The sequence below is a fragment of the Amycolatopsis sp. NPDC004079 genome (assembly GCF_040610415.1).
Lineage (GTDB): Bacteria > Actinomycetota > Actinomycetes > Mycobacteriales > Pseudonocardiaceae > Amycolatopsis > Amycolatopsis halotolerans.
Window position 1 is genome coordinate 1 of sequence record NZ_JBEXMH010000065.1, and the last position, 48,044, is coordinate 48,044.

44 protein-coding genes are annotated in these 48,044 nt (G+C 70.1%); 22 read left to right on the forward strand and 22 right to left on the reverse strand.

What is annotated here, in order from left to right; translation table 11 throughout:
• Positions 1-135: 135 nt before the first annotated feature.
• On the reverse strand, positions 136-627 hold the full coding sequence (locus ABZX37_RS40410) for a hypothetical protein (protein ID WP_354748841.1): 492 nt from the start codon (positions 625-627) through the stop codon (positions 136-138).
• Positions 628-724: 97 nt separating this feature from the next.
• Here ABZX37_RS40410 and lspA point away from each other — a divergent pair, with 97 nt between their 5' ends.
• Both lspA and ABZX37_RS40420 read left to right on the forward strand, forming a co-directional pair.
• Entirely contained in the window at positions 725-1,333 is a 609-nt protein-coding gene (gene lspA, locus ABZX37_RS40415) for a signal peptidase II (protein WP_354748843.1), read from the forward strand.
• A complete protein-coding gene (locus ABZX37_RS40420) occupies positions 1,330-2,256 on the forward strand; it encodes an RluA family pseudouridine synthase (protein ID WP_344284934.1) in 927 nt (308 codons plus the stop codon). Before lspA ends, ABZX37_RS40420 begins: the two co-directional genes overlap by 4 nt.
• A 6-nt stretch (positions 2,257-2,262) precedes the next feature.
• On the opposite strand, the gene ABZX37_RS40425 is transcribed toward ABZX37_RS40420, so the two are convergent.
• The gene (locus tag ABZX37_RS40425; protein WP_354748913.1) at positions 2,263-3,339 is read right to left on the reverse strand and encodes an AsnC family protein; all 1,077 of its coding nucleotides are present in this window, start codon (positions 3,337-3,339) and stop codon (positions 2,263-2,265) included.
• A 900-nt stretch (positions 3,340-4,239) separates the two neighbouring features.
• On the opposite strand from ABZX37_RS40425, the gene ABZX37_RS40430 reads away from it, so the two are divergent.
• From ABZX37_RS40430 to ABZX37_RS40450, 5 genes are all read left to right on the forward strand, one after another.
• The gene (locus ABZX37_RS40430; protein ID WP_354748845.1) at positions 4,240-7,554 is read left to right on the forward strand and encodes a DUF885 domain-containing protein; all 3,315 of its coding nucleotides are present in this window, start codon (positions 4,240-4,242) and stop codon (positions 7,552-7,554) included.
• A complete protein-coding gene (gene fahA / locus ABZX37_RS40435; RefSeq protein ID WP_354748847.1) occupies positions 7,551-8,756 on the forward strand; it encodes a fumarylacetoacetase in 1,206 nt (401 codons plus the stop codon). The genes ABZX37_RS40430 and fahA overlap by 4 nt, the downstream gene beginning before the upstream one ends.
• Before the next feature lie 84 nt (positions 8,757-8,840).
• Positions 8,841-9,881: an LLM class F420-dependent oxidoreductase gene (locus ABZX37_RS40440; protein ID WP_344284942.1), complete on the forward strand. Its 1,041-nt coding sequence runs from the start codon at positions 8,841-8,843 to the stop codon at positions 9,879-9,881.
• A gap of 159 nt (positions 9,882-10,040) precedes the next feature.
• Positions 10,041-11,003: an exopolyphosphatase gene (locus ABZX37_RS40445; RefSeq protein WP_354748849.1), complete on the forward strand. Its 963-nt coding sequence runs from the start codon at positions 10,041-10,043 to the stop codon at positions 11,001-11,003.
• Between the two features lie 41 nt (positions 11,004-11,044).
• Complete coding sequence (locus tag ABZX37_RS40450; protein WP_354748851.1) at positions 11,045-11,248, forward strand: hypothetical protein; 204 nt, start codon at positions 11,045-11,047, stop codon at positions 11,246-11,248.
• Positions 11,249-11,520: 272 nt separating this feature from the next.
• Here the strand turns inward: ABZX37_RS40450 and ABZX37_RS40455 are convergent, their stop codons facing one another.
• From ABZX37_RS40455 to ABZX37_RS40475, 5 genes are all read right to left on the reverse strand, one after another.
• Positions 11,521-13,890 carry a glycosyl hydrolase family 65 protein gene (locus ABZX37_RS40455; RefSeq protein ID WP_354748853.1) on the reverse strand — a complete coding sequence of 790 codons (2,370 nt, stop codon included), beginning with the start codon at positions 13,888-13,890 and terminating at the stop codon, positions 11,521-11,523.
• Positions 13,887-14,618: a beta-phosphoglucomutase family hydrolase gene (locus ABZX37_RS40460; protein WP_354748854.1), complete on the reverse strand. Its 732-nt coding sequence runs from the start codon at positions 14,616-14,618 to the stop codon at positions 13,887-13,889. The genes ABZX37_RS40455 and ABZX37_RS40460 overlap by 4 nt, the downstream gene beginning before the upstream one ends.
• A 60-nt stretch (positions 14,619-14,678) precedes the next feature.
• A complete protein-coding gene (locus ABZX37_RS40465; protein ID WP_354748856.1) occupies positions 14,679-15,878 on the reverse strand; it encodes an ROK family protein in 1,200 nt (399 codons plus the stop codon).
• Between the two features lie 188 nt (positions 15,879-16,066).
• Complete coding sequence (locus ABZX37_RS40470; protein ID WP_354748858.1) at positions 16,067-17,371, reverse strand: carotenoid oxygenase family protein; 1,305 nt, start codon at positions 17,369-17,371, stop codon at positions 16,067-16,069.
• 4 nt (positions 17,372-17,375) lie between these two features.
• Positions 17,376-17,933 carry a hypothetical protein gene (locus ABZX37_RS40475; RefSeq protein ID WP_354748860.1) on the reverse strand — a complete coding sequence of 186 codons (558 nt, stop codon included), beginning with the start codon at positions 17,931-17,933 and terminating at the stop codon, positions 17,376-17,378.
• Between the two features lie 89 nt (positions 17,934-18,022).
• Between ABZX37_RS40475 and ABZX37_RS40480 the strand changes: the two genes are divergently transcribed.
• Both ABZX37_RS40480 and ABZX37_RS40485 read left to right on the forward strand, forming a co-directional pair.
• On the forward strand, positions 18,023-18,547 hold the full coding sequence (locus ABZX37_RS40480; RefSeq protein WP_354748861.1) for a PadR family transcriptional regulator: 525 nt from the start codon (positions 18,023-18,025) through the stop codon (positions 18,545-18,547).
• 2 nt (positions 18,548-18,549) lie between these two features.
• Positions 18,550-19,107 (forward strand): NUDIX hydrolase, encoded by a 558-nt coding sequence (locus ABZX37_RS40485; RefSeq protein WP_354748862.1) that lies wholly within the window; start codon positions 18,550-18,552, stop codon positions 19,105-19,107.
• Positions 19,108-19,130: 23 nt separating this feature from the next.
• Here ABZX37_RS40485 and mgrA read toward each other — a convergent pair whose 3' ends face one another.
• Positions 19,131-20,159: an L-glyceraldehyde 3-phosphate reductase gene (mgrA, locus tag ABZX37_RS40490; RefSeq protein ID WP_354748864.1), complete on the reverse strand. Its 1,029-nt coding sequence runs from the start codon at positions 20,157-20,159 to the stop codon at positions 19,131-19,133.
• A 111-nt stretch (positions 20,160-20,270) separates the two neighbouring features.
• Here mgrA and ABZX37_RS40495 point away from each other — a divergent pair, with 111 nt between their 5' ends.
• From ABZX37_RS40495 to ABZX37_RS40505, 3 genes are all read left to right on the forward strand, one after another.
• Positions 20,271-20,768 carry a hypothetical protein gene (locus ABZX37_RS40495; RefSeq protein WP_354748866.1) on the forward strand — a complete coding sequence of 166 codons (498 nt, stop codon included), beginning with the start codon at positions 20,271-20,273 and terminating at the stop codon, positions 20,766-20,768.
• Between the two features lie 156 nt (positions 20,769-20,924).
• Entirely contained in the window at positions 20,925-21,806 is an 882-nt protein-coding gene (locus ABZX37_RS40500) for a MoxR family ATPase (RefSeq protein ID WP_354748868.1), read from the forward strand.
• On the forward strand, positions 21,803-23,176 hold the full coding sequence (locus ABZX37_RS40505; protein ID WP_354748870.1) for a VWA domain-containing protein: 1,374 nt from the start codon (positions 21,803-21,805) through the stop codon (positions 23,174-23,176). Before ABZX37_RS40500 ends, ABZX37_RS40505 begins: the two co-directional genes overlap by 4 nt.
• On the opposite strand, the gene add is transcribed toward ABZX37_RS40505, so the two are convergent.
• On the reverse strand, positions 23,154-24,137 hold the full coding sequence (gene add, locus ABZX37_RS40510; RefSeq protein WP_354748872.1) for an adenosine deaminase: 984 nt from the start codon (positions 24,135-24,137) through the stop codon (positions 23,154-23,156). The genes ABZX37_RS40505 and add overlap by 23 nt on opposite strands.
• 119 nt (positions 24,138-24,256) lie before the next feature.
• Between add and ABZX37_RS40515 the strand changes: the two genes are divergently transcribed.
• Positions 24,257-24,460 carry an antitoxin gene (locus ABZX37_RS40515; RefSeq protein ID WP_354748874.1) on the forward strand — a complete coding sequence of 68 codons (204 nt, stop codon included), beginning with the start codon at positions 24,257-24,259 and terminating at the stop codon, positions 24,458-24,460.
• 50 nt (positions 24,461-24,510) lie between these two features.
• On the opposite strand, the gene ABZX37_RS40520 is transcribed toward ABZX37_RS40515, so the two are convergent.
• Together ABZX37_RS40520 and recQ are read right to left on the reverse strand one after the other, a co-directional pair.
• On the reverse strand, positions 24,511-25,821 hold the full coding sequence (locus ABZX37_RS40520; protein ID WP_354748876.1) for a serine hydrolase domain-containing protein: 1,311 nt from the start codon (positions 25,819-25,821) through the stop codon (positions 24,511-24,513).
• Between the two features lie 720 nt (positions 25,822-26,541).
• Positions 26,542-28,389, reverse strand: a complete 1,848-nt coding sequence (gene recQ / locus ABZX37_RS40525) for a DNA helicase RecQ (protein ID WP_354748877.1) — start codon at positions 28,387-28,389, stop codon at positions 26,542-26,544.
• A gap of 242 nt (positions 28,390-28,631) precedes the next feature.
• Between recQ and ABZX37_RS40530 the strand changes: the two genes are divergently transcribed.
• Positions 28,632-29,066 carry a DUF6314 family protein gene (locus ABZX37_RS40530; RefSeq protein ID WP_354748878.1) on the forward strand — a complete coding sequence of 145 codons (435 nt, stop codon included), beginning with the start codon at positions 28,632-28,634 and terminating at the stop codon, positions 29,064-29,066.
• Positions 29,067-29,133: 67 nt separating this feature from the next.
• On the opposite strand, the gene ABZX37_RS40535 is transcribed toward ABZX37_RS40530, so the two are convergent.
• Positions 29,134-29,283: a hypothetical protein gene (locus ABZX37_RS40535; RefSeq protein ID WP_344284989.1), complete on the reverse strand. Its 150-nt coding sequence runs from the start codon at positions 29,281-29,283 to the stop codon at positions 29,134-29,136.
• Between the two features lie 252 nt (positions 29,284-29,535).
• Between ABZX37_RS40535 and ABZX37_RS40540 the strand changes: the two genes are divergently transcribed.
• Positions 29,536-30,042: a DUF664 domain-containing protein gene (locus ABZX37_RS40540; RefSeq protein ID WP_354748880.1), complete on the forward strand. Its 507-nt coding sequence runs from the start codon at positions 29,536-29,538 to the stop codon at positions 30,040-30,042.
• Between the two features lie 125 nt (positions 30,043-30,167).
• Here the strand turns inward: ABZX37_RS40540 and soxR are convergent, their stop codons facing one another.
• Positions 30,168-30,635: a redox-sensitive transcriptional activator SoxR gene (gene soxR / locus ABZX37_RS40545; RefSeq protein ID WP_354748882.1), complete on the reverse strand. Its 468-nt coding sequence runs from the start codon at positions 30,633-30,635 to the stop codon at positions 30,168-30,170.
• Between the two features lie 95 nt (positions 30,636-30,730).
• On the opposite strand from soxR, the gene ABZX37_RS40550 reads away from it, so the two are divergent.
• The gene (locus ABZX37_RS40550; RefSeq protein WP_354748884.1) at positions 30,731-31,291 is read left to right on the forward strand and encodes an NAD(P)H-dependent oxidoreductase; all 561 of its coding nucleotides are present in this window, start codon (positions 30,731-30,733) and stop codon (positions 31,289-31,291) included.
• 558 nt (positions 31,292-31,849) lie between these two features.
• Here the strand turns inward: ABZX37_RS40550 and ABZX37_RS40555 are convergent.
• Together ABZX37_RS40555 and ABZX37_RS40560 are read right to left on the reverse strand one after the other, a co-directional pair.
• The gene (locus ABZX37_RS40555; protein ID WP_354748886.1) at positions 31,850-33,220 is read right to left on the reverse strand and encodes an MFS transporter; all 1,371 of its coding nucleotides are present in this window, start codon (positions 33,218-33,220) and stop codon (positions 31,850-31,852) included.
• A 312-nt stretch (positions 33,221-33,532) separates the two neighbouring features.
• Positions 33,533-34,768, reverse strand: coding sequence for an FAD-dependent oxidoreductase (locus tag ABZX37_RS40560; RefSeq protein WP_354748888.1), 1,236 nt, complete (start codon positions 34,766-34,768; stop codon positions 33,533-33,535).
• 55 nt (positions 34,769-34,823) lie between these two features.
• Here ABZX37_RS40560 and ABZX37_RS40565 point away from each other — a divergent pair, with 55 nt between their 5' ends.
• On the forward strand, positions 34,824-35,423 hold the full coding sequence (locus ABZX37_RS40565; protein ID WP_354748890.1) for a TetR/AcrR family transcriptional regulator: 600 nt from the start codon (positions 34,824-34,826) through the stop codon (positions 35,421-35,423).
• Here the strand turns inward: ABZX37_RS40565 and ABZX37_RS40570 are convergent.
• From ABZX37_RS40570 to ABZX37_RS40580, 3 genes are all read right to left on the reverse strand, one after another.
• Positions 35,420-35,902, reverse strand: coding sequence for a hypothetical protein (locus ABZX37_RS40570; protein WP_354748892.1), 483 nt, complete (start codon positions 35,900-35,902; stop codon positions 35,420-35,422). The two genes, ABZX37_RS40565 and ABZX37_RS40570, sit on opposite strands and share 4 nt — an antisense overlap.
• Positions 35,899-37,245, reverse strand: coding sequence for a HAMP domain-containing sensor histidine kinase (locus ABZX37_RS40575; protein WP_354748915.1), 1,347 nt, complete (start codon positions 37,243-37,245; stop codon positions 35,899-35,901). The genes ABZX37_RS40570 and ABZX37_RS40575 overlap by 4 nt, the downstream gene beginning before the upstream one ends.
• Positions 37,246-37,321: 76 nt before the next feature.
• The gene (locus ABZX37_RS40580) at positions 37,322-38,002 is read right to left on the reverse strand and encodes a response regulator transcription factor (RefSeq protein WP_354748894.1); all 681 of its coding nucleotides are present in this window, start codon (positions 38,000-38,002) and stop codon (positions 37,322-37,324) included.
• Positions 38,003-38,114: 112 nt separating this feature from the next.
• On the opposite strand from ABZX37_RS40580, the gene ABZX37_RS40585 reads away from it, so the two are divergent.
• On the forward strand, positions 38,115-39,026 hold the full coding sequence (locus ABZX37_RS40585) for a phosphatase PAP2 family protein (protein WP_354748896.1): 912 nt from the start codon (positions 38,115-38,117) through the stop codon (positions 39,024-39,026).
• Positions 39,027-39,058: 32 nt separating this feature from the next.
• Here the strand turns inward: ABZX37_RS40585 and ABZX37_RS40590 are convergent, their stop codons facing one another.
• From ABZX37_RS40590 to ABZX37_RS40600, 3 genes are all read right to left on the reverse strand, one after another.
• Complete coding sequence (locus tag ABZX37_RS40590; RefSeq protein ID WP_354748898.1) at positions 39,059-40,033, reverse strand: pirin family protein; 975 nt, start codon at positions 40,031-40,033, stop codon at positions 39,059-39,061.
• Between the two features lie 109 nt (positions 40,034-40,142).
• Positions 40,143-40,961, reverse strand: coding sequence for an alpha/beta hydrolase (locus ABZX37_RS40595; protein WP_354748900.1), 819 nt, complete (start codon positions 40,959-40,961; stop codon positions 40,143-40,145).
• Between the two features lie 10 nt (positions 40,962-40,971).
• Positions 40,972-42,054, reverse strand: a complete 1,083-nt coding sequence (locus ABZX37_RS40600; RefSeq protein ID WP_354748902.1) for a peptidase dimerization domain-containing protein — start codon at positions 42,052-42,054, stop codon at positions 40,972-40,974.
• Positions 42,055-42,126: 72 nt separating this feature from the next.
• Between ABZX37_RS40600 and ABZX37_RS40605 the strand changes: the two genes are divergently transcribed.
• Positions 42,127-43,047, forward strand: coding sequence for a hypothetical protein (locus ABZX37_RS40605; RefSeq protein WP_354748903.1), 921 nt, complete (start codon positions 42,127-42,129; stop codon positions 43,045-43,047).
• A 7-nt stretch (positions 43,048-43,054) separates the two neighbouring features.
• On the opposite strand, the gene ABZX37_RS40610 is transcribed toward ABZX37_RS40605, so the two are convergent.
• Positions 43,055-43,522: a MarR family transcriptional regulator gene (locus ABZX37_RS40610; protein ID WP_354748905.1), complete on the reverse strand. Its 468-nt coding sequence runs from the start codon at positions 43,520-43,522 to the stop codon at positions 43,055-43,057.
• 134 nt (positions 43,523-43,656) lie between these two features.
• On the opposite strand from ABZX37_RS40610, the gene ABZX37_RS40615 reads away from it, so the two are divergent.
• The 3 genes from ABZX37_RS40615 to ABZX37_RS40625 all read left to right on the forward strand — a co-directional run bounded on the left by ABZX37_RS40615 (position 43,657) and on the right by ABZX37_RS40625 (position 47,625).
• Positions 43,657-44,844, forward strand: coding sequence for an FAD-dependent monooxygenase (locus tag ABZX37_RS40615; protein ID WP_354748907.1), 1,188 nt, complete (start codon positions 43,657-43,659; stop codon positions 44,842-44,844).
• Between the two features lie 124 nt (positions 44,845-44,968).
• Positions 44,969-46,801 (forward strand): FUSC family protein, encoded by a 1,833-nt coding sequence (locus tag ABZX37_RS40620; RefSeq protein WP_354748909.1) that lies wholly within the window; start codon positions 44,969-44,971, stop codon positions 46,799-46,801.
• 71 nt (positions 46,802-46,872) lie between these two features.
• Entirely contained in the window at positions 46,873-47,625 is a 753-nt protein-coding gene (locus ABZX37_RS40625; protein ID WP_354748911.1) for an NPP1 family protein, read from the forward strand.
• Positions 47,626-48,044 lie beyond the last annotated feature (419 nt).

The following is a 48,044-nucleotide window of genomic DNA, read 5'->3' on the forward strand; positions in this document are numbered from 1 at the left end:
GGCTGACCGGCGTGAGGGGCCTTCGGCCTGTCACGCCGCTCAGCCCCCAAACGCCGGCGCGATCCCGCGTGGTGGTCAGGTTGGGCTTTGCGGGGCTGGGGTGTGGTCAGGTTGGGTTTGTCTGGCTGGGTGTGGTCAGGTTGGGTTTGCCCGGCTGGTGTGGTCTAGCTGGGCTTGGCAGGCTGCGTGGACCGCCTCTTTGATTTGCTCTTCCGGGCGTCCCCAGCCTTGGTCCCACTCTTCGTCCAGCATCCAGGCTTGCGCCAGTGGCAGCTTGACGACGCTGTCGGAGTAGTTGGTGCGGACGATGATGGTGTGCAGGTCGTTCAGCAGGGCGCGTTCGCTGAGGTGTCCGTTGAGGAGCAGTCGGGCCAGGTGGGTGAAGGCGACTTTTGCTGCGTCGGCTGCGGTGGGGATGGGGGTGTGGCAGTCGGCTAGGGCGGACTGCTGCACGTCGTGGATTTCTCGTGGTTCGGTGCGGGAGAGGCCTGCCAGGTGGCGTAGGTGTTCGCCGTCCTCGCCCTCGGCTAGCCAGTGGGCTGCCCACAGGGGGAGGTCGTTCGTGGGGGAGAGGTTCAGGGCGATCCAGGCGGCGGCCACGGCGGGGGCGGGGATCTCGGCGGGCATGTAGTGAGGATGGCGGGGAGGGGCGTGGCGGGCGAGTGAATTTGGGTCGGGGACTGCCGCTGTGACCTGGTTGGGCGCGGTTGTGGACAATGGGGGTGTGAGCACCGATCCTTCGCCGTCCGAATCCGAGGTCGAGCCGTCTGCGGAACCGCCTGAGCAGGGGGCTGCCGAGGAAGGCACGCCGCTGCCCAAGCGGCGGGTCTGGGTGGTGTTCGCGGTCGCGGCGCTGCTGTGGGCGATCGACCTGATCACGAAGAACCTCGTGGTCGCCAATCTCGAGGGCAAGGAGCCCAAGCCGATCCTCGGCGGGCTCATCTACCTGCAGGTCATCCGCAATCCGGGCGCCGCGTTCTCGATGGCGACCGGCATGACCTGGGTGCTCGCGCTGGTGGCGACCGGCGTCGTGATCGCCATCGTGTGGATCTCGCGCCGGCTGCGTTCGGTCGGCTGGGCGATCGGCCTCGGGCTCGTGCTCGCCGGCGCGCTCGGCAACCTCACCGACCGGTTCTTCCGCGAGCCCGGACCGCTGCGCGGGCACGTCGTGGACTTCATCTCCGCGTTCGCGCCCAACGGGCAGGGCTTCGCGATCTTCAACATCGCCGACTCCGCGATCTGCGTCGGCGGCGCGCTGATCGTGCTGCTGTCCCTGCTCGGCAAGGACTACGACGGCACCACCACCCGCGGCAAGAAGAAGGAATCCGAGTGAGCGCGCGCATGCTGCCCGTCCCCGACGGGCTCGACGGGATGCGCGTCGACGCCGGGCTGGCCAAACTGCTCGGGCTCTCCCGCACCGTCGTCGCGGACCTCGCGGCGGCGGGCGATGTGCTGCTCGACGGCCATCCGGCGGGCAAATCGGACCGGCTGTCCGCGGGCGGGCTGCTCGAGGTGACGCTGCCGGAACCGGAACGTCCGGCGGAAATCGTCGCGGAGCCGGTCGACGGCATGAAGATCCTGCACGATGACGACGACATCGTGGTGATTTCGAAACCGGTCGGCGTCGCCGTGCACCCCAGCCCCGGCTGGACCGGCCCGACGGTCGTCGGCGGACTCGCCGCGGCCGGGCTGCGCATCTCGACGTCCGGCGCGGCGGAGCGACAGGGCGTCGTGCACCGGCTCGACGCGGGCACCACCGGGGTGATGGTGGTGGCCAAGAGCGAGCACGCGTACACCGTGCTGAAGCGGGCGTTCAAGGAACGGACCGTCGACAAGGGCTACCACGCCGTCGTGCAGGGCCACCCCGACCCGACCCGCGGCACCATCGACGCCCCGATCGACCGCCACCCGCGGCACGACTACAAGTTCGCGGTCGTCGCGGGCGGACGGCCGAGCGTCACGCACTACGAGGTGGTCGAGGCGTTCCGGGCGGCTTCGCTCGCGCACGTGAAGCTGGAAACCGGGCGTACTCACCAGATCCGCGTGCATTTCTCCGCGCTGCGCCACCCGTGCGCCGGGGATCTGACCTACGGGGCGGACCCGGTGCTGGCCCGGAAACTCGGCTTGACGCGGCAGTGGCTGCACGCGCGGACGCTGGGTTTCGCGCATCCGGCGGACGGCCGGTGGGTGGAGTTCGAGGCGGAGTATCCGGACGATCTGGCCAGTGCGCTGGAGATCCTGCGCGACGGGAACTAGAGCCAGCTAGTTGACGGCCCAGGTCAGGGTGCGCTCGTCCGGCTCGGGCCGCGGGCTCCAGCGCACCGAGACCACCCGCGTCGCGGTCGGAAGAACGTACACGGTGTGCCCGCCGAGCGTCTCGCCCGGCTGCACGCCGATCTTGTGCGGCGGCCGGGACGTCAGCGAAACCGGGGCTTTCGCGACGGTCTCGCCGCTGTCGGTGACGAGTTCGAGATAATTGTCCGGCAGTGAGGCGAACGGAATCGGCCCGCGGTTGGTGATTTCGGTGTGCACGACGACCGCGCGCTCGCCGTCCTCGAGCCGGTAACCGGCCGCGCCGAAGAGGAAGTCGGCGGGGTCCTGGACTTCCAGCAGCTGCACGGAAAGCTGTTCCCCTTCGAGCCCCTGCGACTGCATCGTCTCGCCGATCCGCCCCTGTTTCGCCGGTGCGGCGGCGGGCTTCGGGTCGTCGCCGCGGGCCCAGGAAGCGGTCTGCGGGACGCCCCACGTGCTGACGGCCGGGTCCGGAGCCGGGTACGGCCCGGACTGTCCATTGTAGACGTTCGCGGGGGCGGGCATTCCGGTCTGCGCGGGGGAGTACGCGCCGGACATCCCCGGGATCCCGTTGGGCCCAGGGGGATACGCGCCCGAAATCCCGGCCGGTCCGGGGGCGTACGCGCCGGAGGTTCCCGGTGCCGCGGCGGGAAACCCGGGCGGGTAGGCGCCGGTCGTCCCGGGGCCGGGCATGCCGTGCTGGCCCGGCGAACCTGGTCCGGTCGCGGGAATCCCGGTCTGCCCGGGCGGGTACGCGCCGGAGGTTCCCGGTCCGGGCATGCCGTGCTGGCCCGGCGGATGCGGGCCGGAATGTCCCGGCATCCCGGCCGATTCGGGGATCCCGGACTGCCCGGGCGGGTGCGGACCGGACGCGCCGGGAGCGCCGCCCGGCATCCCCGGAGGCGGTGCCATCCCGCCCGAAGCCGGAATCCCGGACGACGCCGGGCCATTCGGCATCGGCGCCGCGGGAGGGCCGGAGGGCATGGGGCCTGGTGCCGGAGCGGGGCCTGGTGCCGGAGGGAGGCCGGGCGGCATCGAGCCGGGCATCCGGGAAGCCCCCGGCATCGGCGCGGCGGGGAACGGCGCCGACCCGGGCCCGCCGCCCGGATATCCCGGAGCCTGCGGACGCTGCCACGAAGCCTGAGCCCCCGAAATCGCCGCACGCAGACCTTGCGGGTCGCTCTCGACCCCGACCAGCAGCGGCAATCCGCTGCCGGACAGCGCGACCAGCCGGTACGCGACCTCCCGCGGATCCATCCCGACCTTCGCCGCCAGCTCGTGCACAGCACCCTTGCCCAGCTCGGCGAGCGCGGCGAGCAGGCGGATGTCGGCGGGATCGGTCACGGCCACTCCGGCAACGCTACCGCCTCGCCCGCCGGACCCGGCCGCACCACCGCGCCCGGCGTGCCCCGCGCCACCACGCCGGACAACCGAACACCGCTGGCCAGCCGCTGGCCGGGCAGCGTGGTGGGTCGTGCCGTCGGGGGCGGCCGACGCGGAACCGGCGTCCGGCGTGCCTCGCACCGGATAGCCGAATACCGCTGGCCGGGGAGCCTGGCGGGTCGTGCCGTCGTAAGCAGCCGACGCGGAACCAGCATCCTGCGCGACCGCGACGGACGGCGAAACACCGGCGGTCCGGAGAGCCTGGCGGGTCGTGCCGTCGGGAGCAGCCAATGCGGAACCGGAGCCCTCCCCGCGTCCCGGCCAGGGCGGCGCCAACCAGCCGAGGCCCGGGACGCGCAACCGACGCCCGCGACGGACCGCGCTCCGGCGTCGCCCGCTGCCCCTCCGCCCTGACCAGCTCCTCCCGCGACGCCCCAGGTTCCACGGCCCGGAACGTTCCTGCGCCCGGAAGAAGGCCGTCGACCCCGGACACGGGCGTCGCCGCCCTCGTCTCGATTAGGGTCGGAATCGCACCTTCTCCGCCTACCCTGGGGGTCACCGCCGATGTCCGTCGTTTCCGATCTCGCCGACGAGCTCGTCGAGGCGTCGTTCGACCATGAACCGCTCGACGCCGCCATTCTCGGCATCCGGCCGGACGCGCCGGGCCTCGGCGATCCGTCGGCCGCGGCGGAGGCGGCGTTCCGCGAGAAGATCGTCGCGATTCGGGAGCGCGCCGAGGCCGTCGATCCGGCCGGGCTCGAAGAAGCCGATCGCGTCACCCGCGACGTCCTGCTCAGTTCCGTCGACGGAACCCTCGACCGGATGGACAGCCGGGTCGTCGACTTCACCGTCACCGACCTGTTCGTCGGCCCCGCCTCCGGGCTCCTGTCCGCGCTGCCGATGATCACGGTCACCGCCGAAACCGCGGAGGCGCATCTCGGGCGGCTCAGCGAGATCCCCGAGTACCTCCGCGCCGTCGCACAACGCCACCGCGACGGGATCGCCGCCGGTCTCCTGCCGATCGAACGCCTGGTCAAGGCCGCGATCGCGCACCTCGACCGCTACCTGGCCGAGCCCGAGAACGACCCGCTGCTGCGCCAGCCCGCCCCGGACGAGGAGTTCGCCGCCCGTCGCGAGCAGATCCTCCGCGACGTCGCCCGCCCCGGTTTCCGCGAGTACCGCGACTTCCTCGAGGCCGAAGTCCTCCCGCACGGCCGCCCGGACGACAAGGGCGGCGTCTCCTGGCTGCCCGGCGGCGACGAGATCTACGCCCGCCTCGCCCGCACCCACACCACCAGCAACCGCACCCCGCAGGAGCTGCACGACACGGGTCTCGCGGTGATCGCCGGCCAGGTCGAGCAGTACCAGGCCCTCGGCGAGCGCGTGTTCGGCACCCGCGAGCTGCCGGAGATCTTCGAGCGGCTGCGCACCGACCCGAAGCTGCGCTGGACGAGCGCCGAAGACCTCCTCGAAACCGCCCGCACGGCGATTTCCCGCGCCGAGGCCGAGGCGCCGAACTGGTTCGGCCACATCCCGCAGCACCCGTGGACGGTCGAGGCGGTGCCGGAGGATTCCGCGCCCGGCGCGCCCCCGGCGTACTACATGCCGCCCGCCGCCGACGGGTCCCGGCCCGGCGTCTACTTCGCCAACACCTACCAGGCCACTGAGCGGTTCCGGCACACCGCCGAGGTCATCGCGTTCCACGAGGCGATCCCGGGCCACCACTTCCAGCTCAGCACCGCGCTCGACCTGACTGACCTGCCGCTGCTGCGCCGCGTCGGCAACTTCACCGCGTACGCCGAGGGCTGGGGCCTCTACACCGAGCGCCTCGCCGACGAGATGGGCCTGTACTCCGAGGACGTGTCGCTGCTCGGCATGCTGACGATGGAGTCGATGCGGGCCGGGCGGCTGGTCGTCGACACCGGCCTGCACGCGCTGGGCTGGAGCCGCCAGCAGGCGGTCGACTACCTGCTGGAGCACACGCCGATGGCGCAGGTCGAGATCGAGGCCGAGGTCGACCGGTACCTCGGCTTCCCGGGCCAGGCGCTCGCCTACATGGTGGGGCGGCTGGAAATCGAGCGGCTGCGCGAGCAGGCCGAACAGCGGCTCGGCAGCCGGTTCGACGTCAAGGCGTTCCACGACACGATCCTCTCCGGCGGCTCCCTGCCGCTGTCGGTGTTGGACGCCGTGGTCACCGAGTGGGTGGCTGGCCACGGCGACACCGTCCTCGGCTTGGCCGACGAACTGGTCGAGCTGAGCTTCGAGGCGGAACCGCTGGAGCGGACCGTCCTCGGACTTCCCGGCGACCACACCAAACTCGCCGACCCGAGTCTCGCCGCGGCCGAGCGCCACCGGGCGGGGTACGCCGCGATCGCCGAGCGTGCCGACGCGATCGACCCGGCCGGGCTGACCGCGTCCGAGGTCATCACCCGCGAGGTGGTGCGCACGCACGCCCGCGGCGCGATCGACACGATCGACTCGCGGCTGTCCGGGTTCGCGGTGAGCGACGGGTTCAGCTCGCCCGCGCTGAACCTGATCACCATCCTCTCCGCGCTGACCGCGGACGACGCGGACAAGGCCCGCGACTACCTCGCCCGGCTGGCGGCAGTCGGCGGCTACCTCGATGGCGTGATCGAGGCCCAGCGGGCAACCGTCGCGGACGGGTTCGCGCCGCCGGACTTCCTGGTGCGCATCGGGATCGAGTACGTCGAGCGATACCTCGCGAACGAGGAGGGCGACCCGTTCCGCGTCACGCCGGCGGTCGAGGTCGAGGGCTTCGCCGCGGAGCGCGACCGGCTGCTCGCCGAGGTCGTGCGGCCCGCGTACCGGCGCTACCGCGACTTCCTCGCCGAGGAGGTCCTGCCGGTGTCGAAGACGGACAGCCAGCCGGGCATCAGCCATCTGCCGGGCGGGCTGGAGAAGTACCAGGGCCTGATCCGCGTGCACACCACCACCGACCGCACCGCGCAGGAGTTGCACGACACCGGTCTGCGGATGGGCGAAAAACTGGCCGAGGAGTACCGCGAACTGGGTGCCCGCGTGTTCGGCACCGCGGAGCTGGCGGAGATCTTCGACCGCCTCCGCACCGACCCGGAGCTGCGCTGGCGCGACGGCGAGGAGCTGCTGGAAGGCGCGCGGGCGGCCATCGTCCGGGCGGAAGCCGTCGCCCCGCAATGGTTCTCCCGGGTTCCGGACGCGAAGTGCGAGGTCGAGCCGGTCCCGGAGGCGGACGCGGCGAGCGGCACCATCGCCTACTACCTGCAGGCCGCGTTCGACGGTTCCCGCCCCGGCACGTACTACGCCAACACCTACGAGGCGAATTCGCGGCCGCGCTTCACCAGCGAGGGCATCGCGTTCCACGAAGCCGTTCCGGGGCACCACTTCCAGCTCACGTTCGCGCAGGAACTCACCGATCTGCCGCTGCTGCGCCGGATCGCCCCGTTCAACGCCTACATCGAGGGCTGGGGCCTGTACGCGGAGCGTCTCGCCGACGAGATGGGCCTGTACTCCGACGATGTCGCCCGCTTCGGCATGCTCGCCCAGGACTCGATGCGGGCCGGACGGCTCGTGGTCGACACCGGGCTGCACGCGCTGGGCTGGAGCCGCCAGCAGGCGGTCGACTACCTCGTCGAGAACACGCCGATGGCGAAGATGGAGATCGAGGCCGAGATCGACCGGTACGTCGCGAATCCGGGCCAGGCGCTGAGCTACATGGTGGGACGGCTGGAAATCCAGCGCGTCCGCGCCGAGGCCGAAAAGGCGCTCGGCGACCGGTTCGACATCCGCGCGTTCCACGACGTCATCCTGGGCAACGGAATCCTCCCGCTGTCCGCTTTGGACACCGTGGTCGGCGCGTGGATCGCGGAGGCGTCCGCGTGACCTGGCTCGACCTTCCGGCCGGCACCCTCTTCGGCCTCGACAACCTGCCGTACGGCGTCTTCTCGCACGGCGAGCGGACCCGCCGGGCCGGTGTCGCTGTCGGAGACCAGGTGCTCGACCTGAGCGCGGCGGCCGAGGGGGAGTCCTTCGGCCGCCTGCTCGGCGCGGGCGTGCTGAACCCGTTGCTCGCCGCCGGCCCGGACGTCTGGGCCGACGTGCGGGCGCGGGTCCGCGAATGGCTCAGCGAACTGCGCCACGCCGACCGGATCCGGCCGCATCTGGTGCCCCGCAACGAGATCACGAGCCACCTGCCGGTGGAGGTCGCGGACTACGTCGACTTCTACTCCAGCGAGCAGCACGCGCTCAACGCCAGCCGGGTCTTCAGCGGCGGGGACGATCTGGTGCCGCCCAACTGGAAACACCTGCCGATCGGCTACCACGGGCGGGCGGGCACAGTCGTCGCGTCCGGCACGCCGGTGATTCGCCCGGCGGGACAGCGGAAACCGCGCAAGGCGACCGAACCGTCGTTCGGAAGGTCCAGCCTGCTCGACTTCGAGGCCGAGGTCGGTTTCGTCGTCGGCGTGGCATCCGAACTGGGCGCTCCGGTGCCGATCGACGAGTTCCCGCGCCACGTCTTCGGCGTCTGCCTGGTCAACGACTGGTCGGCGCGCGACCTGCAGGGCTGGGAAATGCAGCCGCTCGGCCCGTTCCTCGGCAAATCGTTCGCCACGTCGATGTCGCCGTGGCTGGTCCCGCTCGCCGCGCTGGAGCACGCCCGGGTGCCGCAGCCCGCGCAGGATCCGGAGCCGTTCGAGTACCTGCGCGGCGCCGAGTCGTGGAGTCTCGACCTCGCGCTGGAAATCCGGATCAACGGCCACCTCGTGTCCAGCCCGCCGTTCGCCACGCAGTACTGGACGGCCGCGCAACAGCTCGCGCACCTCACGGTGAACGGCGCGAGCCTGCGCACCGGCGACCTGTACGCGTCCGGCACGGTCACCGGCCCGGCGAAGGACCAGCGCGGCTCGCTGCTGGAGCTGAGCTGGGGCGGTCGCGAACCGCTCGCGCTCGGCGACAGCGGCGAGACGCGCGCGTTCCTGGAGGACGGCGACGAGGTCGTCATCACCGCCTCCGCCCCTGGTCCAGACGGGGCCCGGATCGGGTTCGGCGAGGTGCGCGGGACGGTGGCGGCCGCTGTGGTGTGACCCACGCCGTAGCGTCGTCACCCGAGCGGCCGCATAATGAGCAAACGCTTAGTCACAGTCGACCGGCACGGGAATGAGGGATCGATGAGGATCGGCACCGGCGTCAGCTACTCGGGCGGGTTCGCCGAAAGCGTCGCGGACATCGTGGAGCTGGAGCGGGTCGGGCTCGACATCGTGTTCGTCCCCGAGGCCTACAGCTTCGACGCGGTGAGCCAGCTCGGCTACCTCGCCGCGAAGACCGAGCGCGTCGGCCTGATGTCGGGCATCTTCCAGATCTACACCCGCACGCCGAGCCTCACCGCGATGACCGCGGCCGGGCTGGACTTCGTGTCCGACGGCCGCTTCACGCTCGGCCTCGGCGCGTCCGGGCCGCAGGTCATCGAGGGTTTCCACGGCGTGAAGTACGACGCGCCGATCGGCCGCACCCGCGAGATCATCGAGATCTGCCGCCAGGTGTGGAAGCGCGAGCGCGTCGTGCACGACGGCAAGCACTACACGATCCCGCTGCCCGCCGACCAGGGCACCGGTCTCGGCAAGCCGCTGAAGCTGATCAACCACCCGGTGCGCGAGCGGATCCCGGTCGTGCTCGCCGCGCTCGGGCCGAAGAACGTCGCGCTCGCCGCCGAGGTCGCCGAGGGTTGGCAGCCGATCTTCTTCCACCCGGAGAAGGCGGCCGACGTCTGGGGCGCCTCGCTGGCCGAGGGCAAGGCCAAGCGCGACCCGGAGCTGGGCGAGCTGGACGTGTTCGCCGCGCCGCCGCTGGCCATCGGCGACGACGTCGAGGGCCTGCTCGACTGGGTGCGTCCGGTGTTCGCGCTGTACATCGGCGGGATGGGCGCGCGCGGCAAGAACTTCTACAACACGCTGGCCTGCAACTACGGCTACGAGGCCGAGGCCAAGAAGATCCAGGACCTGTACCTCGACGGCAAGAAGGAAGAAGCCGCCGCGGCGGTCCCGACGGAGCTGCTGCGCGCCACCTCGCTGGTCGGTCCGGCGGGGTACGTGAAGGAGCGGCTGGCGGCGTTCAAGGAGGCCGGGGCGACGACCCTGGCGGTCAACCCGCTGCAGCCCGGACGCGAGGCGCGAGTGGCCGCCGTCGCCAAGCTGAAGGAGCTGCTCGGATAGGTCCGGTATGATGCGGGCCACTGGGGTGTGAAAAAACCGCACTCCGGGTCGATGCCGCCGTCGAAATGCCGTCAACTCCGCCGCGCGGGGCGCGAATTCGGGAGTAAGAACGGGTTCAACGGGGAATCCGGGCGGGGCGAAAGCGAGGTAGGCCGGGCTGTGCGCAAAATCGAAGGATCCGCCGCCGCGGTGCTGGACGTGGGTTCGTTCAGCGCCCGGCTTGTCGTGCTCGAACCCGGCGGATCCCCGCTCGACCCGGCTCTCACGCACCAGACCCGGCTGCGGCTCGACCGTGAACTCGACGACGACGGACGGCTGAGCAAGTGCGGCATCGCGGCCATTTCCCAGGCTGTTTCCAGCGGTATGGAATTCGCCCGCGAGCACGGCGTCAAGGACGTGTTTCCGCTGGCCACGTCGTCAATCCGGGATGCGGTCAACTCCCGGGACGCGGTCCGGGAAATCGCCCGCGAAACCGGTGTCGAACTGCGGTTCCTCTCCGGCCGCCGGGAGGCTGAGCTGACGTACGTCGGCGCGCGCCGCTGGTACGGCGCGTCCGGCGGCCCGCTGCTGGCGCTCGACATCGGCGGCGGCACGGTCGAGCTGTCCGCCGGAGCCGGGGAGCAGGCCACTTTCGCGCGGTCGCTGCCGCTGGGCGCCCGGTCGGTCACTCGCGACTGGCTGCCCGCCGAACCGCCGGTGCGCAGCAAGCAAGTGCGGGCACTGCGTGACCACGTGCTGGAGGAAGTCGCCGCCGCTTTGGGCGACGTACAGGCCGAACTGGCCGATCATCAGGTCGTCGGCTGCTCGAAGGTGCTGCGGCAACTGGCGCGGCTGGCAGGCGACCGGCCAGGCAAGACCCGCGAACTGCACCTGGACGACGTGCGCGCGTGGATCCCTCGGCTGTCGGCGATGCCGTTCGCGCGGCGGGCGCAGCTGCCGGGGATTTCGCGGCAGCGGGCCCAGCAAGCGCTCGGCGGCGCGGTGGTCGCGGAGGCACTGCTGACGGTCACGGGCGGGAAGCTGACGATCTGCCCGTGGTCGACGCGAGACGGGCTCCTGCTGACGTTGCTGGACCAGCTCACGGACGCGACCGGTAAGCAACGATCGCGTCCGGCCGCGTGAACTCCCTGGTGCGAGGGCAATAAACCGGGTATCCCGGAACCATGACCCCGCGCAGCGAATTCCACCCCCGCGACCGGCCCGAGGACGACGACGAGGACTCGCCGTTCCCCGCGCGCCGCAAACGCGAGCTGCCGGACTCGGACGAGCTGCCCGGCGAGGTGGCCACCGCGCCGGGACCGGACCTGAGCCCCTCCCGGACGGACGAGGTGCCGCGGGTGCCGGGCACGGACGACGCGCCGTCGTGAGTGGCGATGCCGGTTAGCGCGGACACCGTGCTGGCTGCCTGCGGTGGCGAGCGCCCCAATGTGGCATTGGGTGCGTCGGATGCACCCAATGTGGCGTTCGGTGCGTTGAGCGCACCCAATGCCACATTGGGGCGCAAGACCGCACACAACCCGAACCCGCAGAGCGCCTCGGCCCCCGAACGCTGAGCCTGCGCCCTCGCTTGGCGAAGCTTCCGCGCGGCCTGGGTCTGGTGAGGGCGATCCCGGTGAGAACCGGGATCGCCGCCCACGAGTCAGCTGTGGTCGAACTGCCGCACCTTCGACGCGTCCCGTCGCGCCGGGGCCCGCCCGATCGGCTGGACCGGTGCGGGGCCCGGGTCCAGCTTCGGGATCGGCAGCTCCGCCGGCTCCTCGGTCACGGTGAACCGCTCGCCGTGGTGGATCAGGTCCAGCGGCGGCCCGTTGAGCACCTGATACGTTGCCGCGCCGTGCCGGATCGAGACCTGGAACCGGGTTTCGCGGAAGGCCAGGCGGAAGGTGAGGCCGCCGAGTTCGTCCGGCAGTCGCGGCGCGAACGACAGCTGGCCGCCGTAATCGCGCAGGCCGCCGAATCCGGCCACCGCGGCCTGCCAGGCACCGGCCAGCGACGCCATATGCAGGCCGTTGCGGACGTTGTTGTGCACGTCGTGCAGGTCGGTCAGCGCGGCTTCGGCGAGATAGTCGTACGCCAACTGAAGGTGTCCGACCTCTGCCGCGATCACCGCCTGCGTGCCCGCGGACAGTGAAGAGTCGCGGACGGTCCGTGCTTCGTAGTAGGCGAAGTCGCGGGCTTTTTCCTCCGGGCTGAACGAATCGCCGCACAGGTGCAGGGCCAGCACGAGGTCGGCCTGCTTCACGACCTGCTTGCGGTACAGGTCGAAGTACGGGTAGTTCAGCAGCAGCGGGTAGAAATCCTCGTCGGTGGCGGCGAAATCCCACTCGTCGTGCTGCAGGAAGCCTTCCGACTGCGGGTGCACGCCGAGTTCCTGGTCGTACGGCAGCGCCATCGCCTCCGCCGCGGCGCGCCAGGAATCGATCTCGGGGGTGTCCACTTCGAACTCTTCGGCGATGTCCGGATGGCGACGGCACACGTCGGCCGCGGCGAGCAAGTTCTTGCGCGCCATCAGGTTCGTGTAGACGTTGTTGTCCGCCACCGCGGAGTACTCGTCGGGCCCGGTGACGCCGTCGATGCGGAAGTGCCCGTGGTGGTCGAAATGCCCGAGAGACGCCCACAGCCGCGCGGTTTCCAGCAGCAGTTCCGCGCCGCAGGTGCGCTCGAAATGCTCGTCCTGGGTGGCGTTCACGTACCGCACGACGGCGTCGGCGATGTCCGCGCTGACGTGGAACGCCGCGGTGCCGGCCGGCCAGTACGCGGAACATTCGGCGCCGTTGATGGACCGCCACGGGAAAGCCGCGCCGCGCAAGCCGAGTTGGGTCGCGCGTTCCTTCGCTTTGTCTATTGTGGAGTGTCGCCAGCCGAGGGCGTCGCGGGCGGCGTCCGGCATCGTGTACGTCAGCACCGGCAGCACGAACGTCTCGCTGTCCCAGAACGCGTGCCCGTCATACCCCGGGCCGGTGAGGCCTTTTCCGGCGATGGCACGGGTTTCGCCGCGGGCTCCGGCCTGCAGCAGGTGGAAGAGCGCGAACCGGACGGCCTGCTGGAGTTCCGGGTCGCCGTCGATCTCGATGTCCGAAGTGGCCCAGAAGTCGTCGAGGAACTGGCGTTGCTCGGCGGCCAGGCCCTTCCAGCCGGTCTGGCGGGCGCCCGCGAGCGCGGCTTCGACCTGCGCGCGCAGTGCGGGCGCGGACCGTTGCGCGGACCAGCCGTAGGCGAGGAATTTGGTGACCCGCAGCCGTCCGCCCTTGGGCACGTCGACCGCGGCGGTGAGCCGGGCGAGGTCCTCCTCGGCGTGGATGCGGGTGCGCAGGCCGTCGTCGACCTCGATTTTGTGGTCCATCGCGGCGGCGACCCGCAGCCCGGACATCCGGGTCTGGTGCACGAGCACGGCCTGGTAGCCCGCGGCGTGGCTGAACTCGCCGACCAGCGGCGCGTCGAGCGCGGCGGCGACGCGCGGGTCGTGCGTGTCGGACTCGACCGGCTCGTTGGCCAGCAGGTCGGACTGCACGACGAGCTGCAGGTCCTCGTCGAGCGGTTCGACCTCGTAGCGGATCGCGGCGACCGCGCGCTGGGTGAAGGAAACCAGCCGTTCGGTGGTCACCCGCACGCGTCGGCCGGTGGGGGAGGACCATTCGGTGACGCGGCGCAGCGTGCCCCGGCGGAAGTCGAGCACGCGGTCGTGCGCGGTCGCGATGCCGTAGCGCATGTCCAGCGGCTCGTCCTCGACCAGCAGCCGGATGATCTTGCCGTCAGTCACGTTGACGACGGTCTGGCCCTCCTCCGGGTAGCCGTACCCGCCCTCGGCGTAGGGGAGTTCGTGCTGCTCGTAGAACCCGTTGAGGTAGGTGCCGGGCAGCCCGCGCGGTTCGCCTTCCTCGAGCGTGCCGCGCAGTCCGATGTGTCCGTTCGACACCGCGAAGGCGGATTCGGTGCGCTGCAACGCATCCACGTCGAGGCCGCGCCAGCGCAGCTCCCACGGGGAGCATTCGTAACCGAGTTCCGTCACTTGTCCTCCAGCAGGTCGGCGAGGTCGTCCACGACGACGTCGGCGCCGTGCGCGCGCAGTGCGTCCGCCTGGTTCTCCCGGTTCACGCCCACGACGTAACCGAAACCGCCGGCTTTGCCCGCTTGGACGCCGGATTGTGCGTCCTCGAACACCGCTGCCTGCTTCGGGTCCACGCCGAGTTCTTTGGCTCCGGCGAGGAACGAATCGGGCGCTGGCTTGCCTTTCAGGTGGTCGCGGCGGATGACCAGGCCGTCGACGCGGGCTTCCACGAAGCGGGACAGGTCTGCCGCGTCGAGGACCTTGGCTCCGTTCGCCGACGAGGTCACCACGGCGATTCGCAGCCCGGCCCGCTTCGCTTCTTCCAGGTAGCGCACGGAACCCGGGTACGGGTTGACGCCCCGCTCGTCGATGATCTTCAGGACGAGTTCGTTCTTGCGGTTGCCGATGCCGTTCACGGTCGGCGCGTCGACGGCGTCGTCCGGGGTGCCCTCGGGGAGGTCGATTCCGCGTGAGCGAAGGAATTCCCGTACGCCGTCGGCCCTCGGGCGGCCGTCTACGTAGGTCGCGTAGTCGGCGTCGGTGAACTCCTGGAAGCCGGCGCCGTCGCGGGAGCGCAGGTATTCGTCGAACGTCCGTTTCCACGCCTCGCGGTGGAGCACGGCCGTCCCGGTCAGTACGCCGTCCAGGTCGAAGAGGCAGGCGGTGATGGTGTCGGGCAGTCCGATCATGCCTGCAACGTACCGGTCCCGGGTGACATTCGCGGGTCGCGGCGCGACGTTTACCGAGCGTCAGGCGGCGCCTACGCGCCGGTCGAACACCAGTCGTTCCGCGGCGCGCAGGCCGACGCTGATCGCGCCGGTGAGGACGCCGTCGTCGCCGAGTTCGCCTTGCACCACAGTCGTTGTGAGCGGGGTGAACGCGCGAAGGGCCCGATCGATCGGTTCCAACAGCAGATCAGCCGCCGTCCCGACCCCGCCGCCCAGGACGATCAGTTCCGGGTCGATCACCGCGGCCACCGAAGCGACGGTGTACGCGAGCCGGTCGGCTTCCTCGGACACCGCGCGTTGCGCCAATTCGTCACCCTCGCGGGCGAGGCGGAAGACTTCGCGCGCCGATCGCGCTGTGCCCAGGCCAAGTTCGCGTGCGCCGCGGACCACCGACTGGGCGGCGGTGGCTTCCTCAAGGTGTCCGCGCGCGGGTGGTTCGCTGGGTTCGTCGGCGACGTGTGTGCGGCCGTACGGCAGGTAGCCGATCTCGCCCGCCGCGCCGGTGGCACCGCGGAAAACCCGGCCGTCGATCATCAATCCCATGCCGACACCGGTGCCGATGGTGATGCAGCCGACCACCGAGGCTCCGCGCGCGGCACCGCTTTCCCATTCGCCGACCGCGGTGAGGTTCGCGTCGTTTTCCACCACCAGCTCCGGCCCGAGCACCTGCTCCAGGTCGTCGAGCAGCCCCGGACGGCCCCAGCCGGGCAGGTTCGGCGCGTGCCGGAAGCAGCGTTTGACCGGGTCGGCGACGCCGGGGGAGCCCAGCACGCGGACCACGATGTCGTCGTTCGTCAGTCCCGCCTCGGCCACGATGTCCGTCGCCAGCTTGCCCAGCGCGGAGATCAGCGCGCTGCCGGAGCGGGCCGTGTTGCGGACGTCGCGCCGGGCCACCGTGGTGCGGCCCAGATCGGCGACCGCGACCCGGATGTGCTCGCGGCCGATGTCCAGGCCCAGCACGTACCCCGCGGTCGGGTCCGCCTCGTAGAGCACCGCCGAACGGCCGGTGCCGGTGGACGTGTGCCCGGTCGCACGGGCGAGCCCGGCGGCCTCCAGCGCCAGCAGCGCCTGGCTCACCGTCGGCTTCGACAGCCCGGTGTCCTTCGCCACCTGCGGCCGCGTCGCGGGCCCGCCGCGGCGCAGCAGGTCGAGCACCGCCCGCTGGTTGATCATGCGCATCCCGGCCGGGGTGCCGACCGGTGGTGTACCCGACCCTGCCACCTGCTGAGTTTCCTTCCCGTTCGGACTTCCGTCCTGCCACGGTAACCGGATTCGCCCCGCTTTGGCAGGAAAGTTTCTTTTCTTCCGGCTCGGGAGAGGACAGGCGGACGTCTCGGGCTCGACGATACGGGCTCGCCGGGCGGAACTCGGGGACGGCACGCAGAGTTTGCCGTCCGCTAGTTGACGGATCAGGCGTCGGGCAGCCAGTTGCCGTGGAACCCGGCCGGCACGCGGCCCGGCAGATGGACTGTGGCGACCGGGGCCGCCTCGATGTCCTGCGCGTCGAGCACCACCAAGTCACTGCGGTCGTTCGGTCCGTCGTAGACGTACGCGAGCAGCCAGCCCGCGCCGTCCGGACGGTCGTCTGCCGGGACGAACACCGCCTCGCCGGGGATGTGTCCTTCCGGGAACAGATGCTCGCGCGCGGCGTTCGTGTGCAGGTCATAGCGGCGGAGCACGAGCGGGCCCTCCGGACCGTGCGATCCGGTGACGTGCCCGAAACGGGCGTCGAGCCCGGCGAGCCGGTCGTCGATGCGGGGGAATTCGCCGTTGCGGTCGTCGAGCAGATCCTCGGTGACGGTGCCCGCGCGCGGGTCGATCGTCCACCGCCACAGCACGCCCTTCGGATCCGGAACGCCCGGCTTGGACAGATGCTCGTACCGCACGACGTGCACCACGATCCGGCCGTCGGCGGTGTCGTGCGCGTTGAGGGTGTGGAAGACGTAGCAGGGGCCGATCTCGAACCAGCGCACGCCGTCCTCCGGCCGATCGCGGCTGAGCAGGCCGAGGTGCGCGCCGTACGTGTCGCTCCAGCGGAACGGCATGCCGCCGTCGGTTCCGTGCTCGAACACCACCGGCAGGTCGAAGAACACGACGTGCCGCCGGGTGAGCGCGAAGTCGTGCATCATCGTCAGGCCGGGCACGTCGATCGGCTGCCGCAGCACGAGTTCCCCGGCGGCGTCGGCGCGGTAGTAGCTCACGTGCGGGGCGGTGATGCTGCCGTAGCCGAAGAAATGCAGCTCGCCGGTTTCCGGGCAGATCTTGGGATGCGCGGTCATCGAATCGGCGAGCTTGCCGTCGAAATCGTAGACGCCGACGGTGTCGAGATCCGTGGTGATTTCGTACGGCAGCGAGGATTCCACCAGTGCGAGCGTGCGTCCCGCGTGGTTGACGACATGGGTGTTGGCGACGCTCGATCTCAGGTTTCGCGTTCCGTCGGCGTTGTAGAGCGCCGGATTCGGGAGATCGAAGCTTTCGGTGCGCACCCAGCGGTTGCGATACCAAGCCGCGCGGCCGTTTTCGAGCCGGACGCCGTGCACCATTCCGTCGCCGGTGAACCAATGCGCGCTGTCCTGTCGCGGGTTCGGCCCGTTGCGCAGGTACCAGCCGCTGAGCTCCGGCGGCAGCGCACCGGTGACGGGCAGGTCGCAGGCGGTGAGTTCGTCGTGGACTGGGGCGTAGTGGCCCTTGAGGTGGAAATCAGTCGTGGTCATGGATTCACGCTTTCTGGGCGCGGGCCCGGACGATGCGCGGGTAGCGGATGGTGAACGAGATCGGAATCGCGAAGCCGAGCACCTTGAGAATGATCAAACCGACGGTGGCGTGAGGCGCGAAATGCAGCAGCACGGCTTCGGCGATCCCGGCGACCGTGAAGCTGGCCGCCCACACCGCGGTGATGACGACATTGACCCGGCGAAACACGGCGGTGGCGGCGATTTCCGGCGGGACCATGGTTTTCGCGATCCCGAGCGTGAACGGCCGTTTCGCGGCGAGCGAGCCCCAGGCGGTCGCCGCCAGCCAAAGATCGGTCAGCGCGCCGACGTAATCCCTGAGCGGCGAGGCCGGATCGCTGAACGACCAGATCGCAAGGCCTGCGAAGAAGACGACCGCGGAGACCTCGATGAACAGCGTGTCCCAGCCCTTGCCGCGCCGGCGTTCCAGCACGAGGAGCCCGCCCGCGAGCACCAGTCCGGTCAGCCCGGACCACCGCCAGTCGGCCTGCGTGGACACGACCGCGAAGGCGATCCACGGAAGGAAACTCTTCAGGTAGTTCATCGGGACCCCTCGCTCACGTTCCTGTGATGACATGTCAAAGGTAGAAGGTCCTGGCTGGACATGTCAATAGTGGAAGGTAGGGTGGGGGCATGACCTTGCGACACGCGGTGCTGGGGCTGCTCGCCACCGCCCCCGGAAGCGGCTACGACCTGCTGAAACGCTTCGAGACGGCGATGTCGAGCGTCTGGACGGCCACGCAGAGCCAGCTGTACGGGGAACTGGGCAAGCTGGAGAGTGCCGACCTGATCGAGGTGTCCGCCGAGGGGCCGCGCGGGCGCAAGGAGTACGCGATCACCGACGCCGGGCGGTCGGAATTGCGCAAGTGGCTGCTGGAGGAGAAGCCGCCTGCCGCTCGGCGGAACGAGATGCTGCTGCGGGTGTACTTCCTGGGCGAGGTCACGCCGGAGGAGGCGCGGGGGTTCCTGTCCCGCCACGGCGCCTTCGCCAAGGGGCTGGTCGACGAGCTGGCGGCGCTGGAAGCGTCGGTCGATTGGGATGACAGCGATCCGTCGCTTTACGGCCGCCTGGCCCTCGAGTGGGGCAAGCGATACGCGGCGATGGAACGGGACTGGGCGAAGTGGGCGGCGGAGACGATCCGCGCGGTCCGCGGCTGATCATGACCGGCAACCCGGCCCGCCACTGCGGCGACGATGCCGTTTTCGCGGCCGATCTCCGGGACGAGGGCGAGCCCGAAGCCGAGTTCAATCCCGGCATCGCCGCCCGGTTTCCGCGCAAGAACGCGGCCGCCGGAGTGCTCGCGCGCGACGAACACGGTCGAGTCCTGTTCGTCTCTCCGACCTACAAACCGTTCCTGGAGATTCCGGGCGGCTTGGTCGAAGACGGCGAGTCACCGCTGGCAGCGTGTCGTCGCGAGGTCCGCGAAGAACTCGGCATCGACGTGCCGGTCGGGCGTCTTCTCGTCGTCGATTGGCTGCCGGCGCACGGCGTCTGGCGGGACAGCCTGCAGTTCATCTTCGACGGCGGCGTGCTGAGCCGCGAGCAGATCGGTGCCATCCGCCTGGCCTCGGACGAAGTGAGCCGGTTCGAGTTCCTCGACCTCGAGGCCGCGGAGCCGCAGTTGCGGCCGTCGAAGGCGCGGCGAATTTCCTTGGCGCACCAAGCGTTTCTGGACGGGGAGACAGTCTACGGCGAGTTCGGCCGGAGGCTCGGGTAGTCCGAACCTCCGGCCGTGCCGGATCATCCGTCCGAGGACCGCTTCCAGATGTTGATGTCTTCCTCGGTGGCGTGCTGGTCGATCTCGGCCAGCTCCTCATCGGTGAACGACAGGTTGTCCAGCGCGGCCACGTTGTCCTCCAACTGCGCCACGCTGCTGGCCCCGATCACCAGAGACGTCATCCGCGGATCCCGCAGCGCCCAGGCCAGCGCGAGCTGCGCCAGCGTCTGCCCGCGCCGCTCGGCGATCTCGCCCAGCGCCCGGATCTTGCCGAGCTTCTCCTCGGTGATCGTGTCCGGGTTCAGCGACTTCCCCTGCGCCGCCCGGGAATCCGACGGCACCCCGGAAAGGTACTTGTTCGTCAGCAATCCCTGCGCCAGCGGCGAAAACGCGATGCATCCGGCCCCGGCCTGCTCGAGAGTCCCGAGCAGATCGTCCGCCTCGGTCCAGCGGTTGAACATTGAGTACGACGGCTGGTGAATCAGCAACGGCGTGCCCAGGTCCCGCAGCATTTGCGCGGCCTCCGCCGTCCGCGCGGAGTTGTAGGACGAGATCCCGACGTACAACGCCTTGCCCGACCGAACCGCCCGGTCGAGCGCGCCGACGGTCTCCTCCAGCGGCGTCTCCGGGTCGAACCGGTGCGAGTAGAAGATGTCGACGTAGTCCAGCCCCATCCGCCCCAGCGACTGGTCGAGGCTGGCCAGCAGGTACTTCCGCGAACCCCACTCGCCGTACGGCCCGGGCCACATGTCGTAGCCGGCCTTCGTCGAGATGATCAGCTCGTCGCGGTACGGCTTGAGGTCGCTCGCCAGCAACCGGCCGAAGTTCTCCTCGGCGCTGCCGTAAGGCGGGCCGTAGTTGTTGGCGAGGTCGAAGTGCGTGATGCCCAGGTCGAAGGCGCGCCGGACGATGTCGCGCTGGACGGTGAGCGGGCGGTCGTTCCCGAAGTTGTGCCACAGTCCGAGCGAGATCGCGGGCAGCTTCAGCCCGCTGCGCCCGCAACGGCGGTAGGGCATCGAATCGTAACGGTGGTCTGCGGCAACGTAAGTCACGCCGCGATGCTAGCCCGCGAGGCGCTTGCGCACGGTGGGTGACATCCGGCTGGCGGTGCAAAGTCCGGTTTCGCGCGCGGCATCCCATTCGGCTCCGTACTATGCGTGGTCATGATCAGGCGGGTGGCTCTGGGGTTGGCTGTCGTCGTCTCGGCGGCGGGATGCAGCGGTGCCGGTCCGTCGGAGGTGTTCGCGAGAACGGACGCCTGCAAGTTGCTGACGACCGCCGCGCGGGGCACGCCGATCGACCTGCGGCGGAGCGAGTACAAGCTGACGGCGTCCACTCCCGCTGCGGTGACGGGAGGCGTGGGCGGCTGCCGCACTGAGTGGAACCCGCCGCGCGACAAGCTGACCGGCGGCGACCTGGCCGCGACTCTGGACCTGGCCGAGGCAGAGGACTGGAGCGGGCACAGCGAGTCCAGTTCCCAAAGCGGGCACGAGGTCCGGAAAGACACCACGAAAGGCGGCGGCGGATGCCGGTATCAGGTCCAGATTTCCGGCACTGACGCGGCGGTGCACATTTGGTATCTCGATCGATCCGTGGGCAACGAAGGGTCCTGCGCGGTTGCGAAACGGATGGTGGACCAGGTCATTCCCAGCCTGCCGTGACGAAGTTTCCGGTGCTCGGCATACGTCGGAGGAATACCGGGCTTCGCGGCGCTCTTGAGTCGCGCGCCTGGGCTTAGCTCCGATGTCTGGTCGCCGGGACGTCCTCGATGGCGACCGCCCAGTACAGTGCAGGTGAGCGATTGCTTAGGAGGCGACGTGGGCACCGGGTTTTTCTCGTCCGTCGACGATGTGTCGGCGCAGCTGGCCGAGGCCGGGTACCTCGCGTCGACCGCGGTCGCGACCACGGTGTTCCTCGCCGACCGGCTCGGGAAACCGCTGCTGGTCGAGGGGCCGGCCGGGGTCGGCAAGACCGCGCTGGCCACGGCGGTCGCCGAGGTCACCGGCTCGCGGCTGGTGCGGTTGCAATGCTACGAGGGCATCGACGAGGCCCGCGCGCTCTACGAGTGGAACCACGCGAAGCAGCTGCTGCGGATCACCGCGGGCCGCGACGAGACGTGGGACGAGGCGCGTACCGACATCTTCGGCGAGGAATTCCTGCTGCGCCGCCCGCTGCTCACCGCGATCTCGGGCACTGAGCCGACTGTGCTGCTGATCGACGAAACGGACAAGGCCGACGTCGAGATCGAGGGCCTGCTGCTGGAGGTGCTCGGCGATTTCCAGGTGACCGTGCCCGAACTCGGCACGATCACCGCGACGCAGCAGCCGTTCGTGGTGCTGACGTCGAACGCGACGCGCGAGCTGTCCGAGGCGCTGCGGCGGCGGTGCCTGTTCCTGCACATCGATTTCCCGGACGAGGACCTCGAACGCGAGATCGTCCGGCTGAAGGTGCCCGGCATCGAGGCCGCGCTGGCGGATTCGGTGGTGCGGGTGATCGCCGCGCTGCGGGCGATGGACCTGCGGAAACTGCCGTCGGTGGCGGAGACCGTCGACTGGGCGCGCACGCTGCTGGAGCTGGGCGCGGGCGAACTCGACGAGCGGGTGGTGCGCGAAAGCCTCGGCGTCGTGCTGAAGCATCAGGACGACATCGCGAAGGCCGGGTCCGGGCTGAGTCTCGACCAGGTGCTGGACGCGTCATGACCGCCGCGCCGGGCCTGACCGGACGGCTCGCCGAGTTCGTGCGGGCCCTGCGGGCGCAAGGCATCCCGGCCGGTCCGGGCGAGACGGCCGACGCGGCGGCCGCGCTGGGAGTGCTCGGCCTGGACGACCGCGAACTGGTCCGCGAGGGGCTCGCCGCCGCGCTGGTCCGCCGGGGCGGGCAGCGGTCGGTGTTCGACGCCGCCTTCGACCTGTACTTCCCGGCTGGCATCGGCGCGCCGGAGCTGGCCCGCGAAAATCCGCCGCAGGACCGGGAGGAACTGCGGGAAGCGCTCGCCGCCGCCCTGGCCGAGGGCGACGACCAGGCGTTGGACCAGCTCGCCGGAATCGCCGTGGACCTGCTGGGTCAGTACGGCGTCGGAACCGGTCCGGGCGGCGGATACTCCGCGCACCAGACGCTGGACCGGCTGCAACCGCAGACGCTCATCGCCCGGGTGCTGGCCGCGATGCGCGCCGCCGGCCCGCCGGACGAGTTCACCGACCGGCTCACCCGCGACGAAATCCGCCGCCGCGTCGAGGGTTTCCGCGGCCGGGTGCGCACCGAAGCGCGCCGCCGAGCCGCCGAACTCCGGGGCCGCGAACGGATCGCCAAGCACGCGATCGCCCCTGCCGCGGACCGCGTCGACTTCCTCATCGCCAGCCGGACGCAATTGGCCGAGCTGCGGCGCACCATCCAGCCGCTGTCCCGCAAACTCGCCACCAGGCTTGCCGCGCGCCGCAAACGCACCACACGCGGCCAGATCGACCTGCGCCGAACGCTGCGTCGTTCACTTTCCACCGGCGGCGTGCCCTTGCGTCCAGCCTACCGGCACCGCCGCCCCGGCCGCCCGGAAATCATCCTCCTGTGCGACCTTTCCGGTTCGGTGGCGGGTTTCGCGAACTTCACGATGCTGCTGGTGCAAGCGTTGCGGGACCAGTTCAGCAAGATCCGCGTTTTCGGTTTCGTCGACAGCGCCGACGAGGTGACGCATCTCGTCGACACCGGCGCCGCCGACCCCGAGCAACTGGGCGCGCGAATGCTCAGCGAGGCCGCGGTGGTCCGCTGGGACGGCCACAGCGATTACGGCCGCGCGCTGGGCCAGTTCACCGCTCACTGGCTGGACGCAGTCGGCCCGCGAACGTCCGTGCTCATCCTCGGCGACGCCCGGACGAACGGCGGCGACCCGAATCTCGACGCCGTCCGCGCGATCCGCTCCCGCGCGCGGCACGTCCACTGGCTGAACCCCGAACGCCGATCCCTGTGGGGGACCGGCGATTCGGCCGCGCCGGACTACGCGGAACTGGTCGAGATGCACGAATGCCGGACCGCGCAGCAGCTGGGCGTGCTGGTCACGCGCCTTCTGCCGACTTGAGCCAGCCGTCAATCTCGTTATGCAGCAACGTTTTGGTCTCTTCGGGTGCGAACGAAGCGGTTACTGCGTTGCTTGCCAGCTTAGCCAATGTCGTGTCGTCGTAACCGAAAACCTCACGCGCACGGGTGAATTCGTCGGTGATCGCGGTGCCCGTGACGTCCGGGACATCCGTGTTGAGCGTGACCCTCAGGCCCGCCTCGACCAGTCGCGGCAGCGGGTGTTCCGGGAACGTCGGGATCAGCCCGAGCACGACGTTCGAGGAAGGGCACACCTCGAGCGCGATCCCGCTTTCCGCGGTGTGAGCGGTCAGTTCAGGGTCCTCCAAAATGCGGATTCCGTGGCCAATGCGCTCGGCTCCGCCGATTTCGATCGCCTCGCGGATGCTGTCCGGCCCGGCGTCCTCGCCCGCGTGGTGAATGAGGTGCAACCCCGCTTCCCGTGCCCGGTCGAGCACCTCCCGGAACGGAGCGAGCGAGTACTTTTCCTCGCCGGCCATCCCGATCCCGATGATCTCCTCGTGCCGCTTGGCCAGCTCCAGCGTCTTCTCGGCGCGCTCGATCGACCGTCGCCGCGAGTGGTCGAGGATCAGTTTCCACCGCAGCCCATGCTCTTTCCCGCCCTCCGACAGTCCTTTAAGGACCGCGTTGAGCGGAAGCTCAAGGTCCCCGACCCGTTCCCCGTGAGCGGCAGCCGTGAACGTGACCTCGACGTACCGGGTTCCTTGAGCGGCTTCGTCCGCGCAGAACTCGCGCGCGATCCGCTCGAAGTCTTCAGCTTCTCGGAGGCACGATCGAGTGAGACTGTTGCGGTCGGCGAATGCCCGGAACCCTTCGAACGCTGCTGGCTTCTCGGGCAGCTGGATGCCGTGGGCGGCCGCGAGCTCCTTGAGCGTGCCGGGACGGATGGTGCTCTCGAGATGGACGTGGAGATGCACCTTGGGAAGGGCGGAAAGGTCGCGCACGCGTGGATCATGCCTGCCGCGCGCGCCACCTGTCATCCAGGTTTCGCCGGGAACCCGCGGGGGCCGGGCGACGTTGGGGTAGGTGACGGAGGTTTCCGCAGGGGAAGGGATTTTGTGCGATGGCTTTGATGAAGAAACTCACCGTGCTGGCCGGTGCCGCGGGCGCGGTGTCGTACGTGCGGAACAACCCGCAGAAGGTCAATGAGGCCGTGGGCAAGGCGGCGCGTTTCGTGGACGAGAAAACCAACGGGCGCTATCACGCGCAGATCTCGGGGGCGGTGCGGAAGGTCGCGGATACGACGCGTCCGCGGACTGCTGAGTGACTCTGTCCGCCTGACGGGGCGCATCCCGCACGTCTCAACCGCGGTGCGGATCACGTGACCCGCCAGGCGGCGGCTCCGTTGTGCAGGAAGCGCGCGCGGCCGTGCCCGTCCGAGCCGATCAGGGACAGCACCTCGTGGCTGTTGAGCTTCGGTTCGGCGGTGATGATCGCGCTGTCGTTGAGGCGGACGACCTCGACGCGACGAGCGCGCTTGCCGGGCAGCGACGCGGCGGTCTCCTTGCGTGGGCGGTAGGTGAGGAACGCGCGGTCGTGGTCGACGGTCAGGGCGATGTCGTACAAGGTGGTGCGGTAGGTGCCGCACATCCGGTCCGCGTCGATGGGGGCGGGGTTCGCGGGCGGTACGGGGAGCGGTGCGGTCTCGACGCCGGCGAGGTCCCGGAGCACTGTGCTGAAGAGTTCGTGGGCCAGCGGTTCGGCCCCCGCGCTGTTGGTCAGCACGGCCATCGCCACGCCCGCTGAGGGGACGACGCGCAGGAAAGCCTTCTGGCCCTTGGAGACGCCGGTGTGGCCTATGACGCCGTCCCGGTACAGCATCCAGCCGAGTCCCCAGCCGAGGACGCCGCCGCCGAAGTCCGGGACGGACTCGAGCTGAGGTTCGCGCAGTCCCGCGAGCGTGGGGTCGGCGAGGTGCGGGCGCACGAATTCCAGGAGGTCGCGGGCGCTGATCGCGAGATGCGAGCCGCTGGGCGTGGAGAAATAGCGGACTGCCCAGCTCTTCGTCGGCGCGAGTTTTCCTGCGGTCTCGATGTGGCCGACCGCCGCGCGATGCAGAATCGCGTCGTAGGTGTCGGCAGCGACGGTGGAAAGGCCCAGCGGGGTCGCCAACCGCTCGCGGATCACGTCGTTGAAAGGCTTGCCGCGCAAGACTTCCACCAGCCTGCCGAGCACCGCGTACCCGCTGTTGGAGTAGGAGAAAACCCTGCCCGGCGGAAAGAGGTGATCGGCATCGGCGAGGGAGGCGACGAACTTCTCGATCGCGTCGTCGTTGCGGCCGGTGTCGACGAAGTGGTTGCCGTCGATACCGCCCGTGTGGGTGAGCAGATGCCGGACGGTCAGCGATTCCGTGGCGGCCGGGTCGCTCAGCCGGAAACCCGGCAGGCAGTCGCGAACGGGACGGTCGAGATCCAGGAGATCGTCGTTCACTAGTTGCTGGATAAGCGTGGCCGTCCAGATCTTGGTGATCGAACCGATCTTGAACACCGAGTCGGTCGTGGCCTCGACCCGCGTGCGGAGACTCAGCACGCCCGCCGCCTCGTCCCGGATCTCGCCGTCAGCCAGCACCGCGACCTGTGCGCCCGGTACGTCGTGCTTCGCGATGAGCTCGCTCAGATCCCACCCCATCCCGTCAACCTAGTGCTCAGCTTCCACGCGCGGCTGGAGAGGCAGCGGACGTCTGCCAAATCTCTGCGCGGGGACGGGGGTTCCAGCGGCTTGTGCGGGTCGCTCGCTGGTACGGGACGCGCGCATCGGGTGTGGAACTTCCCTGCGTCTCCATAGGCTGACCGCTGATGCGTTGACTCTCCCGCGCGAGACGGGGGAGTGCCTCGGCGAGCGTTCCTGGCCGGGAGACCTCGGCCCGGCGGGCGTTCCTGATCGGGCAGCCGACCCGGCTCAGTCCCGAGGTCGCTGCTAGGCGAGTGTTCCTGGCGAGGCAGCCGACTTCTGTTCGGTCCCGAGGTCGTTCCTCAGCGAGCGTTCCGGGTCGGACGGCCGCTTCGAGTTTCGTCCCGACGTCGTTCCTCGGGCAGAGTTCCTGGCCGGGCAGTTGACCCGGCTCCGCTCCGGGGTCGTTCCTGGGTGAGTGTTCGTGGCGAGGCTGCCGACTTCTGTTCGGTCCCGAGGTCGTTCCTCGGTGAGCGTTCGTGGCGAGGCGGCCGATTTCAGTCCTGTCCCGACGTCGTTCCTCGGACAGAGTTCCTGGCCATGCAGTTGACCCGGCTCCGCTCCGAGGTCGTTCCTCGGTGAGTGTTCGTGGCGAGGTGGCCGACTTCAGTTCCGTCCCGACGCCGTTCGTCGGCGAGCGTTCCTAGCCAAGCAGCCGACCCCAGCTCCACCCCGACCTCACTCCTCGGCCAGCGTCGCCAGCACTCCCTCCCCGTACTTGGCCAGCTTGCTCTCGCCCACCCCGCTCACCGTGCCGAGGGCGTCGAGCGTCGTCGGCATCAGCGTGGCGATTTGGCGCAGGGTGGCGTCGTGGAAGATCACGTACGCCGGGACTCCTTGTTCCTTCGCCGTCGCCCCGCGCCAGGCGCGCAGGCGCTCGAAGATCGGGGCCGCTTCCGCGGGCATGTCGACCGGAGCGGCCGCTGGCGTGCGGCGGGACGTTCGCGGGGCGCGCGCCGGGCGTTCGGGTTCGCGGCGCAGCTGTACTTCTTGGGAGCCGTTGAGGACCGCGGTCGAGCCTTCGGTCAGCACCAGCGACCCGTAATCCCCTTCGACCGCAAGCAGGTTGCGCGCCAGCAGCTGCCGCACCACTGCGCGCCATTCCGGTTCGCGCAGTTCGGTGCCGATGCCGAATACCTTGAGCGTGTCGTGCTGGAACTGGGTGACCTTCGGGGTCGTCTTGCCCAGCAGGATGTCGATGATCTGGCCGGCACCGAAACTCTGTCGCCGTTCGTTGCGCAGACGGACCACTGTGGACAGCAGTTTCTGCGCGGGAATGGTGCCGTCCCAGCGTTCCGGCGGGGTGAGGCAGGTGTCGCAGTTCCCGCACGGCTGGCCGGACTGCCCGAAGTACGCGAGGATCTGCGTCCGGCGGCATTCGACTGTCTCGCACAGTCCCAGCATCGCGTTCAGGTGCTGGCCCTGCAGGCGACGGTGCATCTCGTCGCCTTCGGAGTTGTCGATCATTTTGCGCAGCTGCACCACGTCTTGCAGCCCGTAGGCGAGCCAGGCGGTGGACGGCTGCCCGTCGCGGCCCGCGCGGCCGGTTTCCTGGTAATAGCCTTCCACGGACTTCGGCAGGTCCAGGTGCGCGACAAACCGGACGTCCGGTTTGTCGATGCCCATGCCGAACGCGATCGTGGCGACGACGACGAGCCCCTCCTCGCGCAGGAACCTCGATTGGTTCGCCGCGCGGGTCGACTTGTCGAGCCCGGCGTGGTAGGGCAGCGCCGGGATTCCGTTCTGCACCAGGAAATTCGCCGTTTTCTCCACTGACGCGCGGGACAGGCAGTAGACAATCCCGGCGTCGCCCTGGTGCTCGGTGCGCAGGAGGTCGAGCAGCTGCTTCTGCGGCGAGTTCTTCGACACGATCCGGTACTGGATGTTCGGCCGGTCGAAGCTCGCGACGAAGTGCTTCGCGTCGTCGAGGCCGAGCCGCTGCGAGATTTCCTTGTGCGTGGCCTCGGTCGCGGTGGCGGTGAGCGCGATCCGGGGCACGTCCGGCCAGCGTTCGTGCAGCGACGACAGCATCAGGTAGTCGGGCCGGAAATCGTGGCCCCACTGGGAGACGCAGTGCGCCTCGTCGATCGCGAACAGCGCGATTTCGCCGCGGTCGAGCAGGCGCACGGTGGATTCGACCGACAGCCGTTCGGGCGCGAGGTACAGCAGGTCCAGTTCGCCCGCGACGAACGCGTTCTCCACCTCCTGCCGCTGCGCGAAATCCTGCGTGGAGTTGAGGAATCCGGCGCGCACGCCGACGTTGCGCAGCGCGTCGACCTGGTCCTGCATTAGCGCGATGAGCGGCGAGATCACCACGCCGACGCCCGGCCGCACCAGCGCCGGGATCTGGTAGCACAGCGATTTCCCGCCGCCGGTGGGCATGAGCACCAGCGCGTCGCCGCCGGAGATCACGTGCTCGACGATCTCCGCCTGGTCGCCGCGGAACGCGTCGTAGCCGAAGACGCGCTGCAAGGTCTCGAGAGCGGGGGAACGGGTGGCCTGCTCGGCCAGATCGGGGTGCGCCACGCGGCCGATTCTAGGGCGGCGGGCCGTCCGGGCGAGCCTGCCCCGCCGGGTTCGGCGCGAGAGTCCCCATCGCACCGGCCGTTTTCGGGCGCTGCGGCGGGGCCGGTCGCACAGGGTGAACAGCATGGCGACTGGTGACAGCCGGGATGACGGGTCCCTTCACGCGACCCTCGTGACAGACCGTGCCGAGCCGTCCGTCCCAGTGCCGTTCGCGTTCGGTGCGGAGGCGCACAATGGGATCCGTGGCTTTTCCGATCAATGACCTGACCGGGTACTTCTCCGGCGAATGGCAGCTCGCGCGCGAAATCGTCGACGTTGACGGAGTGCCGATGGGCAAGGCGAGCGGCCGCGCGACGTTCACCTCCGACGACGGGGTGCTCGTCTACCGCGAGTCGGGAGAGCTGCAGCTCGGGGCGCATCGCGGACCGTTCGTCCGGACGCTGCACTACCGCCCGGCCGGGGGCTCCCGCGCCGCGGTGCATTTCGACCACGGCGGGTTCTTCCACGATGTGGACCTGGCGACCGGGGAGTGGACGGCCGATCACCCGTGTGCCGCCGACTGGTATCGAGGCGAGTACCGCGTGTTCGACGATCGCCGGTGGGAACAGGAATGGGTCGTGACCGGACCGGCCAAGGACCACGTGATCACCAGCCGGTTCACGCGAATGGACACGTAACCATCGGCCGGATTCCGCACTGTCTCACGCGGGATCCAGCGGATATCGAAGCAATGTCCCGTGTGGACTACTTGCGCCGGTTGCGCAGGATCACCAGCAGCACCACTATCGCCGAGACCGCGCAGGCGGCGGTGATCACCATGCCAGCCCAGGCGGGAATCGCGATCCCGGCGATGTTGTCGAAGCCAGGCAGGGCGCGGGGCGCGGTGATCGCCACAGGGCCCTCCGTTCGCGGCGTCGGCGTGCAGATCCGCTTTCGCGCCGGATTTTACCCGACCCCGGACGATGCTGTCAGGTCCGAAGTGGACGGTCGCGGTCACTGCGGGTAAAGAGCGGATTTTCCCGTGCTGAAGCCGGTTCGGCGGGCGCGAGTGGACCCCTCGCACCTGCTGGAGTCACAGTGCTGGGCAGAGCCGGATCTTCGAGGCATGATCGAGGCAAGCGCACGACGACGGAGGAGGAGCGCGAGATGAATGTGGCCGATCTGCTCGTGGACGGATTCGGCCGGGTGCGGGAAGTGGTGCACCAGGCAGTCGACGGGCTGACCGCGGAGCAACTGGCGGCGCGCCCCGGCCCGGAGGCCAACTCGATCGGCTGGCTGGTCTGGCATCTGGCGCGGGTGCAAGACGACCACGTCGCCGACGTCGCGGACACCGACCAGCTCTGGACGGCAGCGGACTGGCGCGAGAAGTTCGACCTGCCCTTCGCTGCTGGCGACATCGGCTACGGGCACAGCAGCGAGGACGTGGCCCAGGTGCGCCCGGAGTCGCCGGATTTGCTCACCGGCTACTACGACGCCGTGCACGAGCACACGGTGTCCTGGGTGGCCGGCCTGGACGGGGCGGCTCTGGACCGGGTGGTCGACGAAGCCTGGAACCCGCCGGTGACGCTGGGAGTCCGGCTGGTCAGCGTGCTGTCCGATGACCTGCAACATGCCGGACAGGCCGCCTACGTGAGGGGGTTGCTGCTGGGATGACGATGCCGGAGTGACCGATGCGCCGGGCGAGTGACCGGTCTCGCTCTGATGTCGACGGTCGGCTGTGACGGAGGCTGTCGGACTGTTGCAGCCGTGCAGCCTAAAAGCTCAGCCGCCGCGAGGTGTCACTCGTATCCCGTTCCCCGGTGGTCCGGCAGGCGGCGCGGGCCGGGGCCGTCTTGGCCTAGTTGGTCGTTGGGGTTGGCCAGGCGGCATTTGGCCAGGGACATGCAGCCGCAGCCGATGCAGTCGTTCAGTTGGTCTCGGAGTTGTTCCAGTTGGCGGATGCGCTGGTCCAGGTCGGAGCGCCAGCAGGACGAGATGCGGGACCAGTCGGCGCGGGTCGGGGTTCGGTCGTCCGGCAGGAGGGCGAGCACCTCGCGGATCTGCGCCAGCGGCATGCCCACCCGCTGCGACATGCGGATGAACGTCACCCGCCGCAGGGTGTCGCGGCGGTAGCGGCGCTGGTTGCCCGCGGTGCGCCTGCTGCGGATCAGCTGTTCGTCCTCGTAGAACCGCAGGGCCGACGCCGGTACGCCGCTGCGGTGGGAGAGTTCGCCCACGGTCAGTTCGGGCAGCTCCGTCTTCGCCATGCGCTCAGCATAGCTTGACTTAAAGGGAGCTTGAAGTTCGAGACTCCTTCCGGAGGCGGGAAACCTGTTCCGCCCCGGGAAAAAAGGAGAATACCGTGTCCGAAGCTCCCGTCCGGCTCGCTGTGCTCGTCGGCAGCGCCAGGGAAGGGCGGTTCGCCCCCACGGTCGTGCGCTGGTTCACTCGCCAGGCGGACCGGCACGGCGGGTTCGAGGTCGACGTCATCGACGTCGCCGAGATCTCGTTGCCGCTCGCGATGAACGGCGAGGGGGCCGCGCCCGTCGCCGTCCGGCTCGAGGCGGCGGACGCGTTCGTCGTGGTCACGCCGGAGTACAACCACAGCTACCCGGCCGCGCTCAAGAACGTCCTCGACTGGTTCCGCGGCGAATGGCACGCCAAACCGGTCGCTTTCGTGTCCTACGGCGGGATTTCCGGCGGGCTGCGCGCGGTCGAGCACCTCCGCCCGGTCTTCGCCGAGCTGCACGCGGTCACCATCCGCGAGACCGTGAGCTTCCACGGCGTGCACGGCCGGTTCGGGGAGGACGGCGAACCGGTCGAACCGGGTGTGGAGGCTGCGGCGAAGGCGTTGCTCGACCAGCTCGAATGGTGGGCGCGCGCGTTGCAGGACGCTCGGTCGGTGCGGGCTTATCCGGCGTGACCGGGCTCGGGGCGGTGCGAGGTCGGCGTATGTCTCCCGGGTATCGCTTGGGCGGGCGGCAAGTCCGGGGCGATGCGGTGTGGGCAAGCGCGGCCGAATCGGCTTACCCGAGGCCGGTGTGCTCGCCACCGCTTGGGGGTTTCACGGATAAGCCCGTCCGTGACGAGGTCTTCCAGATTCCGGTCGATCGCCTGGCATGGGCATCAGCGCGGCCTGGTGCGGGGAGGTGAAGACTCCGGCGTCAATCCGCTCGTCCCGGCGGGACCGCGGGATGGTCGCGGAGACGCGGTGGCCGACCTGCTGTGGGCAGGTGCCGCCCGGTACGAGCCGGGCCAGGCGTTTGTCGAAGACGATCCAGCCTGGGACCCGGGGGCGAAGGTGCCCCGGCGGGCGGGTGATCGGCTGGCGCGGAAGCAGCGTGGGGAACTGGTCCCACGCGGATTTGGTGCTGCAGGAGGGCAAGACGGGCAGGTGACCTGAGCGAATGGCGATCGCGGTCTGATCTCCAGGGCTGTGCCCGTCCGGCCCTCAAGCCGGGCGGGCACAGCCTGGTCGAGATCAGGTGATCGATTCCGCTGTCCCGGCGGCGGGGACGGCGATCCGCCAGGCGACGATCCCGGCCACCGCGAGTCCGGCGACGGCCAGGGAGCTGCTCGCGAGGAAGGGATCGGCGCCGTTCAGGGCGGGGGCGAACCCGATGCCGATGTACAGCGTGATCCCGGTGGAGCCGCCCAGTTGGTCGGCTGCTCGCTGGACGCCGGAGGCGATGCCGGCGTCCTCTTCGGTCACGCCGGTGACCGCGATGTATTGCAGCCCGACGATCCCGAGCCCCATTCCGGCGGCGACGAACACCATGGCCGGAATCATCATCATGCCGGTAGCGCCGAACTGCGAGACCAGGGCGATGGCTGCCATGGCCAGCGTGGTGCAGCAGATCCCGGCCAGGACGCAGAACCGAGCACCCCGGCGTTCGAGTACCCGGGGAACCAGCACCGAGGCCGCGATCAGGGACACCGCCAAGGGCAGCATCGTCACCCCGGCCTGGAGCGGGCTGGCGCCCAACCGGTCCTGAAGGAAGTACGTGAACAGCAGAAAGGAGGTGGACAGTGCCGCGCTCACCAAGGCGGTGGCGAGGTTGGCCAGGACCCGGGGCCGGTTGCGGAAGAACCGCAGCGGCACGAGCGGATTGCGCGCGCGCCGCTCGACCCTGACGAACAGGACCCCGGCCGCGGCCGCGCCCGCCAAAGCCGCCGGGGCCAGCCAGCGCGTCGCGCCGCCCCCTTCACCCGCTTCGACGACCCCGAAGGTGAAGAGCAACGGGGCCGCGATCAGCAGGAACGAACCGGGAAGGTCCAACGGTGTCCTCCCGGCCGGCCGTTCCCCCGGCACGAGGAACGCCGAGGCCAGGAACACGACCAGGATGAACGGCACGGACACCAGGAAGATCCACCGCCAGCCGAGGAATTCGGTGATGAACCCGGAGACCGCGAACCCGAGGACGAGGCCGCAACTGGCGACGGCCGCCCACCCGCTCAGTGCCCGTGACCTGCGCGGGCCTTCCGGGAACAGGAGCACGATCACCGACATCGCAGCAGGAAGCGCGATTGCCTCGCCGGCCCCCTGCAGCAGCCGGGCCATCACCAGCAGGGCGAAGGACGGCGCGAGCCCGGCCAGCAGGGACGCGGCGCCGAAGACGGCGGTGCCGAGCAGAAGGACGCGCCGCCTGCCGAGTACGTCGCCCAGCCGGCCGCCGAGCATCAACAGCCCGCCACCGGTGATCGTGTACCCGACCACCACCCAGGTCAGCGCACGCCCGTCGACACCGAAGCCGGCGCCGATCGAGGGCAGGGCGACGTTGACCACCGTCACGTCGACCGCGATGAAGAACTGCAGCATGGCCATGCAGCACAGCACCAGCCGTGCACGCACCGGGGACGATCCGTCCCGACACGCGAAGAGAATGCCTGAAATCACCAAGTGCTCCGTTGCTCAGAAGAAGTTCCGAGCAGCACCGACGTGCCGCTTCGGTTCGACCACGAAGCGACGGCACGTTCTGCAGAAGTTGAGAGAGACGCCCCGCCGCTAGCGGAGCGTCCTCGTCACTGCGGCGCAAGCCGCGCACGAAGAGGCAGACATGGTGCCGATCCTACCGGCACCGACCACAGAGTGATCCCTCAGTTCCCATCGCTCCGCGACGGTGCCGCACTGCGCAAGCGGCGCCGACCCCGGATGGGCGCAAGCTCAACCCGCGCAACTATCCACAGTGGACCGTCGAGCGAAAGCGGGCGCATGCTCCGGCCGCAGCCCAACCCCGCCAAGATAAGCCGTAACCCCGGAAAGCGCCGGAAACCGTTGCAGCGCAAGCATCGGCGCGGGCAAGCGGTTCAGGGTCCCGTCGAGAGCCGGACGCAGCAGCATGGCGTGTTCGCCCCGCTGGCTGGACTGCACCGCGACCGTCGGCAGCAAGCGGCGGCGGCGTACGGCGGCGAGGCGGGACACCAAGATCTCCCCGCGCCGCAACGGTTCCGCGAGAAGCCGGGCGGTGGCGACGGCGTCCTGCACGGCGAGGTTCACCCCGACCCCGCCCACCGGCGACATCGGGTGTGCTGCGTCCCCGATGCACAGTGCGCCCGCTGCGTGCCAGCGCGGCAGGAGGCCCATGGTCACTTCGAGCAGCTTGACGTCGTCCCACGAGCGCACGGCGGACAGTTGCGCGGGCGTCCAGCCGAACAACTCGCCCAGCCGGGAGCGGAATCCGTCGATCGGTCCGGAGCGCAGTGCGGCGTCCGAGCCGCGGGGGATGAGGTACGAGGTCTGGTAGTAATCGCCGCGGTCCATGGTCACCGAGGCGTATCCGGGGCCGAACCGGGCGAACACCCCCGGTTCGCCCGGTCCGGCTTTCGGCACCCGCACCTGCCAGACGTCCATCGGGACCTCCGACTCCCGCAGTGCGAGGCCGAGTTCGTGGCGCACCGTCGACCAGCGGCCGTCGCAGCCGACTGTTAGCGGAGCGGCGAGTTCATGGATGGCGCCGGTGTCGTCGCGGTAGCGGACTCCGGTGACGCGGCCGCCTTGTCGGAGCAGCGAAACGACGGAAGCGCCCATGCGCAGGGAGAATTTCGGTTCCGCGGCACCGGATTCGGCCAGCAAGCCCAGGAATTCGGCTTGGGGGACCATCGCGATGTGCCGGTGCGGGCCGCGCAGTCGGCTGAAATCCGCGGCTACCACGGTTTCCCCGCCGATTTCCATTTTCATCCGTTCCAGGACCGAACGGGACAGGGCGGCGAACTGGGGGCCCAGACCCAGCTCGTCCAGCAGCCGCAGGGTCGACGGGTGCACGGTGTCGCCGCGGAAATCCCGCAGGAAGTCGCGGTGCTTCTCCAGCACCACCGCCTCGACCCCGGCCCGCGCCAGCAGCAGGCCCAGCATCACGCCCGCCGGTCCGCCCCCGGCGACCACGCATCCGGTCCGTTCCATCGGTCCTCCAATCTTAGAGACACTCTAAGTTTAGAGTAACGCTAAGATTCACGCCATGACCGGGTTGCGGGAAGAGAAGAAGCGGCGGACCCGCCAGGCGCTGATCGAGGCCGCGCTCACGCTGTTCGACGAGCAGGGCTACGACGGCACGACCGTCGCCGAGATCTCCGCGCGGGCGAAGGTTTCCCCGGCGACGTTTTTCAACTACTTCGCCACCAAAGAGGACGTCGTCTTCGCTGACCAGCATCTTTACGACGAGGTGGTGGACGGGGTGTTCGCCGCGGCGAAGCCGGACGCTCAGGTCGCCGAGCTCGTGACGCGGACTGTGCACGCGCTGGCGACGGCGGAAGCGTGGAGTTTCCCGCTGGACCATCCGCTCACCGAGGTGCGCACCCGGCTGCTCGCCGCGGTGCCCGCGTTGCGCGCCGGGTACCTGCTGCGCAATGCCGTGGTGGGCGACCGGTGGGCGGAGAAGCTCTATGAGACGTGCAAGCCGCAGCTGGACCGGGTCGAGGCGGCCGCGTTGACCGGCGCGGTGCTGGGCGCGTTGGAGGCGGCGTTGCGGCAGCTGCCGGACGGAAGCAGCGCGACGGAGGTCGTCCTGGCGACCGTCGACCGGGTCGTGTACGGGTTTCTGCCCAGGAAGAAAGGCTAATTGCAGTACAGGGATTCGAGTTTCGTGTCCGAGGCGACCACGGTGATCCCCTTGCCGATCGACTGCCCGGACGCCGCCAGCGACGCGGACACGGTGCAGACCACCTGCTGCAGACCGATCGGATACAGCAGTTTCATCGATTCGGAGACGGTCACGGTCACCGGCTGCGTCGAGGTGTCGACCGTGACGTGCCGACCGGGCGAGAGCATCGAGTAGAAGCCCTCTTGTTCTTCGACGCGCGTCGGGCCGCCGAACAGTTCCGTCAGCACCGTCGTGGGGGTCGCGTCCCGCGCCCAGGCGCGCTGCACCGGGCTGAGCTGTCCCGCGTAGACGAAGTAGAGCGTGATTTGCGGACGCGGCGTGCCCAGCTGGAATCCGCCGGGCGCTTCCCCGGCGGGGACCACGCCGGTCGGCTGGACGCCGCAACTGGCCAGGAGCAAGACCGAAATCAGCGCGAGGAAGAGCCGGGGAGGTTTCATCGCTCCTCCTGCTCGGTGCGAGTCAGCCGGAGCGTGAACCGCGCCCCGTCGCCGGTGTTTTCCGCTGCGATGTCGCCGCCGTGCAGCCGGGCGTTCTCCAGCGCGATCGACAATCCGAGGCCGCTGCCGTCGGACCGGGCCCGTGACGTGTCCGCCTTGGCGAAGCGGTCGAACACCTTGGGCAGCACCTCTTCGGGGATCCCCGGGCCGTGATCGGTGACCGCCAGGGAGACGGTCGCGTCGTCGGTGCTCAGCTCGATTTCGACGGGCGGTGCGCCGTGGTGCAGGGCGTTGCCGACGAGATTGGCGATGACCAGGTCGAGCCGTCGCGGGTCCGCGGGCACGGTGACGCTGGGCAGGTCAGCCACCACCGAGTCGGTCCAGCCTCGGGCGGCGAGGGTGTTCGTCACGGCCTCGGCCAGGTCGACCTCTTCGACGCGCAGCTCGGCCCGTCCGGCGTCGAAACGGGAGATTTCGACCAGGTCCTGCACGAGCCGGGTTAGCCGGCGCGTTTCGGACGACACCAGCCGCGCCGCGACGGCGGTGTCCGAGGGCAGCTGGTCGGCGTCCTCGTCCAGGACGTCGGTGACCACGTTCATCGCCGCCAGCGGGGTGCGTAGTTCGTGCGAGACGTCGGCGACGAACCGGCGCGCGTCGGCCTCCATCTCGCGCAGCGAACCGACGGTGCGCTCCAGCTCCGCCGCGGTGTGGTTGAACGTGGTGACCAGCTGGGCCAGTTCGTCGGAACCCTTGGCGGGCAGGCGCACGTCGAGCTGTCCGTCGCCGAGTTTGCGAGCCGCCGAGTTCAGCGCGCGCACCGGCTGCAGCACCTGGCGCGCGGCCAGCAGCGCCAGCGCGACGGCGATCGGCAGGGCCAGCGCGGTCATCTGCCACGCACGCGTCGCCAGCTGGTCGATCGCGGCCTGCTGGGTGGCCAGCGGGACGGTTTTGTAGACCTCGATGCCGGTGTGTTCTCCCTGCGCCGCGCCGTAGCGCAGCAGCGGCATCCCGATGTAGAGCACCGGGCGCCCGCCCTCGATGACCCGCTGGAACTGGACACTGGTCCCGCCCGCGACCGCGGTGCGCAGCCCGGCGGGTATTTCCGCCGGATTCAGCCCGACGCGCGAATGCAGCGTCCCGAACACCACGGTCGTGACGCCTTTGAGCGAACTCGCCATGTTGTCGAGCTGCCGCTGGTCGGGCGGGAGCGTCAGCTGCGGCAGGTACGTCCTGACCTCGTCGCGCAGCTGCACCATCGCCGGGTCCTGCACGCCGGCCAGGATCGTGTTGCGCGCGGACACGTAGCTCGCGCCCGCCGCCGCGCCCGCGCCGACCAGCGTCATCGCCGCGAACGCCAGCACCAGCCGCAGGCGCAGCCCGGACACCCACGACCGGAGCCGCTTCACGGCGCGGCCCGCCTCACGAGCGGCCGAACCGGTAGCCGAAGCCGCGCACGGTCTGCACGTGGTCCGGCCGCGCCGGAACGTCCTCGATCTTCGCGCGCAGCCGCTGCACGCACGCGTCGACCAGGCGGGAGTCGCCGAGATAGTCGTGCCCCCACACCGAGGCGAGCAGCTGGCTGCGGCTGTACACCTGGCCTGGCGTGCGCGAGATCTCCAGCAGCAGCTTCAGTTCGGTCGGCGTGAGCGAGACCTGCTCGCCGTGCTTGCGCACCAGCATCCCAGCCCGGTCGATCACCAGGTCGCCGTGCTGTTCCGGCCCGGCGGCGCCGGGTTCGGGGGCAGTGCGCCGCAGCACCGCGCGGATGCGAGCGTCGAGCACGCGCGGCTCGATCGGCTTCACGACGTAGTCGTCCGCGCCCGCTTCGAGGCCGGCGACGACGTCGAAATCGTCGCTGCGCGCGGTGAGCATGATGATCGGCACCTGGCCGAGCGCGCGGATCCGGCGGCACGTCTCGAACCCGTCGATGCCGGGCAGCATCAGGTCGAGGACCACGAGGTCGGGCGCGCGTTCGCGCAGTTGCACGACGCCGTCCTCGCCGGTCGCGGCGGTGTGCACCGTGTGTCCTTGACGGCGCAGCGCCAGCTCCATGCCCTCGCGGACGGACGCGTCGTCCTCGATCACCAACACCACAGCCACGGTGGCCATTATTCGGAATACCCGCGGATTCGCGCGAGCCGGGCGGATCTTGTAGCGAAACCATGACACAGCTCTGACGAGATCCCGAAATCCCTCGGCCAGGCTCGAAGGCATGGCAGTGCTGACTCCTGAAACGCCGACCGTGCCCCTGTCCTCGCCCCGGCACGCGCTCGCCCCTCGAGGGCGTTCGCGGACCGCCGTGCTGGTCGCGGCCGCGATCGGGTTCGCGGGCGCGTTCGTCGTCGCCTACCTGCTGTTCGTGCGGACCGAGGCCGGGCAGCGCGCGGAGGACGGGGTCGTCCGCTTCGCGCAGAACCTTCCGCGGTCCACTGTGGACTGGGCGCGGCCGCTGGCCGGGATCGACGGCGTCGAGGTGTTCGGCGCGGCCGGGATCGTCATCGTGGCGCTCGCGGTGCTGCGCAAGCGGTTCGCGCTCGGGGTGACCGCGCTGGTGCTGTACTTGCTGCCGCTGGCCGCGGCGCAGCTGCTCAAGATCTACCTGCTGGACCGGCCGGACGTCGGTTCGACGGGAGCCCCGCACCACAACAGCTTTCCGAGCGGGCACGTCAGCGCGGCCACCGCCGTGCTGCTGGCACTGGCCGTGGTGCTGCCCGCGCGGTTCCGGACCTGGGTGCTCGCCGTGGGTGCGCCCGGCGTCGCCTGGGTGGCCGCGGCGACCGTCGCGCTGAGCTGGCACCGCCTGTCGGACACCGTGGGCGCGTGCCTGCTGGTGGCCGCGGTGGTGTCGGCGGGCGCGGCGGTCGTCTCGGCGAGACGTCCGGACGGCGGGCGGATCCCGGTGGTGGTGACGGGGGTCGCGTTGCTCGGGCCGACGTTGGTGGTGCTGGGCGGGTATGCGGTGCTGGCGTCGGCGACGTCGGTTCCGGCTCGGTTTGTGGCGGCGTTGGTGCTGGCGGCGTTGAGCGCGGTGGCGGTGGTGTTGCTGGCGGCCGGGCCGCTCCGGCGGGTGAACTTCGACCCGTCCGGGGCGCGGAATCGGCTGCGTGAGGCGGAGGGGTCCTGAGTGCTGGCGCCGGTTCTAACCGGCGTAGCCACTCACGAGGGGTTGCGGCGCGGTTTGATCCGCACCGCGGGCAGCGGGGGAGCGGGCAGTCGCTCCGGGCCGCCGGGGTAGGGGTCGATCGCGCCGAACTGGTCGGAGTTCGCTTCCCACGCCTCGCGGTATTCGGCGATCTCGTCGTGGCTGCGGCCGACGAAGTTCCACCACATCAGGATTTCCTCGCCGAACGGCGGGCCGCCGAGCACGATCACGCGGGCCGGGGAGGAGCCGGGGTTGTGCAGGTGGAGCGTGGTCGCGCCGATGCCGAGGTAGCCGAGTTGAGCCTGCTGCAGCGGGGTGCCCGCGAAGGTGACTTCTCCGGTGTCGAGCAGGACGCCGTGCTCGAAGGACGGGTCCGCGTCGAGGCTGAGCTCTGCGCTCGGCTCGAGGACGATTTCCGCGCCCAGCAAGGGAGTGAACGTCTTCACCGGCGAGGTTTCTCCGGCAAGGGCACCGAGGAAGACGCGGGCGGTGGCTCCGTCGAGTGCGGCGGTGGGCGGCGCGTAATGCTGGAAGTCGCGGGCGGTGTGCCGGTGTTCGTCCGGGAGCGCGACCCAGAGCTGGACGCCGTGCAGCGTGGCGGTTTCCGGCGTCGACACCTCTTCGTGGCAGATGCCGTGGCCGCCGGTCATCAGATTCAGCTCGCCGGGGCGGACCATCGCGTGCGAGCCGAGGCTGTCGCGGTGTTCGATTTCGCCGGTGAACAGCCAGCTCACCGTTTGCAGGCCGGTGTGCGGGTGCGGGCCGACGGACATGCCGCCGCTGACGGAGGTGTCGTCGGGGCCGTAATGGTCGGCGAAGCACCACGCGCCGATCAGCGAGCGCTTGCGTTGCGGCAGGGTGCGGCGGACCGGCATGGCCCGCAGGCCGCCGAGGGGCACCGAGCGGGCGTCGAGGACCTCGACCTGGCCGGGGTCGACGGGGTCCCCGCCGCACGCTAGTTCGGCCGGGTCGGTCTCGACGTTGCTCATGCCTGAAACGATAACCGGCCGCGCGCGAGTTCCCGCCCAGCTGTCCGTGAGGGGAACCCTGAGGGCGTCAGAGTCCGTGAAGGTGGCCCTCACGGACCGCTGGCGCGGGTCAGCGGGCGAGGAGGTTGCGCAGCCAGTCGAGCGCGGTCGGGAGCGCGTTGAGCACCGAGATGTGCCCGTCGCGCGGACGCGACCACATTTCGGCGTCCGGGAGGTTCCGCAGGAGCCATTCGCTGTGGCTGACCGGGACGATCTGATCCTCGCCCCCGTGCACCAGCAGCACCGGAACCCGCACGTCGGCAGCGGAAAATCCCCACGGCGTCACGTACGCGAGGTCGTCGTCGGCTTCGGCGGCCACGTCACCGGAAGCACCGGCGTCCTCGCCCAGCGGGCCCCACGTGCCGCGAAGCGCCGTCCAGTCCGCGTCGGTGAAGCTCGTCGGGTCGAATTCTTGCGTTTCTCCGTGCTGCAAGCGGGTTTCCCGGCCTTTGCGGGCGGCGCGCAACGAGCTGTCGTCGACCATCCCGCCGTACCAGTCGTAGTCCTCGGAGTACGGCGCCAAACCGGCGAGCGACACCGCCGCCGTCACCCGATCCGGCAGTCCCGCGGCGCAGGCCAGCGCGTGCGGTCCGCCGCCGGACGCGCCCAGGACCGCGAAACCCGCCAGGTCCAGGGCATCCGCCAGCTGCCGCACGTCCTCGGCGGCCGAGCCCACCGTCCGCCCGGCGTTCGGGGTGGACCCGCCGTACCCAGGCCGACCGTAGGAAACCACCCGAAAACCCCGCGCGGCGGCAGCCTCCACCACGGGCGGCAGCAGGCGGCCGGACTGCGGGGTCCCGTGGTGCCACACCAGCGGAAAGCCGTCGCCCCCGCTGTCGTGCACTCGAAGATTCCGGCCGTCTGGCAGCGATAGATCAGTCGTCCCCATGCCGGGAACTCTAGCCGCCCCGGCGCGCGCGATCGGCGAAATTGTCCCAGGCCTGCCGAACCAGCGCGGGGTGCGCGAGAAGGTCCGACGCGGTCCGGGCCAGCGCCGACGCCGTCGCGAGCAACACCGTCCGGGCTCGCGGCGAGCCGGTCGCCTCGGCGAACGCCCGGCTGCCGACCGCGCGCACCGGATCGTGGAGCGCGACCGACGGATGGATCGTCGGCATCCGCACGCTCAGATCGCCCACCTCGGCCCGGCCGGGCACTGCCGTCGCACCCGACGGGGACGCGTGGATCCCGCACGCCGCGAGTTGCCGGGCGAAATGCCCGGACAGCACCGGATTGTCCTGGAACCGCGCGTGAATCGGGCCGAACCGTTCGACGTTCGCCTTGGTCCCGGTCGCCATCGCGGCGCCTTCGGCGGCTGCGGTCACTTCGGTGACCATCCGGCCGAGCGCCTCCGAGTCCGGCGCGCGCAATCCGAAGCGGGCTTCGGCGAAATCGGGCACCACGTCGGTGGATTCCCCGCCGTGCGTCACGATTCCCTGCACTGTCGCACCCGCCGGAAGCCGGGCGCGCAGGGCGGCGATCGCGGTGAAGACCTGCACCAGCGAGGCGACCGCGTCGGTGGTGTCTTCGGGCGCTGGACCGGAATTCCCGTGCACGGTCACCCGCAGTTCGGTCCGCGCGGCGAGCGGCGCGGCGGCCCAGGTGTGCACGCCGGGCTGGAAAGTCAGCACCGCGTCGATCTCGTCGGCGGGACGATCGGTGACGACGACGGAACCGGATTCCAGCGTCGCGGCGGTGGCGAGCGCCGCGCCGAGCACCGCCGCGGCGACGAGGTTGTGCCCGAATTCGCGGAGCCGGTCGGACGGAAGCAGCAGGGCGACGCACGGACGTCCGGCGCCGTACACGGCGGTGCGGCCGGTGACGTCGAAACCGGCGGCGGCGAGCTGCCCGAGGCCGGGCGCCGGGTCGTCGGCGGGTTCGCGGGACCAGGCCCAGAGCCGCTCGGCGAGCAGTTCGATCTCGTGGTCGGTCCGGTCGTGCCGGTCCTCGTCGGACTCCATGCCGCCGAGGTACCCAGCGGGCAAGGAATCGATCCCCTGCGAAAGTGGGTAATTCGGCCGTGGGCGCGACGGGGCCGGTGCGCGATCGTCACTGGCATGACAGCGGGAACCTACCGGGTGCTGCCGGCCGAGGTGTCGGCGATCGTGAAGAACGTGGAAGGCCTCGGCTCAGCGGCGTTCTCGGCCGTGCGCGACCTCGAGACGCTCGTGATCGACGCCTTGTCGTTCGCGGGCATCGGCAGCGGGGTCGCCGCGGCGAACACCTTGCTGCAGTCGAAACTCGTGTCGTCGCTCGGCGACTTCGTGAAGCTGATCGAACAGGTCAACGGCAAAGTCCAGCACGCGGCGCGGAACTACGCCGACGCCGACACCGCGGTGGCCCAGGGCTACGGCGGCGGAACGGGCGGCGGGGGAGCCGGGGCGGCGGGCGGCGGTGCGGCTGCTGGGGGTGCCGCACCGCAGCAGCTGGACGAGCGGGTCGTCGATTCGATCATGCGGTCCGAGGGCGCGACCGGCGAACAGGGCGGGGTGCCGGAGGCGTACGGCTTCCGGCGGAACATGCACAACGGCTACGACCAGATCATGGCCGCCCGCCAGCAGTACGGCATCGGCAGCGCCGAGGAGCACGCCGTGGTCGCGCAGCTGATGACCGCGAACGCGCGCCACGCCGGAGCGCTGGAGTTCTCCGACGCGGGCACGCAGGCCGCGATCATGTCCGGCGCGCACATGCGCGGCGCGGGCGGCGTCCGGGCGATCCTGAACCACATGGGCGGCGCGGACATCGTGCAGAGCGCGCGCACCCTCGACCCGGCCGCGGTGCAGCAGTTGCAGGGCTTGTCGCCGCAGGAATTCCAGCAGCAGTTCCACGACGCCCGGATCGAGTACGACCGGGAGATCTACGGCGACACGACCACCCGCCAGAACGGGCACACCCAGAACTGGTGGGACCGCTACGGAAACGGGCTGACCCAGCGCTACGACCGCGAGCAGCAGGAGTTCCTGCGGCTGTCGCGCTAAAACCGCTTCAGTCCAAATCGGACAACCGGGCCGTCAGGTCCTCGACCAGCCGGGTCACCAGCCGGTCGAGGAGCTGGCGGTCTTCCGCTGTCCAGCCGCTCATCGCGCCGGCGAACCAGTCCTCGATCACGCCGATGTAGCGTTCGGCCGCGGCTTTTCCTTCCGCGGTCAGCTCGATCAGCCGGGCCCGCTGGTCGTCCGGGTCGGCCACGCGCCGCACCAGCCCGCGGCTTTCCAGCCCCTGCACCTGCCGCGTGACGTGCGGGCCGACGACGTTCATCCGGTTCGCGATCTCGCCGACCCGCAGCGGCGCGTCCTCGATGTGCAGGATGCCGAGCACGGTCATCGCCGGCCGTTCCAGCGGCAGCCCGGTGGCCTCGACCGCGCGCTCGAACAGCTTGCCCCGGCGCAGCGAACCGCTCAGCTCGTTCAGCCGGGGAAGCAGGTCCCGGAGCAGGGAAGGGACGGCGGACATCGCGCGCTCCTTGATTAGATACCTAAGTTAGGTATACAGTTGGGTCACCGGGATCGCGAGAGGCGGTTCCGGCCGGTCTCGAAAATGATACCTAAGGTAGGCATCTACCGCCTGCCGAGGCGAAGGGGAGAACCATGAGCAGGAGTGTGCTGATCTCGGGGGCGAGCATCGCGGGCCCGGCGCTGGCGTACTGGCTGAACCGGTACGGCTTCGCGGTCACGGTGGTGGAGAAGTCGGCGGCGGTGCGCGGCGGCGGGTACCCGATCGACATGCGCGGTCCGGCGGTCGAGGTGCTGCGGCGGATGGGGCTGGACGAGGCGGTGCGGGCGCGGCACGTCAACACCCGGCGGCTGGCGTTCCTCGACGGGGACGGCGGCGTCCTGAACAGCGTCGCGCCGACCGTGATCACCGGGGACGAGGCCGGGCACGACATCGAATTGGCCCGCGGCGACCTCACCAGCCTGTTGTACGACGCGGTGCGCGACGACGTCGACTTCCGCTTCTCGGACTCGATCGCCGAGCTGGACGACTGCGGCGACGGGGTCGACGTGACCTTCGACAGCGGCCGGACCCAGACGTTCGACCTGGTCATCGGCGCGGACGGCCTGCACTCGAAGACCCGCTCGCTGGTGCTCGGGCCGGAGGAGCAATTCCACCGCTACCTCGGCTACTGCTTCGCCGGGTTCACCATGCCGAATTACCTCGGCCTGTCGCACGAGGGCATGTCCTGGGCGGTCGCGGGTCGTTCGGCGTCGCTCTACGCCGCGGGCGACGGCGACATCGACCAGGTGCACGGGTTCCTGATATTCACTCACACCGACCCGCCGTTCTCCGCGTTCGCCGACCCGGCCGCGCAGCGCGCGCTGGTCGCGAGCCGCTTCGAGGGCTGCGGCTGGGAGGTGCCGCGGATGGTCGAGGCGATGCGCTCGGCGGACGACCTGTTCTTCGACGTGGTCAGCCAGATCCACATGCCGGTGTGGTCGAAGGGCCGCGTCGCGCTGGCCGGGGACGCCGCGCACGCGACGTCGTTCCTGTCCGGGCAGGGCTCGAGCCTCGCGATGATCGGCGCGTACTTGCTGGCGTACGAGCTGGCGGAGGCCCCGCACGACGTCGCGTTCGCGGCGTACGAGAAGCGGTCGCGCGAATTCGTGGAGGCGAACCAGGCGCTGGCGACGGGCGGGTCGGTCGTGATGTCGCCGCGGACCGACGCGGAGGTGGCGGCGCGGAACTCGGCGTTGCGGGCGTTGGACGGGCTGCCCGGGGAGGCGCACAGCGAGGTGCACAACTTGCTGACGCTGCCGCCGGAGCGCGCGACCGTCTGAGGTCGTGCGCGGCGATCCCGGCAAGAACCGCGATCGTCGCGCATGAGCTTTCCCCGCCGTGCGGCGCCCGGTCGCGGCGTGCGAGGCTACCCGGCGGCATTGCGCGGTGACGGAACGAGGCGGAATGAACGCGATTGCGCGCGGCGGCGGGATGCTCGCGGCGATTCTGGTGGTCGTCGGCGGCACGGCCGGGCTCGGGGTGGCGCTCGGGCTCGGCGGGACGGCGATGCTGGCCGGGCTGACCGCGTTGTTCTGCTTCATCGCCGCCACCGGCGGGCCGTTGCGGCCGGACCTGTGGCTGCTCGCGGCGTTCGCTCCCGCGGTCGTGCTGGGCGGGGCCGGGCCGCGGTTGCTGGGCGAGGTTTCGCCGGTCGCGTCGATCGCATTGCTGGTACTGGTGGTGTTCGCGGCGGCGGTCGTGCCCGCGCTCGGGCCGCGGTACGTGACAGTCGGGCTCGGACTCGGCATGGCTTCGGTGTTCGGCTACGGCTTCCAGTTGAGCGGTGCGGCCAGCCCGGTGCAGATCATCTGTGCGCCGGCGCTGGCCGTCGGGGTCGTCTTCGTGCTGCGACTGCTTATGGGCTTGCGCGATCCCGGTAAACCCACCCGCACCGCGCTGGCCGACGCCCTCGCCGGACCGGACCGCGCGAGCGCGGAGCGGGCAGTGCGATTGTGGGTGACCGACCGCCCGCGAGCGTGGCAGGCGCGTGTTCTCGCAGGCGGCGCGCGGTATCACGGAACGGCCGCGTTGCTACGAGACCGGCTACGCGCGTTCGACGAGGAGCAGGCGGCCGCCGTTTCCCGCGTGCTAGACGCGGCAGACGAACAGGTCGCGGCGCTTGCGGAAGCCGTGCGAGCCAAGACTGTCTCGGACCCACCGGAGATCGAACGAATCGATCCGGATGTCGCGCTGCCCGGGGACACCAGCGCGCTGCTCGACGAAGCCTGGGCCGGACTGTTCGCGATCAGGGAAGCAGTACTGGCCCGCGACGAGTCCATTGTGGACTTCCCACGGCACCTCGTCCGCGAGGCCTTGCGACGCGAGGCGACCGGAGTGTTCTCGTGGCGGTCCGCTCAATTGCGGCACGCGGTGCGGTGTGCTCTGGGAATGCTTGTCGCGGCGGTGATCGCGACATTCCGGCCCGGCGACCCGCTCACGGTGTCTTTCCTGATGACGACCTTCGCGCTCATGCAGCCGGAATGGCGGGACACGCTGGCAAAGGCAGGGCAGCGCGCCGCCGGCGCCGTGGCCGGAGCCGTGGTCCTGGCGGTCGCGCTGTGGCTGTTGCCGCCCGGTGCGTTGCTGCCGCTGGGAATCGTCGCGCTCCTTGTCGGATTCCCGTTCATGCAGGTCAAACCCATGGTGTTCAACGGCTGCATGGTGCTGATGAGCGTCGGCATGAACGCCACGACGCGACATCTGGACGCGGTCTCGGTACTCGTGGAGTACCTGCTGCTGGTGGCGCTGGCGGTGGCGATCGGGCTGCTTTTCGGCTTCGCCGCAGTGCCAGGCGTCCCGAAACCTTCAGTGGCACAACGATTTTCCGACGCCGTCGCCGAAACCGGCGAACTGCTCGCCTCGGTGGCGGAACGACTGCGCGGGGGAGGCGGCCGACGCGAGGTCGGACTGCGATTCCGCGCAGCGGCCCGGACACATCAGGACCTGCTGAGCCCCGAGCCCGGCAGCCGGGAGCCTTCGCCGGAGCAACGAGAAGCCCTGGAAGAAGCCGGACAGGGCCTACGCGGACTCGCCGCGTCGGCAGGCGCGCTGCTGCAGCGAGATGACCAGTCGCCGACAATGGCGTCCTTCGCCTCGGCAGCCGCGGACGCGCTGGCGGGCAGCGGCGAGTTGCCGCCGCGTCCGGCCGACGTGGACGAGGAGGAGCGCCTGCTGGCCGACCTCGTACGAGCTGACCTGCTGCGCGTGCACCGGGGCGCGGAGGTCCTCGCGAACTGAAGGCCGTGCGGCCACCGAATGCTTCCCTTGCGTACCTTCACCTTCTGTATTCACAATGTCACCATCCGAACATGAGGAAACTCCCGATCGTGATGGTGGCCATGGCACTGCTGTTCCCGGTGTCCGCGGCGTACGCCGATCCGCCGCACAACCTGCCGCAGAAGGCCAACGGATACGAGCAATCCTTCTCGCCTGCATACGACTACGACGGCGACGGCTGCTACGCCACCCCAGCGATCGGCCCCGACGGCACGCTGGCTCCCGGCCTCAAAACCACCGGCGCGGTCAACGGCAACTGCCACGACAAGTCCGATCTGGACAACTCCCAGACCTACTCCCGGTCGACTTGCAACCACGGCTGGTGCGCGGTCGTCTACGCGAGCTACTTCGAAAAAGACCAGGCGGTAGACGGCAGCGGCCTGGGCGGACACCGGCACGACTGGGAACACGTGATCTCGTGGATCGACCAGTCGTCGAACCAGGTCGAGTACGTGACGACCACGCAGCACTCCTCGCAGGTGACCTATCCGCGGTCAAAGGTGAGCTTCGACGGCACCCACCCGAAGGCGGTGTATCACAAGGACGGCCCCGGCACGCACTTCTTCCGCCTGGCCGACGCCCATGACGAACCGCCGGAAAACCACTACCACGACTGGCGCTATCCGCCCTTGGTCGGCTGGGACGGCTGGCCGACGACCACCCTGCGCGACCGCCTGATGGGCGCGGACTTCGGTGCCGCGACGATCAAGATCAGCGAAGGCCGCTACCAAGACCTGCTGGAAAAGTCGAAGCCCAACGGCATCCCCTTCGACCCGCGCGGCTGACGAGTTCCGTGAGGGCCACCCTGGGGGACTCAGAGTCCCTCAGGGTTCCCCTCACGGCCCCTCGACGGTCTGTGAGGGGCTCCTTCACGGAATCAGATTCCCTCAAGGAGCCCTTCACGGACCGCCTCCGCCCACCGCCGGAACGCGCCCCAATGTGGCATTGGGTGCGTCAGACGCACCGAACGCCACATTGGGTGCGTGCGATGCACCCAATGCCACATTGGGGCGCAAGCCCCACCCACCAACAAACCGCACCGGTGCACCTCGACAAACCGCACCGGTGCACCCAGCGATCGAGGCACCCAGCCCCTCCCCCGCACCCCGATACGAAGCCTCCCTGCGGTTCGGGGGTGCTTGTCAAGGCATCTAGCGCGATCGACAGCCCGGCCTCGACGTGCTGCAGCGTCATCAGGTAATTG

Bases quoted from the DNA above. Each gene is read 5' to 3' on its own strand.
- ABZX37_RS40410 (WP_354748841.1), bottom strand. From the start codon at position 627: ATGCCCGCCGAGATCCCCGCCCCCGCCGTGGCCGCCGCCTGGATCGCC.
- ABZX37_RS40425 (WP_354748913.1), bottom strand. From the start codon at position 3,339: ATGCCCGGCTCGATGCCGCCCGGCCTCCCTCCGGCACCAGGCCCCGCT.
- ABZX37_RS40430 (WP_354748845.1), top strand. From the start codon at position 4,240: ATGTCCGTCGTTTCCGATCTCGCCGACGAGCTCGTCGAGGCGTCGTTC.
- ABZX37_RS40440 (WP_344284942.1), top strand. From the start codon at position 8,841: ATGAGGATCGGCACCGGCGTCAGCTACTCGGGCGGGTTCGCCGAAAGC.
- ABZX37_RS40450 (WP_354748851.1), top strand. From the start codon at position 11,045: ATGACCCCGCGCAGCGAATTCCACCCCCGCGACCGGCCCGAGGACGAC.
- ABZX37_RS40460 (WP_354748854.1), bottom strand. From the start codon at position 14,618: ATGATCGGACTGCCCGACACCATCACCGCCTGCCTCTTCGACCTGGAC.
- ABZX37_RS40470 (WP_354748858.1), bottom strand. From the start codon at position 17,371: ATGACCACGACTGATTTCCACCTCAAGGGCCACTACGCCCCAGTCCAC.
- ABZX37_RS40475 (WP_354748860.1), bottom strand. From the start codon at position 17,933: ATGAACTACCTGAAGAGTTTCCTTCCGTGGATCGCCTTCGCGGTCGTG.
- ABZX37_RS40480 (WP_354748861.1), top strand. From the start codon at position 18,023: ATGACCTTGCGACACGCGGTGCTGGGGCTGCTCGCCACCGCCCCCGGA.
- ABZX37_RS40485 (WP_354748862.1), top strand. From the start codon at position 18,550: ATGACCGGCAACCCGGCCCGCCACTGCGGCGACGATGCCGTTTTCGCG.
- ABZX37_RS40495 (WP_354748866.1), top strand. From the start codon at position 20,271: ATGATCAGGCGGGTGGCTCTGGGGTTGGCTGTCGTCGTCTCGGCGGCG.
- ABZX37_RS40505 (WP_354748870.1), top strand. From the start codon at position 21,803: ATGACCGCCGCGCCGGGCCTGACCGGACGGCTCGCCGAGTTCGTGCGG.
- ABZX37_RS40515 (WP_354748874.1), top strand. From the start codon at position 24,257: ATGGCTTTGATGAAGAAACTCACCGTGCTGGCCGGTGCCGCGGGCGCG.
- ABZX37_RS40520 (WP_354748876.1), bottom strand. From the start codon at position 25,821: ATGGGGTGGGATCTGAGCGAGCTCATCGCGAAGCACGACGTACCGGGC.
- ABZX37_RS40540 (WP_354748880.1), top strand. From the start codon at position 29,536: ATGAATGTGGCCGATCTGCTCGTGGACGGATTCGGCCGGGTGCGGGAA.
- soxR (WP_354748882.1), bottom strand. From the start codon at position 30,635: ATGGCGAAGACGGAGCTGCCCGAACTGACCGTGGGCGAACTCTCCCAC.
- ABZX37_RS40560 (WP_354748888.1), bottom strand. From the start codon at position 34,768: ATGGAACGGACCGGATGCGTGGTCGCCGGGGGCGGACCGGCGGGCGTG.
- ABZX37_RS40565 (WP_354748890.1), top strand. From the start codon at position 34,824: ATGACCGGGTTGCGGGAAGAGAAGAAGCGGCGGACCCGCCAGGCGCTG.
- ABZX37_RS40570 (WP_354748892.1), bottom strand. From the start codon at position 35,902: ATGAAACCTCCCCGGCTCTTCCTCGCGCTGATTTCGGTCTTGCTCCTG.
- ABZX37_RS40575 (WP_354748915.1), bottom strand. From the start codon at position 37,245: ATGACGCTGGTCGGCGCGGGCGCGGCGGCGGGCGCGAGCTACGTGTCC.
- ABZX37_RS40585 (WP_354748896.1), top strand. From the start codon at position 38,115: ATGGCAGTGCTGACTCCTGAAACGCCGACCGTGCCCCTGTCCTCGCCC.
- ABZX37_RS40590 (WP_354748898.1), bottom strand. From the start codon at position 40,033: ATGAGCAACGTCGAGACCGACCCGGCCGAACTAGCGTGCGGCGGGGAC.
- ABZX37_RS40595 (WP_354748900.1), bottom strand. From the start codon at position 40,961: ATGGGGACGACTGATCTATCGCTGCCAGACGGCCGGAATCTTCGAGTG.
- ABZX37_RS40605 (WP_354748903.1), top strand. From the start codon at position 42,127: ATGACAGCGGGAACCTACCGGGTGCTGCCGGCCGAGGTGTCGGCGATC.
- ABZX37_RS40610 (WP_354748905.1), bottom strand. From the start codon at position 43,522: ATGTCCGCCGTCCCTTCCCTGCTCCGGGACCTGCTTCCCCGGCTGAAC.
- ABZX37_RS40615 (WP_354748907.1), top strand. From the start codon at position 43,657: ATGAGCAGGAGTGTGCTGATCTCGGGGGCGAGCATCGCGGGCCCGGCG.
- ABZX37_RS40620 (WP_354748909.1), top strand. From the start codon at position 44,969: ATGAACGCGATTGCGCGCGGCGGCGGGATGCTCGCGGCGATTCTGGTG.
- ABZX37_RS40625 (WP_354748911.1), top strand. From the start codon at position 46,873: ATGAGGAAACTCCCGATCGTGATGGTGGCCATGGCACTGCTGTTCCCG.